Source organism: Bacillus cereus group sp. BfR-BA-01382 (assembly GCF_022663475.1).
Lineage (GTDB): Bacteria > Bacillota > Bacilli > Bacillales > Bacillaceae_G > Bacillus_A > Bacillus_A thuringiensis_S.
The window spans coordinates 1-57671 of sequence record NZ_JAKUFQ010000023.1 but is presented as its reverse complement, the minus strand read 5'-3'; the positions used below and the strand labels follow the sequence as shown (position 1 = coordinate 57671).

The window sequence follows — 57671 nt, the reverse complement described above, 5'->3', positions numbered from 1 at the left end:
TCCGTTGGCAAAATCAATGGGTCCCAGCTGGAAGCAATGATGAAATTGCAACTTTCACAGGATATGGCGATGATATTTATGAGGATGGAACATATCGTTATAAAGTCGAAATAAAAGACGCTGACGGTTCTATTGATACAATTTACACAGCAGGAATGACAGTTACAGGGCGATAGCTCATGACTGAGTTCCATTATTTATGATTTTATTTTTGATAATATCATTGATAATTGCGGTAATATTATTATTAAAATAAGCTCTTCGGAGCTTATTTTTTTATATAAAAATTGGAATGATAATATTCAGAAAATTACATCTTTACACTATTAAAGTTTGTTGCTATTATAGGAATACATCAAATGTTACAATATTCAACAGATTATACAAATCCTCCGATTACACGAATGAAATGAAAACACATTGCTGGTGGTAATATTTATAGTTGGGATCCCGTAGCTCAGCAGGGAGAGCGCCACCTTGACAGGGTGGAGGTCGTGAGTTCGAACCTCTCCGGGGTCATACAGTTAGTTATATCAAGGGTTTGAGTACGTTTCTTAACAATTAAAAATGTTATGGTCATTACCAAACCGGTACGACTAAACGAAAACCACTTCGCAAAAAAATGCGGGGTGGTTTTTTGTTGTTAAAATTTGCTGTCCTTGATTTTTTGGACGATAGAGAGTTTAAGAATGTTACACCGAAAACGCTACAAAGCTATCGGGATATTCTGAAACAGTTTGAAAATTTCTGTTTAGAACATGATGTTATCAATGTCGAGGATATTACTACAAGTATTATGAAGCGATATATCTTGCATTATCAAAAGAAAGGAAACAACGCAACCACTACAAACTCTAAGTTGCAACGTATTCGTGCTTTTCTTAATTATATGATTGAATGTGAAGTCATTAAGAGTAATCCTGCTAAGAAAATACAGAAAGCACGAGAAGATGTACGTATTGATGTATTTACGGATTATCACATTAAACAAATGCTTAACTACTATAGAAGGATTAAACAGCGTGAAAAAACCTTTTACGCATATCGTGACTATTCCATTATCGTTGTTTTACTTGGTACAGGGTTGAGACAATCTGAATTATGTTCCCTAAAGTGGACTGATATTGACTTCAAATATCAAACTTTATCTGTATTTGGAAAAAGTCGTAAAAGAGAATCTATTCCTGTTGCCGATAAGGTAATTATGGAGTTAGCAACATACAAAACATTTTGCGAACAGATCTTTGTAGAAAAAGGACTTTCAGAATACGTTTTTTCAAACCGTACTAATAAACAATTAACTCCTAATGCGGTACAAAACGTCTTTAAACGTCTAGCCAAGATTATGAATTTTAAAGATGTACGTCTTTCCAGCCATACATTTAGACATACATTCTGTCAACGCTGTATCCAATCGGGAATGAGTACATTTGCGGTTCAAAGGTTAATGAGACATTCGTCCATAGTAGTAACAGAAAGATACGCAGCTATGTGGGGAAATGACTTAAAAGAACAAAACGACAAGTTTAATCCTTTAAATACGATAGATATATAAATAGGAAAAAAGCCACCTACGGCAATAGGTGACCAAAATTCAAATTCAAAACTAAATAACGGAAATTCCGTACATTCAGCACCTCCATTATAAATTTTTCAAAAATATAATGCAAGAGGTCTAGTTTCCTATTGTCTTTTTTAGCTAGTGTACAGAGATTTTCGAATGTGGGAATGACCTAACACCACACTAAACACTTGAACAGGTTAGCTAAGCCAATGTCATAAAATTAAGCGTCCTAACAGATAACGGTTCCTTGTTTACGTTGTTAAGAGTCTAGGTGAGAACGACCACTAACGGTTCGGCTGGTTGCTTGGTGTACTACGGTACAGGTAGCAACGAATAAGAAAAATCATATTAGGTTACGAGTAATTAAGGGTATGTCAGTAGCACAATTCCTTCCCTAAGTTTTTCAGCATGTTGGACAAGCATGACATGTTAAAAGTTCGTTGCAGATGAAAATCTAGCGTTCAAACAAGGTGATACGATGGAAACCTCAGCAAACTCAGTTTAATTCAGTATTAAAGAACGTCTACTTTTATAGTACTTTGTTTTTTGAAGTGTTATAAAGGTAGTCATTCTTCTGTCCAATATTTCCTAGACAAATCTAGTTAATTCAGCGAAAAGGAAAACCTAAAGTCAAGAGATTCAAATCATTTTAATTACCACTAAATACGGATATTTGTAGAAGAAAGTAACTACTAATCAAATCTATTTGTCCTATTTTACTCTTTTCCTGCAAGTAGTTAAGTGTAAGACAAATCTTACAGAACTATATGAGAAAAGGAGTTTAGGTATGTTATTAAAACATCCAGTACAAACAAAAATTAACATCATCGACTCAATTATGGGTAGTGGTAAAACTAGTTGGGCAATACAGTTCATGAAAAACGCACCAGCATATCAAAAGTTTATTTACATTACCCCCTTCAAAAATGAGGTAGAACGAATAATTACTTCTGTTAATCGTAATTTTCAACAACCACAGGCTGATTGTAAAGGAGAAACAAAGCTAGAAGATATAAAACGTCTCATCTCAGAAGGTAAAAACATTGTTTCTACACATTCACTTTTTAGAAATATAGATAATGAAGTCATTGATCTGTTAGACATGGAGAATTACACGCTAATCCTAGATGAAGTTATGGATGTTATTGAACAAGTAGATGTTTCAAAAGATGACTTGAAAATGCTAACAGAAAACGAGGTAATTGGAGTAAATCAAAACGGTGTTGTTCACTGGAAGCAACTTGATTATAGAAAAGGATATTTTGAAAAATTGAGGAACCTAGCTTATTCAGGGAACTTAATGATGTATGAAGACAAAGCAAATGAACCGAGTGCAGTATATTGGATCTTCCCTGTGGAAATATTTAAGTGTTTTGAGGAAGTTTTTATTCTGACCTATATGTTCGATGGACAGATTCAACGTGCTTATTTTGATTTATTTGGTCAAGAGTATATCTATAAATCAGTTGTAAAGGAAGGTAGTAACTATAAGTTAGCACCATCTGTGTCTTTTAAAAATGAAGACCGTTCACATTTGAAGGAACTGATTAACATTTATTATCTTTCACCTAAAGATAAAAAGGATATGAACAAGATGGGAAATAAACATAATTATTTTAGTGTGTCTGATTTAAAAAAGAAAACTAAAAATAAGGATACAAAGAAAGTCATTAGAGATAACGCTTATAACTTCTACCGTAATAAATGTAATGTACCTACAAATGAGGTCATGTGGACTACTTTTAAAGAATTTAAAGATAGCCTAGCACCTATGGGGTTGAAAGAACACTTTGTAAGTGTAAATGCACGTGCTACAAACCAATTCCAACATAAAAGGACATGTATCTATTTAGCTAACATTTATACAAATCCTTTGATAAAACACTTTTTTAATAAGCAAGGTATACAGCTTAATGGTGATTTATTTGCATTATCAGAACTACTTCAATGGCTTTTCCGCAGTCGTATTCGTACAGGAAAGTCAATAGATGTTTTTATTCCATCTAAGCGAATGAGAACGTTGTTGGAACAGTACCTCAATAATGAAATTTAATTACTTTCTCTACTTTTATTGCTTAGTAAAGAAACGTTGTAACCCTTGATAACACTGGGTTTCTTGAATATTCCCTTATAAGAAAGATATAAAAATGTTATAAGTATTAAAAGACAATCCCGAATAACACTACAAGGGATAGCCTAAGCTACCCCTCTTCGTGATTATTCAGGGCATACTTTAATAGCTATATAGAATAATATTATTTCTAGAAATAGTGGTGAGGGCATTCTTTGCCCGAACACGAGGCGTAGCCGAGGTAGAATAAAAAATCAATAACATGATATAAGTGCTTTAATAAGTATAGGAGGAAATAGCTTGGAACTAGAACGATATTCTTACAATCCATATAAGAAGAAATACAAGGGGCATTGGCACTATCGCTGTAGACATTGCGACAAAGTTATATATGTTCCTAAAGAACCTGAGAGTGGTGGATATTATATTTGGATTTACTGTGACGAATATAGCCCGACAGGTTCAATGTTCTGTTCAAAGGAATGTATAGAAGAAGTTGACCAAGAATATAAGAAAAGACGAGGATGGGCATAGTAGCCGATCCTTTTATTTTTTATCATTAAATCTTCCCACGAGAATAGCAATGGGAAAGAATTAAGAATCTGAATCATAAAAAAGATTTATTAGTAAGGTTACTTCAAGATCAAGCTTTTTCATGTAATGAATATAACTTTTTTGTGTTCTTATAAAAATTTTTCAATTTGATGTCCTATTATGAAATGAAATTGCAAGTACCTAATTGTAAGGGCAATAACAAGCCCACAAAAAATACTTGGAGGTACTAACAATGAAAACAAACGTTAAGAATAGCATTATTTATTTAGGGGAGTTTGCTACAGACACAGAAACTATTCGATTAGGGGACTGTGATATTTTAGGACTACAAATAGAGACAGAAAGTGATGGAGGTTGGTTTTCTGTACTTGGTGAAACAGATGAAAAAGGAATTGTTAAGCGTTTAATTATAGACCTAGAACCAATTGATGAGAATCCAGATGAAGAAGATTATGATAATTGAATAAGAAAGGCGAATTAAAAGGCTAAATTATTTGGAAAGGAAAGGCGTTTATGAATGGTATTGGATTTAACAACATAAAATTGACAGATAGAGACGTATATAAAATACTGTATCTAAACAAGGTAGAAGGATTACAATCACACCAGCTAGAAACAATGTTTCCTGTCACTAAGGCAACTATTAAAAGTATTGTAAACGGTAAGAGTCGAAAAGATTGTTATGGCTTGTTTATGAAATACAAAGATAGCCACAGTGACGAGTTTATGAAACTAGCTAAATAGTGACTAGCGTAATCTTAATAGTATGTGAAACCTCTCAGGTTATTTCTGAGGGGTTTTACTATATATCGTAATTTCATGAATCTTATGTGTGAATTCAGCTATAGAATGCACAATCAGTGAAATGTAAAAAAACAGTGTTCATTCCTTAATACGACTGCATTCATCAGAATGGATTAGTTGTGCTTTTCTGTGCAAATCTCACTTTTTTCGCTTCCACTCCCTCTTTATACAGTCGCCTCAAAATTATTTTTTCTGCACAAACAAGAGGCCATTATTTAGCCCCTTGTTGTTCTCTGTATTCTTTTAATCTTCTCTTAAATGTAGCAACACTACACTTTGCAAATTCAGCCCCCTCAGGCTGTGATATTGTACCAGCTTCAACTTGCTGAATGGCATTTAATAAAGCCCCTTCAATTTTATGTGTCTTAGATTTTCTACCAAACTTAACGCCCTTCTCTTTAGCCTCTTTAATGCCTTCCTGAGTTCTTTCAAGTATCATAGAACGTTCAAATTCAGCAAACGCCCCTAATACATTGAATAATAGTTTTGTCATAGGGTTCTCCATTGTCTCAGCTGTAAACATTCCCATATTGATTATATGTACCGCTACACCTCTATTTGTTAACTCAGTAACGATTGTCTCTAATTGTGATAAAGAACGTGCTATACGGTCAGCTTTAGTTACTACAAGCGTGTCGCCAGCTTTAATTACTTCTAATAGATTGTTAAGTTCTTTCCTGTCAGCTTTTGCCCCACTGATCTTTTCTTTATATATCTTTGTAGCACCTGCTTCTTTCAGTGCTTTAATTTGAATATCAAGTTCCTGTTTATTTGTACTTACACGTCCATAGCCATAAATCATTGTAATTTTCCCCTTTATATCGTTTTCTATTTGATACGACTTTTTGATACTTTGTAAATCCTATAATACAGCCATTCTTTACGAGTGTCAAAAAGTGTATATTTTTTGATACTTCTATGAAAACTACTCTAATTATTAAACCCCTGCTAAAATTAGCAATGAGAAATCAATTAGTTATCAAAGGTGAGTATGTGATTAATGATAGGATAGTACTTACATTATTCAAATGGACAGCAAAGTATTAAATAATGTGTAAAATTGTGTACATAAAAGTGATATAGTCCCCCCTATGCCATGTGATACAAACGAGTGGATGCACACCATAAGTAGTGGCCTCAAATAGTTTTTATACACAATTGTATTTGTCCCTATTTTTAGAAGGAATTAATCTCTAATTAGTAGAATATATATTATATTACAATATATAACATACTAAAATGGGGTTATTAGGGGTGAAGTGATGAGTACTACTACAGAGAATATGATAGACGCAATTGTTAAAATTGCAGAGGATTACGAAGGGACAAATTTTACTAATGAACATGTGGAGAAATGGTTAAACCAATTTCTACCGGAACAGCATGATTTAATTTTAAAAGAGTTGCATAGTATTCTTAGTAAGGTTTATGTATCTAAAGAAGGGGTTATTAAATTTTTCGAGGCTCTTATAGAGAATGAAAATATTTTTCCTATGCATATTAAAAATTATAAATTTATTAACCCCCAAAAAATAGGTGGCAGTCAGAAGGTGATGTTAGAAATTGTAGGTGATGCCATTCAAAAGAAATATGGAATCTCATTAGAAGAGTGTGGTCAAAATTATGTTTCATCATATATTTACATAGATGATGCTATTTATTCTGGAAATCGTGTGGTTCGCGATATTCAAAATTGGGCGGATACAATAAATGATCCGAATTCGATTGTAAGAATAGATATAATTGTTATAGCATTCCATAATAGGAATTTTAAATATATTAAAGAACAAATTGAAAAGGTTTTGCCAAAAGCTGAAATCAAATTTTGGCGTAGGATTGAATTTCTTGATAGTCTTAGAGGGTCGAGACAGCAATTTGAGAGTTATTGGCCTTCAGCGGAGTTAGAGTATAATAATCAAACAGATAAATATATAGCAAGTGTTACAGAATCTCGAAGTGCAAAACAGAATGAGATAATTCCACTCCTTAGAAATAGTGGCGAACCTATTTTGGATGAGTATTTTACAAATTCGCAAAATAGAAAGTTAGTGGAGAAGATTTTCTTTGAGAAGGGTGTAGAAATTGTAAATTATGCAGTAAAACCTAATCCCAATATGAGACCTATGGGGTATGATTTCTCTAAGACCCTTGGTTTTGGTTCGTACTTTGTTACATATAGAAATATAGCGAATAATTGTCCTCTCGTTCTTTGGTGGGGGGATTTAAATGCTGTCGGAATTGATAATTGGTATCCATTATTCCCAAGAATCACCAACTAAAGGAGGGATACTATTAAATCTAATCAAAAGATTTATAAAAGGAATGAAGTTGCATTCTTTAGAAAAACAAAAGAAGAATACGGTGGCTTGTCTAATATGGCTGCTGGTTTTCCTATTGAATTACAAGAGATTAGGATTTTATCTTCAGAGGCTTTATATCAAGCAATGAGATATCCTAATCACCCAGAGTACCAAAAAGCTATAATACAGCAAAAGAGTCCCATGACTGCTAAAATGATTAGTAAAAAATATCGATCCCACACAAGAGAAGATTGGGAAGAGGTAAAGTTAATGATAATGCGTTGGTGTTTAAGAGTAAAACTAATTCAAAACTGGGATAAGTTTGGTTCGTTACTGTTAAGCACACTTGATAAACAAATTGTTGAGGAATCTTACAAAGATGATTTTTGGGGGGCTAGACCTTCGGACATGAATTTATTGGTGGGAACCAATGCATTGGGCAGATTATTGATGGAATTGAGGGCGGAATTGACTCTATTTATAGGAAAACACGAACTCTCCTCACCACATATAGATAATTTTATGTTGTATGGAAAAGAAATAGGGAATATTAGGTTTGAAAATAAAGCGATGCCAATTGAATCTTTATTGAATACAAATACCAATTTTGAAAATTTATCATTGTTTGATTGATAATCATGAAAGCTACTTTTACCTTAGGGATAAAGTAGCTTTTATTACGTTTACTAATGCAGTTATACTTTCCCTCTAAATCATACGATAGCTTGGAAGTCCTTATACATCTATATTTTATTAAATGATTTTTTTCGTATGTTTATAATGCTATTGATCTTTGTCGCTAATTTCAATGACTTGAGTATCTAAAACCTTTCTCATAAGAATACTAGCGAATTGAACGCCTTCTTTTTCATTTAGAATATCTTTTAGATATATATTTTCTCCAGCGGTGTAGGAAGTAGGGAATTTTATACTTAAATATGTCATAGATTTCTTTTTAGAATTCCAAAATCGATATTTAACCTCTGTTTTCCCTTCATAAGCAGTTAGAAATTTATCTACCGTCATACTTTTTTTGTACCAATTTATAATTTCTTTGTTTATATAAACTTCATTCCATGAATCAAAGAAAGGGAAATGTGCCAAGATATTTCGTATAAATTTAAATAAATCTTTGGCTATATTAGATTCCATAGGGGGTCTTTTTAATTCAATAATTTTTATAACATGTTTGAGAGGTTCATAGTTTAAGAGTTCAGCATAGACGATAAATATAGAATTTATTTTGGTAAATCGGTAATATGAATCTTTATTCCAAAAAGTATCTTCCATAATTTCCTCATACAAGTCGTAAAATCTGTTATAGGCTAAATTTAAAAACATTTCTTCTGCTTTATTAGGTTTTATACTATTGTCCATATTTAATCCCCCTGACAAATTTTTAATACAGTTATGAAAATTAAAGATACGATAATTGTAAACTAAATAAGGATTGTAAGGGAAAGTAATGCATAAATACTTAAATAAATTTTCCATTACCTTTGATTGAAGGAGTTGGATATTTTTATTTGAAATGAAAAAATGTGTGTACCTTTGTAGTAAATATATAATTTAACGTAGATCTTAAATTATACATATATATTTACAATCAGAAGTGAACCCCTACTGATTGAGGCTACACAGCACCGCAATGACATAGTACTCCCTTCATTCAATCATATGTGTCAATCAAAAACGTATTGCTAGAACATAGATAAGGAAGGACTGTATAATACCAATACTGGACGGTACTATGTTGATAGGATAATAGGTTAAGAACTAAGCTGGACGTACTATATACCCTACTATCAGTGGCAAGGATACCTGTAAGGTAAACGAAAAGAAAAGTAACAGACATGGCAAAAGACACGAGGTGAGGGCAACAGGCGAGAAAAGAAAGAACGAACGAATGAAAGAAGATCAGTGAGAAGAATGGAACGAACCATGTGGAGAATTAGTGGTAACGTTATGCGGAGCATTGCGACGCATACTATATTTTCATATAGGGATACCCCACCCTAGGGGGGCTGGGGGGGATATATGGCTGGTCTGGCATCCACTAAATATACACCATATTTTTCAAACCTTTTGGGGCTAACAGCATTCCCTACGGGCGATTCTGAGGCGATTATCTTTTACTTTATGGGCAATAGCCCCTAACGTTGATTATGATAAGCTACCTGAATATCTTAAATATGACTTTCTAGGAGGGAACAACTAATGACTATCTTCCCAAACCAAACACCTAAGGAAAAAGTACAGGCTTGGTTAAACATGGAAAACTATTTTCATATGGATTATAAGACATACATTTTAGAGGTAGGTCTAGCAATGAAACTACCTTTAAAGATTATTATTGCCTATCTTGAAACTAATTATTTAGACTTACAGTACCTTGACGATAAGGCGTTTATATTAAAAGTGAATAAGGATATGGAAGAACTTAAAGGGTTAGTGTAATTGTTGATTATATTTATTTTTATAAATCACAATTTTAATGTCCTAGAAAGAGGGATTATTACAAGTTAACCGATGGAACTACGCTTGCATATGGGGAAACAGGGCTTTTCCCACGTCGTGTGCAATTCTACGTGTAGGTTATTACGTGATAGTGAAGTAGCAAAGGAAGTACGTACACAATTCTGTTAAAATGGAATAACCGATTCTTAAAAAGAAATTTTGCAATGGAATCAGAAACATTTTAAGGGGGCTTGCTGCCATGACAGAAAATGAGAAGAAATTGATTCAACAGATATATGAAAAAGTATGTGAAATGGAGAAGACAGTGGATAGAGTAGAGGATAGTTTAGATAGGGTGGACAGTAAAATGGGTCATTTAAGTGGTGAGGAAACTTCAACTTCAGTAGAGGATAAATTGGATGATGTAAAAAGTGTATACAAAGACCTACAAAACACTTTTACAAAGGGATTTGCCGATGTACACAAGGGATTAGCTGAAATTAAAGAAGTAAATAAGAATCGTAAGACAGCAAAGGAAATCATTGAGGGCATTGCTGGGAATGGACAAAAGCAAAAGGGACAATTAAATTAGTCCCTCAGCTTTGAAGTGATCTTTTATTATAGCTGGGTTAACTTGTAATTCTCGTGCTATTTCATGTGGTTTGTAATCTTCTATTATCATTTCATATAATCGTTTTGCCATTTTGTCAGGGTTCATTTGCTTCTTCCGTTTTTGGGGGGATATCTTACTATTACCCACCGTATTTAATCTAGTACCAAAACTATCTCCATAAGGCAAAGTACAAATATGACGCTGTGAGTCTTTCCCTATCATATACCTAGCCTTGTTATAGAACTCAGCACCGCACTTATCACAGTGGAATAGCATTGTAGCATGTTGGTTAGTGTAGCGTGTCACAGGCGTTACAGTACCGTTATATGTTTTATTTAATCTTGCCTTATATTCTAATTTATTCATAATAGTTCCCCTTTTCATAGTTAATTAAGCAACAGTTTAAAGCGTATTTTTGGGTTCTGAATAGGAATATATCCGCCCTCCAGTTTTGGGCCTGAAAACATTGATATACCAAGCCCTCATTTAGCTAAAGTGTTGCGTATTCTACTGTTTCTCTCTGTCTTTCTTCTAGCTGACTTCCTGCATACGTCAGAACAGTATCTCAGTCTCAAATTATTAGTTTTGAATATCCGTTTACAGCCATTACATTGCTTTGAGGAAACGGAAACCTCTTTGACTACACCATGCTTAGAATCAAGTCCATTTAGTGAATTTAAGTAGTCACATTTCACATCTTCTTTATCGAACTTGTAACGGTCATGTTTAACCAATAGAGGACAGTGGGCGTCTCTTACTGCACACCAGTTCTTCTCCCCATTGAACTCTTTAATTAAGTTTCAACAAACCTTTGCTTCCATCTCTCCATGTCCCCTTAAATAGAAAAAGATCACTAGCTATTCACCAGTGACCTCTCTTGTAATTTGTTTTGCTATTGCTACCTTGTCAGCGTATGCCTTTTCTTTTGCTTCAATCTCTTTGATAAGACGTTCTTTGACACCACTGTCTTGTAATTGGTTAATCATAGCCTTTGTTAATTCGCTATCATTGACAGGTGATTTTTCTATGTTGTTACCAACCTCATTTTGTAACGCCAATCCATATTGCATTGCCAATACTGGTGGTAATCCTTTTAGAACCTCGGTATTTCCTTTTCGTAATTCGTCCATTACATCTTGTTTAACGATACTAGTTAAATTCATAACTATTTTCCCTCCTTAGGTGCTTGTAAATGGTCTGGTAAATTCCCACGAGTAGCGGAAAACATTTCATTCTTAGAAACAACAGATGTCTCAAACCATGTAAAGAATGGCTGATACTGTTCTTGATTGAATGAGTGTTCCAAACGTGGATACTCTTCTTTAACTTTTGTATCTTCAAACACTTCATAAATCTCAGGTGCAATAGCATGGTATTGTTGTTGGAACTGTTTACCTACACCAGCAACCTCAGTAAGTAATTCATAACGGTGACGGATAGCTAGGTCTGTCACGTCATACTCATAAGAACTAGACCGGTCTTTTCTCAGTACCTCTTGAAACACTGGTACATAAGCAAGTTTCAAAGCTGATTTTTTCTCATTCAACTCTTCTAACATAGAATGAATGATTTCTAATTTTGAATTGATTCCTTTTGCCTGTGCCTTTAAATAGATTCGTTCTGACAAGTTAGCATTCTCCTGGTCTAACAGAATCGCTGTCATTTCCTCCTGCATTGCCACCAGTTCCGCTTGTAGTTCCTGTTCTTCCTGATCTAAGTTCTCAGCCTTTGCCTTATACTCAGCTATAACTTGTTTAGTCTCGACGAATAAATCTTTTACTTCCATTTCACATTCCTCCAATAGTAGTTATTATTTGTAGCCTCTTCTGGACTTTATTTCTAAGATTCTGCGAACGCTAGCTAACTCAACATTAGAAACTCGTAATCGTCTAATAGCGTCCTTAAATTTGCTGTGATACAGCGGTGTGAACTCTATTTCACCTCGTTCTAGTTTTCCGATGGTACTTCTATCAACGCCCATGACCTGTTCAAAATCTGATTGAGTCTGATTTCTCAATTGCCTGACAGGTTTAATAAAACGATGGTCAAAGTCCTGTTTGTATTCCAAGTTATTCACCTTCCTTTTTTGGGAACTTCATATAAATAGAAAAAGGCATGTCATACGACACACCTTAACTAATAGGAGATCAATTCAACTATCATTATCCGTAGGAAACCATTTAAAGCTTCCTCTATTTTAATATCTTTGAAACCATAGGGTATTACAGGTAGAAAAGCAATCTTTCAAACAGTTTTTTATAATAAAGGTTCTTTATCACTAAAGAATATGTATATAGCGAATAGAATTACGAAAAAAGATATTCCTTGAAGGTTTAGCCACTTTACAACATTAAGTGACCCTTTTATAATAAAATTAGTAAATAATTCATGTGAAGTGGTTTTTCGTTAGAAACGTAATAAAAGTAATTGATATACATAAGATCCTAACTTCCAAACCTTGACAGGGTGGAGGTCGTGAGTTCAATCCTCTCCGGGATCATATGAAAAACCCCTTGATAGTCAAGGGGTTTTCTTTATGTAGCAAATAAATGATTATTATTAAAACTAAATTTTTTCCCTACTTCTTTTCTCCATTTTGGAGAAAGACATAAATTATATTAATCATCGCTCTGCGTTGTTCGCTAGAACTCGATTCTTTACTCTCTTTTGAGAGCTTTTTAAAATTCTCTTTGAAAAATAGCCTAATACGGCAATTTTTATATTTATTTATATAAATTTCTCAACAAAAAAGATCTACACAGTTTAACTATGCAGATCTTTGTAAATTTAAGTTTAAAAATGAATAGACGAATCCTATTTTTGCCCTAACTTGATTGCCTTTTTGATATTACTAAATGCACCTTTACCATATATTAATACGCCACCGCGGTAAACACGACTCGTTAAACCAATCATTATACATATTGTTGCGATTAGAATCCCTAATGCTAGCGCAATCTCCCATACTGGGATATTAAGGAATCCAATTCGTACAAGCATAACTATAGGAGTAAAGAAAGGTACATAACTAGTAATGGTAACAACCATGCTGCTTGGATTTGACATTCCATAAATTGCAATATACAAAGCAGCAAGTAACATAAACATCAGCGGCATAACAGCTTGAGAAGATTCCTCTATACGCGTAATGATAGAGCCAAATAGACAAGATAATGAGCCATATAATAAGAATCCTAATGTGAAGAATAGAATCCCATAAAACACTAGAGTTGGAGCAACAGAATTTAAATCAATACTATTTAAAATATCATTTTTCGAATCATTAATTGCTGTTTTATATCCAACAGTTGCGACCAAGCCCCAAATTATGATTTGCGTAATACCAGCCAATAATGTCGAGAATAGCTTCGCATATAAATGTTTGGTAGGCGAAATACTTGAAACAACTAACTCCATAACACGAGAAGATTTCTCTGTTGCAACATCTGTTGCTAATTGTGCAGCATACATTAATATCATTAGATAATTTAGCATGATAAAGACATTAATTAAAATCCCTACACCCTCAGTATGTTCTCCATCTTTAACCTTATCTGAAACCGTTTTGGTATGAATTTCTACTGGCGTTGTTAACACCTTTAATTCATCTTGCGATAGATTCAATTGCTGGGCGAAGTTAGAAGATTGTATTTGAGATAAAATCGTTTGAACCTTGCTAACATCTTGCTGATTTACATCCGTCTCAGTTATATACGTAGCCTTTAATTGTTTATTATTCAATTCCTCTACAACGATTGCATATGTATAATCACCATTTTTAACACCTGATTCTGCTTTTTGTTTATCCGTGCTACGTTTAACTTGTATCTTACTATCGACATTTTTAAACACTTGATGAATGGTTGAATATAATTCTTCTTTTTCTGTTACAACAACAACTTGATCGTCCTCGTTACCTACAAACAAGTTATAAATCTTGTCAAAATTCATCAATCCTATAATTAACATAGAAACTATTATTGTAATAGCAAAATATGATTTTGATTTCACTTTAGATTTATAGTTTTGTAAAAAAATTGTCCAGAAACTACTCATTTTGTGCACCTACTTTCGCAATAAAGATATCATTTAATGTAGGCTCTTCTACTGCAAACTTTTTAACATACCCTAATTTTGTTATCTCTTTAAATAAAACATGTGACACTTCTTCATATGAAATTTTAAGAGTAACTGCATTTTTACGTTTCTTCATACTTTCTACACCTTTTATTTCTTTCAAATGGTCAAAGTCATGATCGCCAACGATTACAACGTTCTTTTTACCAAAATCACTTTTAATTTTGGCAATGTCACCCTGAACAACAGGTACACCTTTGTGCATAATACAAATGTGTTGGCATAACTCTTCCACATGTTCCATACGATGTGAACTAAAAAGAATTGACGACCCTTGTTTTTGCATATCAAGAACAGCGTCTTTTAACATTTCAACATTTACTGGGTCTAAACCACTAAATGGTTCATCTAAAATTAAGAGTTCAGGCTTATGTATAATCGCTGTTATCAGCTGGATTTTTTGCTGATTCCCTTTAGAAAGTTCTCCTACCTTTTTGTTCAGATGCTCAGTAATATTAAAACGCTCCAGCCAATAGTGAAGTTCTTTTTCTGCATCTTTACTTTTCATGTTCTTTAGTTTTGCAAAAAAGTTAACTTGTTCTTTGACAGTCATTTTCGCATAAAGACCACGTTCTTCTGGTAAATACCCAATTTTATCTGTAACACCATAATTTATAGGTTTACCATTCCATGAAATGGTCCCACTTGATTTCGATAAAAGTCCAAGTATCATTCGAAATGTAGTCGTTTTACCTGCTCCATTCCCGCCCAAGAATCCAAATATTTCACCTTTTGGTATCTCGATATTCAAATTATTCACTGCAACATGCTCGTCAAATTTCTTTGTTAAATCTTTAATTAGTAAACTCATTATCCACACCCTTAAATCCCAAGATGATTTATTTATACAATTGTATATCCATAGTCAACCACAATATTTTGCCCTCTAATGGCATCGCTTTTATCAGACATTAAAAATAAAATGACATTTGTTACATCTGAAATTTCAACAAATTTTCTATATGGAATCTTTTTTAATAACTTATTTCCTTCAAAGGACTTCAAATAGCTTTCGTTATTATCGTTTATGCTATAGGACAGTGAATTGTATACCACTGTAATGATTCATTTTTTATCTTTCAAAAATGAATCATTACCAACAAATGTTATATTTCGCATTATAAGGTTAGCATAAGATTTTAAATATTTAATATGCAATTCTGCATATTTTAATACTCTCAATTATTTACATAGTGTTTGACCATCTTTATTTAAAGCAGCCCCCACATTTACAAAATTCACTTAAAACAAGAATTTGTTTATCCATACTTTTTCTATAATTTTTCATGGAAGAACTGAAATTAATTAGTACCCCTGTTAAACACCTAAATCTGATACTTAAACTAACTAATCTTCCGCTAATAAATTGTTGTCTTATTTAACTTCACAATTAATAGTATCCAGCAGGCATAGTCACAACATCTTCGTACACCTCCTCATTAAAGCTGAAGGAACACTAATTAAAATCTGGTCCAGAAATTTTACCTTTCTACGTTACAGGATCCGCATAAGAAAACATAGAATACAGTACCTCCTCTGTTACAACTAGCTTTATGTCTTGAATTCAAAAAACATAATATCTAATTTATATAATTAATTTCGTGAGTTCAAACCTCTCCAGGTTCATAAAAAAGAGACACCATATCAACCTTCTATGTGATATGGTGTCTCTTTTTTATCTAATTCAATCACTTCCCACCAAACATCTTCTCCAAAGACTTTGCATTGGCAAACAATACTTCTTTCAAGTTATCGTCAGCAACGATTTTATAGTCGCCATCTTTGTCTTTCTTTAAGTTCAATGTAACTTCGCGAGTTGCCATTGCTGCATCTTTATCCGTTAAGTTTTTGATGATAGTTGAGGTCATTGTTTTTTCAATCGCTTTTTCAGATTGTTCTTTGTCTTCGCTAAATGCGCTAGCGAAGGCCATTGGCATAACTTCTCCCACTGCTTTTGTTACAGCAACAGATAGATCAACAGATGTAATTTTCACTTTCACTTCTGCTTTGTCATCCTTTTTCGATACTTCTTCTAGCTTTTCAAATTTAAAGTTCTTTGTAATTGCACTTAGCATTGCTTTTGCCTCAGCATCATCTGTTTTTTCATTTAGTTTATTAAATTCCTTGTCACTCTCAACAAATGTACGAGCATTTTCTACATCACCTTTTTGTATCGCTGTTAAAAATTCTTCTGTAGTATCTTTCGGATTTGCACACCCTGCTAAAACAACCGCTGTTAATCCTACTACCATCATTAATAGCAATAATCTCTTTATCTTTTGCACGCTCATTCTCCTCATTATCTTTTCTAGTAAGTCAGTATCATACAATATTATGAAACTGACATTACAAACATTTTTTAGTATAGCATTTATATGATTAATTTTCTATTAATTCCCAAAAATATAAAGAGCCTTGCAGCATTCCTACAAGGCCTCTCTTCTATCAATCTGTATCCGTAGCACAAATGAACCACATTTTCTGTTCCCTACTACCATCCATATAGTCCGATCAAAGATCATAAGCGATAACCAAAGTGATATATTAATAGCAGCAAATAATAAATATAAAATGAAGTCTCTCTTTTGTAGTGCCCCTCTATTCATTACAATGTAAAATGCACCGATAGGAGGCAAAATAAAGCAAAGGAAAAAGTTTTTCTTAACAACCATAGATACGCAGTTTCTTTCTGCATATGAATCCCCTTTTCATCATAATACTTGCTTCAACATCGGCCTCACTACCCTATATTCATCACTATAAGCTTCCTTTATGATTAAAGGCGGATATTCACTTTTTTCTTCCTCAATCATTGTAAACACTTCTGTTTTCTCTTGTAATGTATTAGATTCTCTATTTTTAGTAGGGTTTTTACTTGTTTTAATTTTCTTTGTTACTTCGCCAAGTTTTTGCCCAACTTCTTCTACTTTGGCAGGTTCATTCGTAACATAGTATTCTTGTTCGTCCCATACTAATATAGGTGGCACTTGTTCTCTTTTGTTACATATTATATAAGTAGTACTAGCTACAAGTAGTATACAAGTTAATAAATAGAAGATAGTTTTTTTATTCATATACTACACTCCTTATCTATCAGTTCATTGGATTATATAACACAATTTATTTACAGTAAATGGATTTAGCGGTAATTTTCAGGTTTAATAATAAAGAAAAACCTTACCGAAGTAAAGTTCCGTTTTTACATTCTATAGTGACTGATTAATTAATACGATCATTACAATAATCGCTATAAGCATAACAACTAAACAGCCGATTAATTTATAAAATCCTCGCTTCGTTAATGTCCCACCTTGAACATCTTTACGAATAAATAAGAATACGGCTAAAAATAATACAAGCCCAATGCCAAAAGCATACATCATTTGCATATGTTAATCTTCCTTTCTCTCTTCCATCTTAATATCTTTTTGCCAAAACAACAAATGAGATAAAGACGGTACTCATCGTAAGTGCCATAAGTATATTCAATAATTCAGTAGCAGATAGTGTAAGTATTTTTAAGTTTAAGCCGATAGAGAAAAGAAGATAATATGCTGTTAATGCAAAAAAGGTTACAAACATTCCTTTATAACGAATAAGTTTCATTCGCTCGTCTTTTTCTTTAAATTGCGGGTGCAAGTAGCTTAGACAGAAACTCATAATCATCATCCCAAGCAATGGATACGTTATAGCTGGCGGTGCAGAATGCGTCATTATACCTGTTAATATCATAAATCCACTCATAAATAGAAAAATAATCCCCATAATTACAAAGTACTTTTGTGAATAATTCATCCCTATTCCCCCTCTTCTTTTCCTTCATAAATAAATACATGTTCTATCGTTGTTTGAAATGTTTTTGCTATTTCAAATGCTAACGGAAGTGATGGATCGTATTTCCCCTTTTCAATTGAAATGATGGTTTGTCTGGAAACTCCAAGTTTCTCAGCCAACTTTTCTTGAGATAGTCCAAATTTCTTTCGGTATTCGACCATTTTATTTTCCAAGGAAATTTCTCCCTCCTTCCATATATCGAGTATATATGTAAAGTAAACTTTACGTCAAGGTTCCTTTACATTTATTTCAATCAGTTTTCGTTCTATTTATATAGAAGAAACTTGTTCGATTTCAGCACGTCTATTTTGTAATAAAACATGGAACACTGTATGTAATCGTTACTATATTTCCTCCTCACTTTTTTAAAAATTTAATATCTTCATATTTGTTTTATCCTTTTAAAATATTTCATTCTCTGCTTTATTAGATGCAATGTGTTATTTGTTTTACGGTGTTTTTTGGCATATTTATAGAAACTAACGGGTTATAAAGCATTTTTTATGTTTAACCACTTTTTTTGTAGAAATCCTTCATTTCCCTTTCGATATTTAACACTATCGAAATAAAGTTTATGGTAAATTCATAATTTTTTATTTTTTATACTATATTCCGTTATATTGTTGTATAATATCTATGAAAGCGCTTATTATTTCAATATACATAATTCGAATCAACTTTTATCAAAACATTCCAATGATTATACTTATATTTACATGTAACAATTCTAGTTTTCAATGTAGGTATACCAAATATATCCACCCCATTTTTCTGTAAAATTACTTTATAAAGTGAAAGATTAACTTGGGTGATAAGTTATTGTGAATGTTTTTTTACAAAACAGATAAGTAATAGTGTTTGGTATTATGTAAATTATTGTAATAACATAAGAGTAAAGAAAACATTTACATTGATTATTGGTTCATCAATTATTGAAAAGAGCAAAATGCACCTTTTGTATGGAAAAGGATTATATGCATTGGGAGGTTTAAACAAATGACGAGGAAGAATACAACGACAAACCCTTGGGCCAAGTTCCACGGTCCGAACCTTGGTTATGTGATTGAACAGTATGATCTTTACGTAACTGGAGCAGGTTCTGTTGATCCGGAATTACAAGAGCTTTTTGAAATTTTTGGAGCTCCTTCGTTTCAAGATGATGTCGTAACAGGGGACAACACAGCAACACATTTTTCTCCTCAAAACACAGGTAACATTGAAAAAATTCTTAAAGTCGTTCAACTTGTTGAGCAGATTCGTTCTTTCGGGCACACGTTGGCTCACATCAACCCGATGGAAGATGCTGCAAATGGACAATCTCTTCTTGAGAAAGCAATGAACGAACTGAGCGATGCTGACTTGAAAGCGATTCCAGCGAAAACAGTATGGCAAGATGCACCAGAAGGTATTCACACTGCACTTGATGTAATTCATAGATTAAAAGACGTTTATACAAAATCTTTAGCTTATGAATTTTCTCATATACAAGATAGTGAAGAACGCACGTGGTTGCATCAAATGGTGGAATCAAATTCATTGCGTCAACCACTATCAAATAAAAAACGAACTGCTCTTTTAAAACGTTTAACAGCTGTTGAAGGTTTCGAGCAATTCTTGCATAAAACATTCGTTGGGCAAAAACGTTTCTCTATCGAGGGCGTTGATATGCTTGTGCCTGTTTTAGATGAAATTGTTCTAGAAGGTGCTAAGAACGGTGTAGAGGATGTCATGATTGGTATGGCTCACCGCGGTCGTCTAAGCGTACTTGCTCACGTATTAGAAAAACCATATAGTCACATGTTTGCTGAGTTCAAACATGCAAAAATAGAAGGCGCAGTAGCCAATTCTGGCTGGACTGGCGACGTAAAATACCACCTAGGTAGAGAACAAGTCGTTAGTAACGAAGAAGTTAGCACTCGCGTGACATTAGCAAATAACCCGAGTCATCTTGAGTTCGTGAATCCTGTAGTAGAAGGTTTCGCACGTGCTGCTCAAGAGAATCGTAAAAAATCTGGTCTTCCAGATCAAGATATTTCAAAATCATTCGTAATTTTAGTTCATGGTGATGCTGCATTCCCTGGTCAAGGTATTGTATCTGAAACGCTCAACTTAAGCAGATTGAACGCGTATCAAACAGGCGGAACGATTCATGTTATCGCAAACAATGCAGTTGGTTTTACAACTGATAGCTATGATTCTCGTTCTACGAAATATTCAAGTGACCTTGCAAAAGGTTTCGATATTCCGATTGTTCACGTGAACGCTGATGATCCAGAAGCTTGTCTTGCAGCTGCTAACCTTGCGATTCAATATCGCATGTTGTTCAAAAAAGACTTCTTAATCGATTTAATCGGTTACCGTCGATATGGTCATAACGAAATGGATGACCCAGCGGTTACGCAACCACAAGTGTACAAAAAAATTAAAAATCACCCAACTGTAAGAGCAATTTATGCAGATCAATTACAAGCTGCTGGTGTTCTAAATGCAGATGAGGTTGAAACAATTACTCAGTTTACGCAAGAACAATTAAAATCCGATTATGCACAAGTACCGCCAGCTGATACGAGCGATGCAACAATTCACGTTAAAGTGCCAGATGTTGTTGCAAAAGGCATTCAACCAATTGATACTGGTGTTGAGATTGACTCACTTCGTGCAATTAATGAAGGTCTACTATCTTGGCCAGAAGGCTTTAACGTATATCCGAAAGTGAAGAAAATTCTTGAGCGCCGTAAAGATGCTTTAGAAGAGAACGGTAAAATTGAATGGGCACTTGCTGAGTCATTAGCATTCGCTTCTATTTTACAAGAAGGTACGCCAATTCGTTTAACTGGTCAAGATTCACAGCGTGGTACATTTGCGCACCGTCATATCGTATTACACGATACTGATACAAATGAAACATATTCACCATTACATCGCTTACCAAACATTAATGCATCATTCTCTGTTCATAACAGTCCGTTATCAGAGGCTGCTGTTGTTGGTTACGAATATGGTTATAACGTATTCGCTCCAGAAACTCTTGTTATGTGGGAAGCGCAATATGGTGACTTTTCAAATACTGCGCAAGCATTATTTGATCAATATGTTTCAGCTGGAAGAGCAAAATGGGGTCAAAAATCTGGTTTAGTTCTTCTATTACCACACGGTTATGAAGGTCAAGGACCAGAGCACTCTAGTGCACGTCCAGAACGTTTCTTACAGTTAGCTGCTGAGAATAACTGGACAGTTGCAAACTTAACGAGCGCGGCACAGTACTTCCATATCCTGCGTCGTCAAGCATCTATCTTAGGAACAGAAGCTGTTCGACCATTAGTACTGATGACGCCGAAGAGTTTATTACGTCACCCACTTACGCTTTCAACTGCTAGTCAGTTAAGCGAAGGACGTTTCCAACCTGCTTTAGAACAAGAAAACCTTGGCACGAAACCAAATAAAGTAAAACGTCTTGTTTTAAGCACAGGTAAAATGGCGATTGACTTAGCAGCAGAAATCGAGTCTGGTAAACATGAGTACAACTTAGACGAAGTTCATGTCGTTCGTATCGAGCAATTGTACCCATTCCCTGCTGAGAAAGTTCAATCTATTATTAAACGATTTAAAAACTTAGAAGAAATCATTTGGGTTCAAGAAGAACCTCGTAATATGGGCGCATGGCATTACATGGCTCCAATTCTGTTCGAACTTGCTGGAGATAAAGTGAAAACAGGTTACATTGGACGTCCTGATCGCTCTAGTCCATCTGGCGGCGATCCATTCGCTCACAAAGCTGAGCAAGAACTAATTGTTGCACACGCTTTAGATGTGAAGTATAACTTCCGTCAAGATAAACAAGAAATTGAAGTTTTCAGCAACTAAAAAGTAATAATGAAGGTTTCTAGCTTGTTCCCTGGGCAGATATTCTGCCCAAGGCCAGGCTAACAAATGGAGATTACCGAAGACAAAAGAAGAAAAAACACACCGTTAGGCAAATAAGGGGAGGACATTTAAAATGATCGAAATTAAAGTACCTGAGCTTGCAGAATCTATTACCGAAGGAACTATTTCACAATGGCTTATCAACGTAGGCGACAAAGTTGAGAAAGGCGGCAGCGTTGTTGAGCTTGAAACTGATAAAGTCAATGTAGAAATCATTGCAGAAGATTCAGGTATTGTATCGAAGTTACTAGGCGAACCTGGGGATACAGTTGAAGTTGGCGCAACTATCGCAATTTTAGATGCTAATGGAGCACCAGTTGCAGTAAGTACACCTGCACCACCTGCTGAGCAAGCAAAACAAGAAACAGCTGAAGCACCGAAAGCTGCGGCTCCAAATGCTGAACAAACTACGAGTCTACAAGGCTTACCAAATACGAACCGTCCTATCGCATCACCAGCTGCTAGAAAAATGGCTCGTGAATTAGGAATCGACTTAAACGACGTACGTAGCACAGATCCACTTGGACGCGTGAGACCACATGATGTACAAGCTCATGCTGCAGCACCAAAAGAAGCACCAGCTGCTCCAAAGAGCCCAGCTCCTGCTCCAGTTGCAAAAACGGAATTCGAAAAACCAGTTGAGCGCGTGAAAATGTCCCGCCGCCGTCAAACAATTGCAAAACGTCTTGTAGAAGTTCAACAAACATCTGCAATGTTAACAACATTTAACGAAGTTGATATGAGTGCGATCATGGAATTACGTAAAGAGCGTAAAGACGCTTTCGAGAAAAAACATGATGTACGTCTTGGCTTCATGTCATTCTTCACAAAAGCAGTTGTTGCAGCATTAAAACAATTCCCATTATTAAATGCTGAAATTCAAGGTGACGAGCTTATCATCAAAAAATTCTATGATATCGGTATTGCAGTAGCAGCTCCAGATGGATTAGTTGTTCCAGTTGTACGCGATGCTAACCAATTAAACTTCGCTGAAATCGAAAGTGAAATTCGTAATTTAGGTATGAAAGCACGCGATAACAAACTTTCATTAAAAGAACTACAAGGTGGTACATTTACAATTACAAACGGTGGTGTATTCGGTTCTCTAATGTCAACACCAATCCTAAATAGCCCTCAAGTTGGTATTTTAGGAATGCATAAAATCCAAGTACGCCCAGTTGCAATTGATAACGAGCGTATGGAAAACCGCCCAATGATGTACATTGCTTTATCTTACGATCACCGTATTGTTGATGGTAAAGAAGCAGTTAGCTTCCTTGTTGCTGTTAAAGATATGCTTGAAGATCCAAAATCATTATTATTAGAAGGTTGATAGATTAATAATCTAATATATAAAGGCTGTAGAATACATCATTCTACAGCCTTTTTTTGCGTTCATACGGGACAAATTTCATGACATAAGATAATAATGTATGCCTAAACGTAAGGAGGATTAAAATGAATAACCTTCCAATTCATGCAAAACTTAAAGTAAATAAGGATACTTTCTTCCTGCCCGATTCAAACGGGGGTGTCTATTTTCGAAATAACGCCAGTTCATTTCGCATGGACGGTGATGGAATTTATGACTGGATTGAAAAATTAATGCCAATGTTTAACGGTAATCATTCTTTAGCAGAAATAACTGATGGTCTCCCTCTCCCCTATCAAAATCGTGTATTTGAAATTGGAGAGGTTTTATATGAAAATGGTTTCGTTCGCGATGCAAATCAAGATGCACCTCATGAATTAAACAGTACATTACTCGACAGATATGCTTCACAAATTGAATTTTTAGAAGCTGATTCTCATTCAGGTGCTTTAAAATTTGAAACGTACCGCGGAGCAAATGTCCTTGTACTTGGCTCCGGAGATATGCTTACTTCTTTAGTTTCTTCTTTATTAGAATCTGGTTTACCTACATTTCATTACCTCGTTACAGATCGAGATGAAACAAACTATGAAAGAATACATGAGCTAATAGAACGTGCATATGAAGTTGATAACGGTGTACTCATTCAAGAAATCGATACTACAATTGACCGTCCCTTGCATGAAGTATTCGAACCTTTTGATTGGATTTTATATGTTTCTCAAAATGGAGACATTGACGGTTTAAAAACAGTTCACACTATTTGTAGAGAAACGAAAAAGAATTTTATACCAGCTATTTGTTTATCAACACTCGGTATAGCTGGACCTGTCGTAACGGAAAATCGTGATGAATGCTGGGAATCCGCATGGCATCGGCTACATGAAACGACTTTGCAAAATGAAAATTCATCAGATTCCTTCTCACCAATTACATCTGCAATGTTAGCAAATGTAATCGTTTTTGAATTGTTTAAACATGTCGCGGATGATTTATATCGTGAAAAAGAATTACAATTCTTTTTATTAAACTATGAAACACTTGAAGGAACGTGGCATCCTTTTATAAAACACCCTCTTGCAACTGATGAAAGTTTTACAATTGATACGATAGAAAATCTTTCTGAAAAACTTGAGCATCGGTCCAACCAACATACTTCAACTGATGTATTCCGCTTTTTCGACTCATTAACTTCTAAAGAAGCCGGTATATTCCATGTATGGGATGAACAAGATTCATATCAATTACCGTTATCACAATGCTATATTCAAGTAGCCAATCCATTATCAGATGGCCCAGCTCCCCTTCTGCCTCTTATGACTCGCAGTGGATTAACTCATAATGAAGCACGCCGAGAAGCTGGTTTAACAGGAATTGAAACATATGTAGCAGAAATCATTCACCGCCTTATTCCTGAACATAACGATATCGGTATTGGCGCTGGAGAAACGATGACAGAAGGATTTTACCGGGCACTACAACAACATTTAAATAATAAATTGTATGAACGGCAGTCACATATGCTAGAAGAACTTACAACGATTGATTTAACTGATATTCACGATAAACATTGTAGATTTTATTACGATGCCCTTGCTACAATTCATGAAACACCTAAAATCGCAATGAGTGAAGAGATTCTCAGTTTTCCAGTCGTTTGGGTTGGTATAAATGATAAATGGTACGGTGCATCTAATATTAATATGACGTTAGCGTTACGGAGCGCACTACAACTATCACTGCTCCACATTCAAAGTGAAGAGACTCCTTACAGAGCTAATATCTTGCCTGAATCATCTATTATTTTATATGACACGGATTCTTTTAGGGTGGAAATACAAGCGGAAGAAGAAATTCCAAGTGTGCAATCTTTACAGCTTGCCTTACAGCATTTAGAAGAACATAATTTTTATCCCTTCGTGTTTGATTTAGCAATCGAACCATTTTTGAAAGAAAACTTAGACGGTGTGTATGGGGTATTAATTGCAAAGGAGGACGGTCTATGACTCAAAATATATTGCTTATAGGGGATGGCCTTCTTGCAGACTATGTACATGATCAATTATGCAAACAATATTCCATCATTCGTCAGCATACCCTTACAGAAGAACTTCCTGAAAATATTTATCTCGCTCTCGTATTACATGATGGATCTCCTTCTACTATTCATCATGATGCTGAGCTAATTTTTCGCTCAAATCATATTCCGTGGCTTCGTGGTTTCACTTCATTTGGCGAAGGTATTATCGGTCCTTACATTCATCCTCTTACGCCCGGATGTTCCCATTGTTCTGATGGACGCCGTTTTATCGCTGGCTTTGATCAAAAAGAAATGTGGGAACTACAGCGGAAATATGCCTTTAAAGCCGAAAATGGAACGAGGCGTGATGTACGTGCCACCCAAAATGGCATGTTACAAATGTGCCATCTTATTTGCGCAGAAACAGAAAAAATATTAACTCATAACCATTCTTCTTTAGAAAATGAACTTATTTTACTAAACTTACAAACATTACAATGTACGCGGCATTCTTTTCTTCCAGATCCTCTCTGTCCTGTATGTAGTAGTTTACCTGATGATACTGCGGATGCGGCGGAAGTTTCTTTACAACCGAGTTTAAAAGTAAGCACCGAAACGTATCGCTGCCGTTCCATTCATGAATTAAACACATTTTTAACGAAAGACTATTTAGATTATCGGATCGGTATGTTGAACGGCAAAATGCAGCATTCTTTATTGCCATTCGCTGACGTCATTATAAACATGCCATTAATGTTTGGAAATGAAGGTGTTGCAGGCCGAACTCATTCATTTGCAGTGAGTGAAGCAACTGCTATTTTAGAAGGTTTAGAACGATATTGCGGTATGTCGCCTCGCGGGAAAAAGACAAATGTGCATGGTAGTTTTCATGATTTAGAGGAACATGCACTAAATCCCCTTACACTCGGTGTGCATACAAATGAACACTACAGTCGTGATAATTTTCCATTTAAGCCGTTTGATCCTGATTATGAGCAAAACTGGGTATGGGGATATTCTTTATCACAAAACAGACCGCTTTTAGTTCCTGAATCAATTGCTTATTATAGCCTTGGTCATCGAGATGCTTTCGTGTATGAAACATCAAATGGATGTGCAATTGGCGGTAGTTTAGAAGAAGCGATTTTTCACGGCATTTTAGAAATTGTAGAGCGTGATGCCTTCTTACTCACTTGGTATGCCGAATTACCTCTTCCCCGCCTTGATCTTAGTTCAGCAAATGATACAGAATTACAATTAATGATCCAGCGGTTACGTACGATTACTGGATATGAATTACACGCTTTTAACGCGACGATGGAACACGGCATCCCGAGCTTATGGGTAATTGCAAAGAATACACGTGAAAATGGAATGAACGTTGTTTGTGCGGGAGGCGCTCATTTAGATCCTATTCGAGCTTTAAAAAGTGCCATTCAAGAAATAGCAGGCATGTTACTTATAACAGACGATGAGCTCGAGCACAAAAGAGAATACTACGAAAAATGCTTACAAGATCCTTATTTCGTTAATAAAATGGAAGACCATAGTATGCTGTACGGATTGAAAGAAACGGAAGAACGTCTTCACTTCCTTTTACGAGAAGATGCACCGGTGCAAACGTTCCAAGAAATGAATGTATCACAATCATTTGATATGGATTTAACATCCGATCTCCACCAACTTTTAAATCGTTTGCATCAATCTAATCTTGAAATAATCGTTGTAGATCAAACCGTTCCCCTTATAGAAAAGAACGGACTACACTGTGTAAAAGTTATTATTCCAGGCATGTTACCGATGACTTTCGGACACCATCTTACTCGGATTACAGGACTGGACCGGGTATATACCGTACCGATGACACTTGGATATACAGACGAACCTTTAACGAATGAAAGATTAAATCCACATCCACATCCGTTTCCATAGTAAAGGAGGGATTTCATGCAGCTAGATACTTTTTTACATCATCTCCATTTCTCTATCGATGAAATTATGCCGAATCATGAGGTGGACTGGAAAGACGCACCGCTTCCTTATAAATTATATCGAAATGTACCTACCATCCCGCTCTCCTTAGAAATCCCATTATCTTTACCGAACTCTTCTACTACACCTACTTTAGATGAAATTGGTCACTACCTTTGGTATTCATTTGGTGTAACACAATTATGTCAGCTAAATAGCGAGAGAAATGTATTACGAAGATCTATTCCTTCAGGCGGCGCTTTATATCCGAATGAATTGTATATCTATTTAAAGATCGACGATTATCCAGACGGTATTTACCATTACGACGCCGCGCATCACCGACTTATCTTACTTCGGGAAGGAAATTTCGATTCTTATTTAGCAGACGCACTCGGTAATCGCTGTAATATACATGATTGTTTCGGTGCCGCATTCGTATCCACTATGTTTTGGAAAAACTTCTTTAAATACAATAACTTTTCATATCGCCTTCAAGGATTAGATAGCGGGGTTCTCATTGGACAATTACTAGAATGTGCAAAACAGTTCGGTTATACGAACGGCGTATACTTTCAATTTCTAGACCGTGCACTGAACCGTTTACTCGGATTGTCAGAAGGTGAAGAAAGTGTGTATGCCGTTATTCCTTTAAGTACAGAGCCAGAAACTAATTGGTTTCACAATGATTACCGTGAAAATAAAACAGTTACTTCTCATGAGTTGTTGCAACAAATTCCGCCGTTAGCACATGAACATTTCGTTCGCTCAAAACATGTAGGTGAATATCCGATGATAACAAAAATAAATGAAGCTTCTATGATCGAATCGACAGCACACTTCCAAACACTACATCATGAAGAGCACTATCAACATAATGCGTACGCTGTACAGCTACCAAAAGTAGAACGGTTATCGTATGATTTCCTACAACTTTGTAAAAAACGATATTCTCCTGATGCGGACTTTATTTTAACGAAATGGGATGCAGCCGAGCTCGCTACTTTACTACAAGAAGCGAGCCTCTCCTTCCCCTATTACAACGACCTTGACGGTAAGTATGCAAATGAAAATGCACGCGTCTTCTTATATGGATGTTTTTATAACGTGAAAAATATTGAAAACGGGGCTTACGCTTATAATAGTAAAACACATTCGATACAACCAATTCGGTATGGAGACCTTCGTTACCCTCTTCAATCTAGTATGACGATGGATAACGTAAACCTTTTTCAAGTACCACTTTGCTTACATGTAGTCGGAAAGAAAGATTACTATACACGTGCATTAGGCTATAGAGGATATCGTATTCACCAAATGGAAGCTGGTATACTCGTTCATAAACTCGTTTTTGCAGCGACCGCGATGGGGATGGGCGGGCATCCTTTACTAAGTTTTGATACAAATTCATGTGATCAATTGTACGGTATTGATGCTGGGAATGAAACGTCTCTTATTCAAATTCCTGTTGGGGCTTATCGAGCGCGGAATTGGTTAAAAGGGGTTTTGCATAGTTAAAAGCACGCCGATGGACGGCGTGCTTTTTTACTAGATTAACTTAAAAATACTCTTAATTTGTCTAGCAAATAACCAATTTTTCGTACCGTAGTTATCATTTAAACTATCTAAATTAATAGATTGTCCGTTAGCAAACTTTAATTCTAACGTTGTATTTTTGTCATTTGTTTTTAAATTACTATTTGTAATATCATCATACTTTAATTTTTCAATCTCAATATATTCGTCTTTTTCTTGTCCGATCACGACATGGTCTTGGAAGAAGAAAAACACTTCTACTTTTTTACCGAAACAAAATACATTTTTCGTATAAATTAATGTCGCATTATCAAGTCCGACGCATACTTCTTTCATCTCTTCCACAACGTGTCCAAAGTCTTCTTCTTGTCTTGCGTTTGATTCAGCAATCCATTCTTCGATTGTTTTCATGTTAATTGCCATACTGTGCCCCCTGGTTCGTTCATTGCTTTTTTTAAAAATAAATACTATATGAAAATATAAGCGATAAGTACTATGTTTTCAAGGGTGAACGGTATATTCAAAATAAAGTTAAATTTCAAAGTAATCTACTAGAGGCACCGATTTCATTATATTTTAAACGTTTGAACGAGACATTCTTCATCATCGATTAACTGTGTTTTCTCATCAAATACGATGTTTAGCTCCCTATATACTTTCTTCCAAAAAGAAACAGCTGGTACATTTTTCACAAGTTCGATAACGAAATACTGTCCTCGTTTCTCTTTTAGTACATTCTCAATAACTTGTTTACCAATTCCTTTTCCTTTGTACTGATTCAATATGAAAATGTCATTTATGCCAAAGTCGTTTTCCTTCTTCAAAAACGGGCGTTCCAACAATAATAAAAATCCTACAATACTATTTTCAGCTTTTATAAAATACGGAGTGATTCCGTCATTTCCCCAAAACATGTGCAAATCTTCGTATTCAAAAAATCCATTTGCCCCAATCTTTATATTAGGAGTGAATGTAGAGAGATCATGAAGATATAGTGCGTACAAATTACGTAATATTTCTTTTTCAGATTCTTGAACGGTTTGAAGTGCTACAAACATTTTTAATAATCCCCTTCCCTATATGTAACTGTTTCTCCCTCTTTATTATTCGCTAAAAAAGTTTACCTACCTTTGCAAAAAAAATAGCACTTAAAAAGTGCTATTCTGCTCTCCTTGCCGCTTGCTGAATTGGGTCCCAAACGCTGTTATATGGTGGTGCATAACTTAAATCGACATCTTCTAAATCATAAATGCTCATTTTATTGAAAAGTGCCATCGCGATCACATCAATACGTTTATCTACGCCTTCTTCTCCAATTACTTGCCCGCCCAACAATTGTTTCGTATCAGAGCGATATAGTAGTTTCAAGTAAAGTGGTTTTGCATTTGGATAATAGCCCGCCATATTTGTAGAATCTACTTTGACCGTTTTATACGGGATATGTAGCCCTTTTGCTTCTTTTTCATTTAAGCCTGTTCTTGCGAGCGTCAAATCCATAAATTTAATAATACCTGTGCCTAACGTACCTTTAAATGCTCTTCGTTTATCAAGCATATTCAGTCCAGCAAGTCGCCCTTGTTTATTAGCAGTCGTTCCGAGCGGGATATGATCATGAATTTCCTTTATAACGTGGTAATGTGTTGCGCAATCACCGGCTGCATATACGTCTTGCACATTCGTTTGCATATATGCATTTACTTCGATTGCCCCTTTATAATTTGTACGTATATTTGTTCCTTCAAGAAAATCAGTATTCGGCTTCACTCCAACCGATACTAAAACAAGATCTGCTTTATACGTACCTTTATCCGTTTCAATTTGTTCCACTCTTTCATTTCCTTTAAATGCTTTCACATTTTCATTCGTTAAAATTTCAATATTGTGTTTATCTGCTTCTTTATGTATATATTCAGCCATATCTGCATCATAAATCGTACCGATATGATCATTTCGCTCAATCATTCTTACTTTCTTACCAAGTTCGACGAATGTTTCTGCCATCTCCAGTCCAATCGCACCACCGCCAATAATGGTTACATCTTCAACTTTATTCGTTTCTAGCGTTTTTAATATACGCTCAGCATCTGGAATTGTTTTTAAAAGATGAACACCTTGCAAATCTCGACCTTCCCACTCTGGCATAACAGGACGTACGCCAGTTGCAATTAATAAACGATCGTACGGAAATTCAAAAATATCTTTCGTCTTCGTATGCTCTGCGTACACCACTTTCTTTTCCGTATCTACTTTCGTTACTTCATGTCGTACTTTCGCATCAATTCCATATTTATCACGAAACGTCTTTACGTTGCGCGCGATTAACTTTTCAGTTGAAGCGATAGCACCACTAATGACATACGGTAATCCACACTGAGCGTATGAATAAATTTCACCTTTTTCTAACGTTACAACAGTTGCATTTTCATCGTTTCTAACAATTTGCATAGCTGCACTCATACCAGCTGCATCTCCGCCAATAATGACATAGTTCACTTTACCACTCCTTCTTTTTTTACATACTCTTTACGTTTTCCATATTTTATAGAAATAACACCTACTTCCATTGTAAAGAAAGAGGATTTTATCTTCAAATTTGGTGCACAAACCTATGCCCGAATAGGTAGCCGTCGTGTCTCATAAACAACATGTTTAATATGCTATAACAGTTACTATTGAAAGTAGGTGAAATATATGTGCGCCGGCCTTCTCGCCCAGCTTCCAGATGAACCGCAAGAACCAAAAGAACCGAAACCCGCCCTCTCACTTGACCAAGAATTTTCCATTAATGCGACAATATACAGCGCTCGTGCCTGGTTATCTAACGATGATACGTTTGCGCAAGATATTTGGAAAGCTACCCAATTCGCTTCAGCATCACATGCTGGCAAGTCTATCTTTCCAGTCGGTTCAGTTAAAATTCTGAACTTCTCTGACGATACAATAACTGTTACTGCTTCACCAGAATCAGATCATGCGCTCAAAATAGTCGTACCCCCCCATTCCGAGGCAGCCCTAACATCTGGTCCTTTATCACATATACAAGCTAGTACATCAGGAGGATCAAGTAAAGTCACATTTCTCTTTCACATCTTTTTCTCAAGGGATCCTGGTTCAGATAAATAACCATAAAAAAGGTACAGTTATGCACTGTACCTTTTTCACATGTTTATTCTCTTGATTTGATGAGTTCAACATTATAAGTTTCAATATCTGTTAGCTTTCCTGTAAAATATGGATTTTCTCTATACCAAGATTGTTTTGAAAAATACGTTTGCATATCTTTCGTCTGAAAAATATGTCCATGCCTTGCATATATTTCATTTCTAGCAATTTTCAACTGTTCTTTCGATAAATATGCTAAATCTGTACTCGTTAATTTTCGAATATCACTATCTGGGAAAATGAAACCATTATATACATACGGAGTGGTAGATGGCGGAGTAACATTATAAACAACTGTTTTTTCTGTACTTTTCTTTTGAAATGGAAGATTATAAGACGGAAGTGCCGTTACCGTTTCTACCTTCGTCGTTTCCCTTCCATTTTCTCCATTTCGTTCTAAATAAATCGTCGTACTTCCATCAGTCGCTATAGGCCCCCATGTAATTTCTTCTCCTGCCAGTGCTGTAACTGGTTTTTGATTTACGTACAATGTTGCACCAGGCGCGTTCGTTTGAACTGTAATATATTGACCTTGCAACGTTAAATCTATCATTACGTTATTTTGGCTTTGTTTCATAAGTACAACCTTTTCCTCACGCGATAGTTTTACATAATCATTTTTATATTCTGATTGAAACACTTGATTGCCCGGAAGAAACGGCCCATATTGCTTCTCAAACTTTTTGTCATCTGTCTTATCAATTTCTTTTCCGTTCATTTTTAACGATACGCCTTTTTCATTTGTAAGCAAAGTGGTATAGTACGTCTTCACTTTCAATTTATACCGATCAAATATAAAGAAATACTTTCCGTCTTTCGTTAACGAAAAATCAGCTCTTTCTATTCCGTCCCGTTGTTTTTCACCTTGTCTCAAATATTCTTTTAATTCATTCACATACGATGGATTTTCTTTTATATATGAAAATAGAGGCGTTAAACTCTCTTTTGTTATCATAACCGATTGATCATCTGCCGTAATGATCTCAGCTAATTTCTCTCCGTCCCTCTCTTGTAAAATCGTAATCATCCGATCTACTTGTGCCACCTGCGTATAATACGATGATCCGTACAAATATAATCCAATAATCGCTATAACAAATAGTGCTAACAGTGTAATGCCAACCTTTGCACCACCGCTCATGTTCTTCTTTACTACAGGACTTCCCCTCTTCGTCCCGCAGTTTTGACAAAATTGCACACCATCTTCAAACTGAATTCCGCACTTTGTACATACATTCATCCAGTCAACCACCTTTTCATTAGAAGCCAGTTATTCCCTGTGTTAAGGCTTGAATTATCGTGCTAATGTAAGACCAAAGTACAATAAATGTTGCAATTCCAATTAAAACATTTGCAATAATAAGTGTGTACACGAGATCTAATCCGCCATTGTCTAGCTTTAATATGGCTACAGTTATACTAATCCCTATATAAGTTGCAGCTACCGATAATAATATCGGTAAGAAAAAGATTAATAAGAAACTAAAAAGAAAAGAAAGGACTAATATAGCAATAGCCGGCGTCGCTAGCGTTCCCCATATACCGAATACTTCAAGAAACGAAAAAGATGATTTCATCATCTTACCACTTACAAAAATAATAAATCCGACAAATAAAGTTAAAATTAATAAAAAGAAAAAGACCGTTATAGATTCTACAAAAAATGTGGGAGTAGATATATCTGGTGCAAATGTTCTCGTAACTGCTGATGCTGCACTCATCATTCTATAAAAAATACATGCTCCTAAAAAACAAATAAGAACAAGACTTACAATTCCATTTCTTACTTCAATCGTGCCGCTTTTCATAATCGCTGTCGGTGCTTGTAATGCATGTTTAAAAAATTGAAAATAGCCGCTCGCAAACCGCTTCGCTTGCTCTACCGTTTCATTTGGCCGAGTTTCCTTTACTTGTGCCGCGCGTGCTTGTTCCGGCCCTTCTTCTTGACCACTACTTGCCACTACTTCTTCCGTTAACGAATGTCCACAATTCCCGCAAAACTTTGCCTCTGCTGCATTTTCTGTATGACATGACGGACATTTCATTCTCTCATCCCTCCTTAAGCATATACCATATAGGGTGTTACAAATTCAATATATGACTTTGTACATAAAACATGACTACAAGAAAAAGATTCTGAAATCCTTCTTTCAAAAGAAATTATATATGCTAGCAATCTTGAAAAATAATGCTATTATGAAACAGAACAAATAACATTTTTAACAGATTGGATGAAAGACAATGGAATTGGTAAACTCAATTTTTCAAATACTCCTTACAAGCGTAATCCAATTATTTTCCTTAATTGGCGTTATCATTGTAATTGGATTTCTATTAGGTTATTTAGAATCACTAACACGAATGTATTGGTCGAGGGCTTTCGGAAGAAAAGGATTCCTTTTAACGGCGTGGATTGGTGTTCCGATCCACGAACTTGGACATGCCATTATGTGCGTACTGTTCCGTCATAAAATTGTAGCAACGCAGTTTTTCCCAACAGATACAAGTCAAGGAGCATTAGGTTACGTACAACATCAATACAATCAAAAAAGTGTGTATCAACGAATTGGGAATTTCTTCATCGGCATCGGGCCTATTATTTCTGGTATTACTGCATTAATCCTTTTAATGCGCTATTTCGTACCAGAATCATATTTTTTATTTAATACAACTCTCGAAAAAACGATCGCTTCTACTTCTATTAATGTAGAAATGATTCAAAACATGCTCTTGTCGACGTTTGTATTATTGAAAAGCTTATTTACAATCGGCAATTTATTGAATCCTTCCTTTTGGTTATTTTTATTTATCGCCATTTGTATTTCCGCACATATCGCTTTAAGTAAACCAGACATTAAAGGATCAATAGACGGAGTTATCGTCATGTTTATCGTTTTATTTTTATTCAACATCATAGCGGGACTGTTTCAATACGACAGTAACCAGCTAATTGGACAGGTTATGAAATATAATATGTATCTCATTGCGTTTTCTAGTGTAGCACTGCTTTTCTCTTGTCTTTCTACACTCGTTAGTTTTTCGTTTTATAAAATAAGAAGAGGGCGTTCTTTTTGAACGCCCTCTTCTTATTAATTATTCCCCTTATAATCACAATGCTCAACAGGCACACGAGCATGCCCTTCTTCATCGGTACACCATGACTGTGATTGGAATGCAAGAAAGATACCAATCCATTCTTCTTCCTTTTCAAAGTGAATGAGTATCCCTCCGTCTTGCCATATGCCATTATCACCTTTCCATTTCTCTACATTCCCTTGATTCATGTGAATATCATGTATACCGTTTCCTGGTTTGAAATGAAAATAGGAATCTGGTGTGTTTTCTTCTGGTCCCCATCTTTCACCAAACGCGTAAATAATCGCTTTTTCTTCTATCGCTCGCTTTATATAACGTTCTATTTTTTCGTTTAAATCATTATCTGCTCCTGCTTTTTCGGGAGGCAAAGGAATCATTTGTTTTGAGTCAAATAGATTTCCTCTTACATAATCTAAAGCTACTTTCGGTTCATTATTTTTTACTTCCGTAAAACCAAATGGTAATGTCGGTAAAATATGAATCGCCTCTGACCTAATATTGTTATTCGCAAAATATAAAACTTCTGACGGATAACTTTGCGACTTTACGTTAATAGCAATACGATAATCTACTCCAGTCTCGCCCTGTAAATGAACTTGATAATGAGGTGTCTTCCCTTTTCCAATCTTTGATTGTATAACTGTACCTTTTAACACACCGTAGTTTTTTAGGGGCATACATTTCATCTCCTATTCATCTAAAATCGGCAAGGATACCCCCTACTTCAATCGTGTGAAGGGCGATAGCCCAACGATAAGTGGGGGAGGAATTGCCGGCAGATACGGTATGGTACGTTAAAAATCCTAAGATTCTGTACCATATCAAGTATCTGAAACTTCCACCTTGCCTCCTACTTTCTCTACTTAAGTTGTTTGCTTTCACTAAAAATCTGTTACAATTTAATTAGTGAAAGGCGGTGAAAATAATGCCTACAATTACTGCAAAAATACAAATCCATGTTTCCGATAATCAAGCTGAAAGTCTAAAGATAACAACGAACGCTTACCGCAAGGCTTGTAATTGGTTATCAAAACACATATTTGAAACAAAGAACCTTAATCAAGTAAATCTCAATAACTTATATTATTCTGATTTGCGAAATCAATTTAGGTTAAAAAGTCAAATGGCTCAATCTGTGATGAAAACTGTAATTGCTCGTTACAAGTCGGCTAAATCAAATGGACATGAATGGTCTTTGATTGACTTCAAACTTGCAGAATATGATTTAGTCTGGAATCGAGATTATTCACTAACCAAAAACCAATTTAGTGTAAACACGCTTGAAGGTCGCCTAAAACTAAATTATGAGCGTAAGGCTATGAAGAAATACTTCAACAGCACTTGGAAATTTGGTACTGCTAAATTAGTGCATAAGTACAAAAAGTGGTTCTTACATATCCCGATGACAAAAGAGTACCAAACATTAGATTTCGCAGATGTAAACAACATCGTTGGTGTTGATTTAGGAATCAACTTCCTTGCAACCACTTATGATAGTCAGGGCAAAACAACCTTCTACAACGGAAATATTGTTAAACATAAGCGTGGTAAATTTAAAGCTACTCGTAAGCAATTACAAACACGACAAACACCATCTTCTCGTAAGAAAATAAAACAAATTGGCTCAAGAGAAAACCGTTATGTAACTGATGTAAACCATCAAATTACAAAGGCACTCGTTGAGGCATACCCTAGAGGTACTATGTTTGTTTTAGAAGACTTAACAGGGGTTCGTTCTGCGACAGAGAAAGTACGAGTGAAAAACCGCTATGTTTCTGTATCTTGGGCTTTCTATCAGTTCCGTCAAATGCTTGAGTATAAAGCTGAATTGAATGGACAAAAGGTAATTGTGGTAGATCCCAAATATACTTCCCAAACTTGCCCTAAGTGCGGAAACATTGAAAAAGCGAATCGTAATAAAAAGCTACACACTTTTAAGTGTAAAAATTGCCAATACCAATCAAATGATGACCGTATTGGTGCGATGAATCTACACCGTAAGGGAATTAAGCATATCAGTGTAGTTACCACAGGAGTATAGCTCTTGTGGTAGGGGCGAAGTCAACCGTCCTTATGCTCCACCATACTAAGGTAGGAGAGCATTGCTCGTTCGTACTACTGGGTAGGAATAAGCGTAGTTGCTCTCTATGAGGGTAGAAGCACTGTCGAACTCCGACAGACGCAAGCCCCCACTTCAAACGACCCGTAAGGGTGTTAAGTGGCGGGTTGTTGACTTAGTAGAAGCTTTTCATATTTAAAACATTATCCATTCATAAAAAAAATCCTCCTATGTTAGGAGGATTTTTAATTTCTCAACATATACCAAACAATAACCTCTACCACTACAAGCAAAACCGCACCAAAGATCATTAACGTCGTCTTCTTTAATAGTTCATTTTCACGGTAAGGGATATTACATAAGTAAGCACCTAATGTAATCCGTGATGGACAAGCGATTGTCGCTACTGATGATGCGGTGTTTTGAAGTGTTGTGACATATTGCCACGGGAGTGCTACGTTTTGTGCGGTTTGCATTTGTAGTTTTATAAACATTGCATTTGATCCTGCGTTACTACCTGTTAAAAATCCACCAATAGCGCCAATAAACGGAGCAACAAAAACGAAAAAGGTTCCAAATGTTTCACCAGCTGTTTTTGCAAGTAATGAATGCATGCCAGATGCACCCATTAGTTCTGAAATGGCGATAAACATTGTCGTCGTAATAGCAAATGGAATCCATTGTTTGATCGTTTGTGAGAATGATTGTTTAATAATATTAGACGGGATGCGGAAGAAAATAATAGTAAATAAGCAAGTCATACCGAGCCAAAATCCTGGTGAATATAGTAACTCTAGTTTATAAGAGTATGATTTCAAATCAAGAACCGCATATGATCTGAACAAATCATGTAATGCTGGAACGAGGCGAGAAAGTAAAATACAAACTGTTAGAAATATATAAGGGCTAATAATTTTTATAATGGATACTTCTCTCTCCGTTGCAGCGGCATGTTCTGTTATAAGATTTTGCCCACTTTTTCCTTTTAATTTAATGATAAGAAAGCCAAATGTAATCGTAACGATAGAACTTAATATCCCGGCTAGTTCAACACTTACGTATGCATTAGAAAGATAGATTCCGAGAGAAAATAATAGAAAGAACCCTACTCCTTCTTTCCACTTTTCTATAACCGCTTGCCAGCCGCCAACAACGTGTAAAGAAAGAATAACGAAGTAAGCAAACATCGGAATACTTAATAGCGCTGTATTTGTACCAAGTGTTGTAAGAGGCATATTTATTAGCTGCGAACCGATAATCGTACCCGTTGCCATTGCGCCCCATGAACTAGCTAGTAAGCCGATAAATGAGAGCAGTACAGCTTGAAATGGTTTATAGCCTAGCGAAAGAAAAATAGGTGCTGCAACCATGAATCCAATACCAAATCCACTTACTGATTCAATAAGCGGACAAATGCCAAAACACATAAGCAGCATTTGTAATAAGCGATCATGTGTGATTTCTTCTAAAAAACGTGCTACTTGATCGATGTATCCCATTTTGTTCATGAGGTGAAATAAAAAAATACCGAAAAATAAAACGTACCCGACAATAAAACAAATTAACCATCCTTTAATCGTTGCGTGCACAGTTTCACTTATCCCTAATCGAAACGTTGGCGAGAGTAAAACGATTCCGACAGACACAGCATAAGAAATTAACGAGGACCTTAATGACGTTTGTTTAAATAAAAATAAACAAATGAAAATCATCATAATTGGGATAAGTGCCAACAATATGGCCATGTTATCATCTCATTTCGTTTAAAATACAATTTTTAACTATTATATAACAGATGTTGTAATTTTCAATTGTTTTTAAGACAGATTTAAAAAAGGAGCCAAACGGCCCCTTTTCATTCACTCCCATTTTCTATTATCCTGAAAAACTGTCTGCTGTCCGATTATTTTTTTCAACACAACAAACACAATGTAAGTACATATTGCTTGCAATGCAATATTCCAAAATTTCATTAATGTAAATGAATGAATCCGTAGAAATAATTCGTTTAATAATACAATCGAAACGATACTAAATAATTCTATACTAATCGAAAATAGACATATTTCTAAAATAGACTGTTCTTGAATGCGATTTAAGTTGGAAAAGATAAATACATATCCTAAAAATAGAGCCATCAACTCTATTTTCGTCATGCTAATGAGCCAAGCGTATAGCGGTACAGTTAAAAGAAGATATAGTAGTTTACGTCTTAGCATGCCTTCTCACCCTCTAAATTATATGTATTTTCTGTATATTCTAACATTCATTATGCAAAACAAAAAGAAGAGACTACGCCTCTTCTTTTTGTTTTGTTGCCTGTATTAATTCACATATTTCTTCTCGTTTTTCATTTTCTAATAGCTCAATCACTTTACTTCCAACGACAACACCGTCACATATTGTAACCATTTCTTCTACATGTTCTTTTGTTGAAATGCCAAATCCAGCGACTACTGGTAAGTTGACGTGTAATTTTACTTTTTCTAAGTAACTATGAATCTCCTCTTTAAAGTTTTGACGTACTCCCGTTACGCCCGCTACTGTAACAGCATAAACGAACCCTTCTGATTCACTCGTGATTTTTTCAATTCTTTCAATAGGGCTCGTTACGGTAACGAGTGGAATAAGCGCAATGTTTGCCTCTCGAAGTAACGGCGCAATAATATTTTGTTCTTCATACGGTAAGTCTGGAACGATAATACCATCCACACCGGCCTCTAAGCACTTCTCTACAAATCGTTCTTTTCCAAATGCGAGTACTGGATTTAAATATGTCATGAGTACAAACGGAATTTGCACTTCTTCCCTTACCTCTATTAATGCTTGAAAAATTCCTTTTACTGTTATACCGCTATCTAGCGCTCGCTTCCCTGCTCTTTGAATCGTTGGGCCATCTGCAACTGGATCTGAAAACGGGATACCAATTTCAACGATGCTTGCTCCTGCTTCGTCTAGAAAACGAATTCTTTCTTTTAATTTCTCAAGTCCACCATCTCCGCCCATTACGTACGGAATAAATGCTTTCTTACCATTTTCAAACGCTGCTTTAATTTTTTCTACTCCCATTTTTCACACCTCTTCCATATAACGTTTTATACTCTCTACATCTTTATCACCGCGGCCTGATAAGCAAATGACAAGTCCTTCGTCTTTCTTCATTTGCGGCGCTAATTTTAATGCATATGCGACAGCATGTGAGCTTTCTAAAGCCGGAATAATTCCTTCTTTTTTCGTTAATAATTGAAATGCTTCTAACGCTTCATCATCAGTAATTGAATGATAAGAAACGCGGCCAATATCTTTTAGCAAGCTATGTTCTGGACCAACACCTGGATAATCGAGTCCTGCTGAAATAGAGTGCGCTTCTTGAATTTGCCCTTCTTCGTTTTGCAGAAGATACATCATTGATCCGTGTAAAACACCGACGCTTCCTTTCGTTAAAGTTGCTGCATGCTTTTCTGTATGAACGCCTTTCCCTGCTGCTTCTACGCCGTAAAGAGCGACCTCTTCATCGTGTACGAACGGATAAAACATGCCCATCGCATTACTACCACCGCCAATACAAGCAACGACTGCTTCTGGTAACTTTCCTTCTAACGCCTCATATTGTTTTTTCGTTTCATTTCCAATTACACTTTGGAAATCACGGACAATTTGCGGGAATGGATGTGGCCCGAGAACGGATCCCATAATGTAGTGTGTATCGTGCACGTGTGAAACCCAGTAGCGAAGCGCCTCGTTCACTGCATCTTTTAATGTGCCGCTACCTGCCGCTACACTTTCTACTTTCGCTCCGAGTAATTCCATTCGGAACACATTTAATTTTTGACGTCTCACATCTTCCTCTCCCATAAAGATGACGCATTCTAATCCGAGTAGGGCACATACAGTAGCAGTTGCCACTCCGTGTTGTCCTGCTCCTGTTTCAGCGACAACTTTTTTCTTGCCCATTCGTACTGCAAGTAGTGCCTGACCGATTGTATTGTTAATTTTATGAGCTCCTGTATGGTTCAAATCTTCACGTTTTAAATAAATCTTTGCACCACCGCAATACTTCGTCATATTTTCAGCGAAATAAAGCGGTGTTTCCCTTCCAACGTACGTTTTTAAATAATGATTTAATTCCTTTTGAAACGCTTCATCTTGCATCGCTTCTTTATATGCTTCTTCTAGTTCTAATACAGATTGCATTAACGTTTCTGGAACGTATCGTCCTCCGTATATACCGTAGTGACCTTTTTCATCTGGATATGCGTAGTTCATTTGGAACACTCCTTCGATTTTATAATAAATTGTTTTATTTTCTTTAGATCTTTCTTTCCTTCTGTCTCTACTCCGCTACTTACATCGACCATATATGGCCGAACAGTTCGAATTGCTTCTTCTATGTTAAGGATGTTTAATCCACCAGCTAATATCGTTTTCTTTCGCAACTCTTTTGGCATATGCTCAAGTAATTCCCATGAAAATGTCTTTCCATTTCCTCCATGAAACTTTTCTTTCGGGCTATCAAACAATATATAATCCGTTTCATATGTTTGAGCGCTTTTCATATCACTCTCTGAAGTTACTCCTAGCGATTTTATAGACGGAATATTCAATCTTCTAATTTGATGATTCTCTTCATCCCCATGTAGTTGCACATGCGTTAACCCGCACTCATCTGCAATCTTCTGAATCACTTCAACTGATTCATTTACGAAAACCCCGATTTTTAATACGTGTGCTGGAAGCTCCCCAATAATTTCTTTCGCTAGCCCCAGAGTAATTTTCCGCTTACTTTCTGCAAAAACAAATCCGATTGCATCTGCTCCGTATTCGCAAGCACATTTTGCTGTTTCAACATCAGTAATACCACAAATTTTCACTTTCATATATTCACCTTACAATCTTCAAAAAAGCTACTAATAGAAGATGATGTCATAAGTGCCTCTCCAACTAATACACCTTTTGCTCCAGCTCTTTTAACGCGGGTAATATCTTCTTTTGAATGAATGCCACTTTCACTAATCCAAAGTAATTTCTCCTCATTCAATCGTTTTCCTAACTTTTCAGTTTGGCTTAAATCTACTTCGAACGTTTTTAAATTACGATTATTAATGCCAATAACATGTGGATTTAGTTGGATCGCAGTTTCTAATTCCTGTTCATCATGAACTTCAACAATCGCTTCCAATCCTTTTTCTAACACGTAGCTATACAACTCTTTTAACTTTTCTTTCGTTAACGCTGCTACGATTAGTAAAATAATATCTGCTCCCGTTTCATACGCTCTATCGATTTGAATCTTATCGATTATGAAATCTTTACATAAAAGCGGAATGTTACTTTCTTCTCTTGCTGTTTGTAAATCGTGAAACGATCCTTTAAAAAATTGACCATCTGTTAAAACAGATACTGCTCCTGCCCCACAGTCTTCATATGTTCCCACTTGTTTTCGTACGTCAACGTGTAAATTGATATCTCCTTTTGATGGTGATGCTCGCTTTACTTCTGCAATGACAGTAAACTGCTGTAACGCTTCTACAAGTGAATGTGTCTTTCTTTTTGTTTTGACTGGTGTATACGTTTCATATAACTCCGCAACTTCCTTTTTCTTCTGTTCTACAATTTTATCTAAAATCGTCCCCACTTTAGTTCACCCTTTCTAATTTTTCGTTGCTTGCTGCAATTAATAAGTTTAATTTGGTTAATGCTTTTCCAGAGTCAATGCTATGTGTTGCTAGTTTAATTCCTTCTTCAATCGTTTCTGTTTTTCCATTTGCAAAAAGGGCTAGACCTGCATTTAATAACACTGTATCGCGGTAAACACTCTTTTCTCCACTCAATACGCCGACTGTAATCTTTGCATTTTCTTGTGAATTCCCCCCTCTAATTTCTTCATTTTTCACTCTTGAAAAACCATAATTTTCTGGATCAATATTCATTTCTACTATTTCATTATCTTTTAAAAGGACTACTTGATTTTCCCCTTGTAATGACGCTTCATCTAAAAAACCACTTCCATTTACGACAAGCGCTTGTTTCCGGCCTAACTTTTGTAATACTTGTGCAACTGGTAATAACATATCTCGTTTATAAATACCGACAAATTGTGTTTCTAAATTCACTGGATTTGTTAAAGGACCAATTAAATTAAAGATTGTCGGCACGTTTAACTCTTTTCTTATTTTCATAATGCGCCTTAGTGCTGGATGCATTGCTGGTGCAAATAAGAAGGCAATGCCCACATGCTCTAGTAAATAATCAATCTCGTTTGGCGTACTACTAATATTTACACCTAGTTCTTCTAATAAGTCTGCACTTCCTGTTTTACTAGAAACGGCACGATTACCATGTTTTGCAACCTTTACACCTGCTCCTGCCAGTACGAATGCTGATGTTGTGCTAATATTAAACGTTTGAGCACCGTCACCACCCGTCCCGCAATTGTCCATTGCTCCTTGTATATGGTTCGAAAACGGCAATGCCTTTTCGCGAAGAGCTCGAACGAGACCGTATATTTCTTCTGCAGTTTCACCTTTCGCTTTCAGTAAGACTAAGAAAGCTGCAATTTCACTTTCTAATATGTTTTCACTTAATAAAAGTAGTCCTGCTTTATACATTTCCTCTTCTGTTAAATGTTGACCCTCCACTAATTTACGAAGATAGTTATTCATACTCTTTCCTCCTCTTTTACTTCTGTTAAAAAGGCACGTATTAACTTTCCGCCTTCTTCTGTTGCGATTGATTCCGGATGAAACTGTAATCCGAAGAGCGGATAATAATTGTGACAGACTGCCATTATTTCTCCGTCGTCCATCGCTGTCGCTAATATGTCAAAACAATCTGGCAAGCTCGTTTGCTCTGCAACAAGGGAATGATAGCGCATCGCCGTCAGCGGCTGTGTAACGTATGAAAAGATTGACGTTCCGTTATGTTTCACACGCGATGTTTTTCCGTGTTTAATACGTTCTGCTCTAACAATGTCTCCTCCAAATGCGGCTATGATCGCTTGGTGGCCAAGACAAATCCCTAATATGGGAACGTTCTTATAAAAATGACGAATCACTTCGATACAAATACCAGCATCCTCTGGTTTTCCTGGTCCTGGTGAAAGCACAATTCCTGTTGGATTCATCTCTTCTAGCTGTTCTATCGTTATTTGATCATTTCTTACGACTACAATATCTTCTTCGTATTCACCTAACAGTTGATACAAGTTATAAGTAAATGAATCATAATTATCAATTAGTACAATCATTTCATTACCTCCAATAGCGCTCTCGCTTTATTTAATGTTTCTTCATATTCAGCTACTGGATCTGAATCGTAAACGACTCCTGCTCCGGCCTGAACGTATGCTTTTTCATCCTTTACGACCATCGTTCGAATGGCAAGTGCCATATCAAGATTCCCTGAAAAACTAACGTATCCAACTGCTCCGGCGTATACGTTTCTTTTTTCATTCTCTAGCTCATTTATAATTTCCATCGCTCTAATTTTCGGAGCTCCAGAAACTGTCCCTGCTGGTAAGCAATACGCTAACGCATCAAATCCGCTCGTTTGTTTTCGCAATGTTCCGTAAACTTCAGATACAATGTGCATAACGTGAGAATATTTTTCTACTTTCATATATTTATCTATCGTCACGGATCCAATTTCACTCACTCTGCCAATATCATTTCGCCCAAGATCTACAAGCATCATATGCTCCGCTCGTTCTTTCTCATCTTCCAACAGTTCTTTTTCGATTTCCTCATCTTCCCTCTTCGTTTTCCCCCTCGGCCTCGTACCAGCAATTGGATTCGTCATCACTTTATTCTCCCTTACTGATAGCAAACTTTCCGGTGAAGAACCGAGTACAACATAATCTTGAAAATCGATATAGAACATATATGGTGATGGATTTGCAATTCGAAGTTTTCGGTATAACGCGAATGGATCACCAATACATTCACTTTGCAAACGCTGTGACAGTACGACTTGGAATATGTCCCCAGCTCTTATATGTTCTTTCGCCATTTCTACCATCTCACAAAACTCTTTTTCCGTTATAGAAGAAGTGAATGATAATGTGGATTGTATTGCATTTACTTCAGCTTCTTCTCCTTGTAGCACTTCCTCTTTGTATACTCGTAGCCTTTCGTATACTTCCTCATAATCTGCTGAATCATCTTCCCTGCATACATATACAAACGACAACTTTTGGCGTAAATGATCGTAAACGATAAACTCACGATATAGTAAAAGGTGTACTTCCGGAATATTTAATGGGTCGTGTAAATCCGCTCCAATGTTTTCATACTGCCGAATGACATCATATCCAATATAACCAACTGCTCCTCCGCAAAATGGAAATGGGCTATCTACTTGTGATGATGCGATTACTTCTTCTAACACTTGTAGTACGTTACCTTTTAACTTTTCTGTTTGCCCATATATCATTCTTTCTACTTCCGTACCAACGCTTGTCACCTCTCCATAAGGATTACATCCTAAGTAAGAATAACGCCCTTTATCTTGATGAAGCTGTGAACTTTCTAATAAAAATTTCTTCTTCCCTTTCATACGTCTATATAAAGAAATTGGCGTAATGCTATCTCCTTCTTCTTCAGTGATTACTAAAAATGTCTTTCTCTCTCTTTTTTGTTTTATAAATTCTTCTTTCGTCATCATGTCCTTCACCTCACTCTGAAAAATAAAAAAGTCCCCTACATATCGAAAATATGTAGAGGACGATAAATATACCGCGGTACCACCTCGTGTTGGATGCAAAAGCATCCCGCTTTGTTCAGGTACAAAATTTATACCTTATCCTTGTAACGGCGGAACCCGGGTTGCCTACTGAAAATAATTGTTCAGCATACCTCTCGTAAGCCCATTCCGTATATGGCACCGTACCGGGCTCCCACCTATTCCCGGCTCTCTGTAACGTCTCCAATATACGTACTCTTCTTACTTAAACGATTTCATTTATTTAATTTTTTATACACAAAAAGGGAGTACTCATCCTATAGAAAGGACGGGTACTCCCGTGGTGCCACCTTAATTCGTTACAAATGTAACGCACTTTACCGTATCAAAAACAATACGTGTCTCTTGTATCGATGAGATCATGTCGCCAAAGCCTACTTCTTTCGTTTCGGTTTGGAAGCTCCGAAGCCCATTCCACATCAATTCCATACTGATTCGCACCAACCATCAGCTCTCTGACATGTTCATCATGTGTACTCTTCTTCATCAACGCTTGCATTTTTTTAAGTTGCACTCATTATAGACCTGACTTTTTTCACAAGTCAATACTTTTTTAAAAATTTTATTTTTCTTTCCTTTCAATATTATATTGACAAAACAACCTCTTTTTATGTAAATATAATAAATACTCTATTAAAAATAAGGTTTTTTGTATGAATATTATATATTAAAAAAGTAAAATCACATCAAAAAACGCTTACATTTCTGAAAATTCATATTTCTATATGGATTTTTCAGAATAATCATGATAGATTATAAAGTGAAACTTTAATAAGTGGGGGTTTTGTTCATCCCCCACTTATTATTAGTTGAACTAATCGGGCATTTACGGGCAGTTGATCTCCCACCTAACTTCCTTGCCCATCCAATTTTAAGGTGGGAGTTTTACTGCCCGTTCATGCGGGATAAATATGCATAACGCATCAAAAGACCTGACAAAAGAAAGGGGAACTACATGAGTACGCAGATGTTAATTTTAACTTCTATCTCTATTTACATGCTCGGGATGCTAATTATCGGCTATTTCGCTTATAAGCAAACATCCAACTTAACAGATTATATGCTTGGCGGGCGTACACTAGGCCCCGCAGTAACAGCATTAAGTGCTGGAGCAGCTGATATGAGTGGTTGGCTTTTAATGGGCTTACCCGGTGCAATGTTTAGCGTTGGATTAAGTAGTAGCTGGATTGCGATTGGCCTAACATTAGGCGCATATGCAAACTGGCTTTATGTCGCTCCTCGCTTACGTACCTACTCTGAAATTGCAAATAACTCTATTACTATCCCAGAATTTTTGGAACACCGTTTCCACGACAAATCCCATATGCTACGTTTAGTATCTGGACTTGTTATTATGATATTTTTCACGTTTTATGTAGCTTCAGGATTTGTCTCTGGTGCTGTATTATTCGAAAATTCATTTGGACTCAATTACCATGTTGGTCTTCTTATCGTTGGTGGAGTTGTCGTAGCTTACACATTATTTGGTGGATTTTTAGCTGTAAGTTGGACAGACTTCGTGCAAGGAATCATTATGGTAGTCGCTCTTATTCTTGTTCCAGTCGTAACAATTATGCACGTAAATGGACTTGGTCCAGCATTTGAAACAATTAAATCTATCGATCCGGCATTATTAGATATTTTTAAAGGTACTTCTGTATTAGGAATTATTTCATTATTCGCATGGGGCCTTGGTTATGTTGGACAACCACATATTATTGTACGCTTTATGGCGATTTCTTCTGTAAAAGAAATTAAAAGTGCACGACGTATTGGTATGAGCTGGATGATTTTCTCTGTTGCTGGAGCTATGTTTACTGGCCTTATCGGTATTGCATACTATTCAAAAGCAGGTTTAAAACTTTCTGATCCAGAAACGATTTTCGTTGAACTTGGCACTATTTTATTCCATCCACTTATTACTGGATTTTTATTAGCAGCTATTTTAGCAGCTATTATGAGTACAATTTCTTCTCAACTTCTCGTTACTTCGAGTGCAGTAACAGAAGACTTATATAGAACATTCTTTAAGCGTGATGCTTCTGATAAAGAACTTGTATTTGTCGGTCGTATGGCTGTTCTTGTTATTGCTTTAATTGGATGTGCATTAGCACTTAAACAAAATGATACGATTTTAGCTCTTGTTGGATATGCTTGGGCTGGGTTCGGTTCTTCATTCGGACCTGCTATTTTATTAAGCTTATATTGGAAACGTATGACGAAATGGGGCGCGCTTGCTGGTATGGTTTCTGGTGCCGCTACTGTTATTATATGGACTCAATTCAAATTCTTAAAAGATTTCTTATATGAAATGATTCCAGGTTTCGCTATTAGTTTACTAGCTATCGTAATTGTTAGTTTACTAACACAACCTTCAAAAGAAGTTGAAGAGCAATTTGAGAATTTCGAAAAACAACATAGTCATAATCTATAAAGGGAAAGCTCTGCTGTTATCGTATCAGCAGAGCTTTCTTTATATCAAAGTTCGACGATCTTCTGCTCGAATTTAACAATTTCTTTATGTTTCGTTAAATTAAACGTAACACTACTCCTTTATAGTATTACTATCAGCACTTATACAGAAAGGGGACTCCAATATGTTAGCAGCTTTCCAGCAACAACAAACACGAAAATTTTCACCTATCACCAATACTTCTGCGTCTTGTTTGAACATACAACCTAATCCACCTAAAATTACAATTGCTCCTTCTGTTATTTCAGTCATCGGTGTTCATATGGAAAAAAATAAGTTAAAAGTAAGAACTGGCCAAAGCACTGAGTTATCAGCTTCCGTTTTGCCAATGCAGGCAACAAATAAAGAACTTCTTTGGACGAATATGAATGCTGATGTTATCACACTGTATCCAAAGGGGGACACGGTAACGATTACTGGAAAAAGTGCAGGTAGAGCAGTCGTAATTGTCACAACTGCTGAAGGAAAGTTCCGTGACCTATGTATCATTCACGTACAACCTTATATGACAAATCCAAAGTAAAAGAGTGGCTACGAAGCCACTCTTTTACTTTATTTCAATGTGTGGATTTTTACTTTTAACAAGATTGATGAATTGCTCTTTATCTTTAGGAGAAATAATTTCTGTTTGATGTGCACCATAAACAATTTCAAGTCGATCAAATGACAATGCATGGGCTGCTATTGGATTTTTTGTATTTAAAACTTGTTTTATATCTCGTATAAATATGCGCTTTTTAACGAAACCTGATCTAATTGTAATTGTTTCTTCTCCGACGATGTATTTTGTCGAAAACCAACTCCAAATAAATAATATCGCTAATGAAATTGTAAAAAATAAAAGAAAATATTCTCTACCTGCAAATAGGGGAGCAAAACACGCTCCAATGACAACGAAAAAAATCGGATATAGCCATACATCTTTTTTTGATGGGAATTCCATTTCCTTCCCCCTTCCACACCCGTATTTATATAAAACAAAAAGAGAAGTATCACAACTTCTCTTTTCTCCTCTAACATTATAATTCCTGTGTATACGCCGGCTCGTTTACTACATTTTTTGCTGTTCGTTTTTGTTGCTGTAGTAAGAAAACAGATACACCAAATAATACGAGCATGCTACCGATAATTTGCATGGCATTTAGTCTTTCACCGAGTAAGAAGAACGCTAGTATAGATGCTCCAACGGGTTCTCCTAAAATACTCATTGAAATTGTTGTTGCATTTACGTAGTTTAATAACCAATTATTAATGACGTGTGACACTGTCGGGACAACCGCAAGTAAAAGAAAAACGGTCCAATCCCACTTCGTATAACCTGTAAAAGGCACTTGCAGTACTATATTATAAATTCCCATAAAAATACCTGCGAATGCAAAAACTGTAAAGCTGTAAATCCAGTGTGATACTTTCTTTACTGTCGTTTGCCCGATAAATAAATAACCGACAACCGCTATTACACTTAAAAAGGATAATATATCTCCATAAATTGCTTGTTCACTTAGCCCTAAATCTCCCCAACCAATACACATTACGCCTAATATCGCAATTCCCATCGTTGCAATAGCTGAGTATGTTGTTCTTTCTTTAAATAAGAAAAAACCTCCAATTAAAGATACGATTGGTTGAAGCGCTAAAATAATCGTCGAACTCGCAACTGTCGTATGCTTTAAAGATTCAAACCATAATAGAAAATGAAGTGCTAAAAAGAAACCAGATCCAATTAAAAATCCCCAATCTTTTATTTGAATCTTACTAAACTCTTCCCGTTTTTTCCATACGATAGGCAGCATAATAAGTACGATAATCCATAAGCGGTACATACTTAAAATAGAAGATGGTGCTGAGGACATCTTTACAAAAACTGCTGCAAAAGAAATGGCAATTATAGAAATAGCTAATGGTAGTGCGATTGACTTTTCTTGTTTCAAATCCTGTCTCCCCTCTCACCTGTCAAAAATCCCACTTCATTATATCCGTTTTCTTTCGTGACTTAAATACTAATTTTTTAGATTCTTCGTACCATTATGGTAAAATAGAAATTAAGGCACCAATTAGTGAATATTTATTTCCTTTTTCACTACAAGCGTCGCTCTTACAATCGTTACAGTAAATTTTTATTTAGGGGGATCTACATGAGTCAAACAATAGGGAGAATTGAAGAAATTTCATTTTATAGCGCATCACTTCAAGAAGACGTTACACTTCTCGTTTATTTACCAGTAAATTACACACCACTGCACAAACATACAGTTGTAATTGCACAAGATGGTAGAGATTATTTTCAGCTCGGTAAAGCGCATCGTGTAATTGAGCGCCTTCGTGAAACTGAAGAAATTGACCGTACAATTATTGTCGGTATTCCATATAAAAATGTACATGATCGTAAAGAAAAATATTTCCCAAATGAAGTAAAAAATGCTGCATATATACGTTTCCTTGCTCATGAACTTGCACCATATATTGATGAAAATTATCCAACGTACCAAATGGGAAAAGGTCGTGTTTTAATTGGTGATTCTCTTGGCGGAACAGTTTCCTTTATGACTGCACTTATGTATCCGCATACATTCGGTAAAGTCGTTATGCAATCACCATTTGTGGATGAGACAGTAATGAACTTAGCAAAAGACTTCAAAGATCCACAAGCATTAGAACTGTATCACGTCATCGGCACAGAAGAAACGGCTGTAAAGCGTACTGATGGACAAGTATCTGATTTCGTAGAACCGAACCGTGAGTTAAATACACTTCTTACAGATAGAAATTTCATTACGCATTACGAAGAGTTTGAAGGTAATCATACTTGGAAATATTGGCAAACTGATTTACCAAAAGCCTTCTCTCATATTCTATCAATGAAATAATAGAGAGCAGTATTCAGAATAATTTGATATAATAGACGAAGAGATCTATTTATCTCAAAATCTAACTAGACTTACAAAGGGAGGAATTGGAACATGAAATTAGGCATTGTAATTTTTCCATCTAAAATGATTCAAGATAAAGCGAACGGATTGCGTAAGCGTTATGACCCACACTACGCATTAGTTCCGCCACATATTACATTGAAAACACCCTTTGAGACGCAAGATGAACAATTAGAATCGATTGTAAACGAGCTACATACAATCGCAGGTAAAACGAACCCTTTCACCCTTCATGTTGGGAAAGTCGGTTCATTCGCACCTGTTAATAACGTCCTTTATTTTAAAGTAGAAAAAACACCTGAACTTACTTTCTTAAATGAAGAAATGCATGGCGGGTTATTCACGCAAGAACGCGAATATGCTTTCGTACCTCACTTAACAATCGGACAAGGCTTATCAGATGCAGAGCATGCTGATGTATTGGGGCGATTACGTATGAAAGATTTCTATTATGAACAACCAATTGATCGTTTCCATCTTCTATATCAATTAGAAAATGGAACATGGACTGTACACGAAACATTCCATCTTGGAAAGGGGAACAACTAATTTGCACGCACAGATTGTACAAACGGACGAACAACTAAGAGATGCATTCTCTGTACGTAAACAAGTGTTTGTAAATGAACAACGTGTCTCTGCTGAAGAAGAGTACGATGAGTTTGAAGAAACTTCAACACACGTTGTTATATATGACAATGATGTTCCAGTTGGTGCTGGACGTTTTCGCACCCTTGATGGTATAGGAAAAGTGGAACGCATTTGCGTGCTAGGTTCCCATCGAAAAAAAGGCATCGGAAAAATTGTTATGGATGCGCTTGAAGCGTATGCAAAGGAAAATTCGCTACCAAAATTGAAACTTCATGCTCAAACACATGCTGAAGATTTCTATAAAAAACTTGGATATGTAACGAGTTCTGATGTATTTATGGAAGCAAATATCCCGCACGTCGTAATGATAAAAGAATTGTGATTTGAAAGCAGGAGGTGACCCCTCCTGTTTTTTTACATTGCTATTTTCTTTTTCTTCCGCTAAAGTTAAATGTTGATGCTATAGTTTTGAAGGTGAATATATGACACAAGAAAAATTTTCACAAAAATCGTTAACACACGCTGATATTCCGCGTGCGACATATCATACTCCGAAAACATCTACCCATTTAATTATGGAAGAAGATGTAGATGCGGCTTATTTCCGCGCTCTCGAACAACAAAATGTTTTTTTAAACGAAAAACAATTAGAAGCCGTGCGCACAACAGAAGGTCCTGTTCTTACACTAGCTGGTGCTGGAAGCGGGAAAACATCTGTTTTAACAACTCGCGTTGGTTATTTAGTAAATGTAAAACAAGTTCATCCAAGAAATATTTTATTACTTACATTTACACAAAAAGCAGCTGAAGAAATCCGAAGTCGTGTTGCAAAGTTACCAGGTATGAATCATGCAGCAAGTAGCTACGTTGTTGCTGGTACATTCCACTCTGTTTTCTTAAAATTGCTTCGTAGTCAAGGGTATAATCAGCAAATTTTAGCAAATGAAAAACATAAACAAATTATGATAAAGAAAATCTTAAAAGAATTGCGTTTAAAAGACGATTATGATTCGGAAACGATCCTCGCGATGATTTCACTTGAGAAAAACAAATTAAATCGTCCGAAAGATGTAAAGGCGGAAACGCCAGTCGAACAAGAATTTAAAGAAGTATATGAACGTTTTGAAGAGGTAAAACAACGATACAATTATATTGATTTCGATGACATCTTATTGGAAACATATTATATGTTAGAAAATAATGCTCCTTTACTAACTCAATTACAACAACGTTTTCACTACATTGAAGTAGATGAGTTTCAAGATACATCCTATGCACAATATGAAATTGTAAAATTGTTAGCCACGCCAAGAAATAATTTGTTCATCGCAGGTGATGATGATCAAGCAATTTATGGCTGGCGAGGGGCAAGTCACCAAATTATTTTATCTTTTCCAAAAGAATTTGATAACACAACAATCATTGCACTAAATACGAATTATCGATCCAATCCCTTTATCGTCGGGCTTGGAAATGAAGTTATAAAATTAAATCAAGAACGGTTTGATAAAGAGCTATACTCCGTTCGTGAGGAAGGTGTACAACCTTTTTATGCAAGACCTGCTACAACTCTTGATGAAGCAAATCAAATTTTGCAGCTCATTCAAGAAAAAGTAGATAGCGGTGACCGAAACTATAAAGATTTTTGTTTACTGTATCGCACACATTCTGTAAGCCGTTCGTTACTTGATCAGCTTACCATTCATAAAATTCCGTTTATTAAACACGGGGCGAGCCAATCATTTTATGAACATTCTTTAATTAAGCCTGTATTAGATCATTTAAGACTCGTGATTGAGCCGTTTCGACTAGAATCACTTTCAAACATATTGCCGACGATGTATATCGGACGTGATGATTGTATTTCATTTATTGAACGTGAACAATGGAAATATGGTGAAGGCCGTTTTCCTTCTCTTCTTCATTTCTTATTATTAAATCCGAGCTTAAAACCTTTTCAAGTGAAAAAGGTAAATGAGCGCATCGATTTTATTAAATTTATTAAAGAATTAGAACCGAAAAAAGCATTAAAAGAAATCATACATGGTAAAGGAAAATATTTAGAGTACTTACAAAGTAACGATCGTTCTTCCTTTACGATGCATAAAGACATACAAGAAGAAATGTTGGAAGAATTAATGGAGTCTGCAACTCGTTTCACCGATATTCCAGCTTATTTACAATTTATCGACGAGGCGATTCAAGGTCAAAAGGAAATGGAAGCATTAAAAACAATGCCGCAAAAAGATGCCGTTTCACTTATGTCAATTCATAACGCAAAAGGCCTTGAATTTCCATGTGTCTTTTTACTTGGAGCGAGTGATGGAATCCTGCCCCATACTTCTTCTTTAAAAGATGCAAATGATCGTATTACGGAAACTTCTGAAGCGTTAGAAGAAGAACGCCGATTACTGTATGTCGCCATTACACGTGCGAAAGAAGAGCTTTACATTTCTTCTCCGCAATTTTTCAGAGGAAAGAAATTAGATATATCTCGTTTTTTATATACTGTGCGAAAAGATTTACCTGAAAAGACATCCACTAAATAAGGATGTCTTTTTTTATATCACATTATGTACATCCCTCCTATATAAATTCCTTGTTTTTATCGTGAGAATTAACGTAATATCAGCCATATCCCACTCATATTGTAATAGTGTATGTCAGAACTCACGATAAGGAGTGAACATAATGAGCTGCAATTGTAACGAAGACCATCATGAACATGATTGTGATTTCAACTGTGTATCGAATGTCGTTCGCTTTATACATGAACTGCAAGACTGTGCAACAACAACATGTGGATCTGGTTGCGAAGTTCCATTTTTAGGTGCACATAACACTGCATCAGTAGCTAATACACGTCCTTTTATTTTATACACAAAAGCCGGAGCACCTTTTGAAGCATTTGCACCATCAGCAAGTCTTACTAGCTGCCGATCTCCAATTTTCCGCGTAGAAAGTATAGATGATGATGATTGTGCTGTATTACGTGTATTAACTGTAGTATTAGGTGATAACTCCCCTGTACCACCTACTGACGATCCCATCTGTACGTTTTTAGCTGTACCAAATGCAAGATTAGTATCAACCTCTACTTGCATTACTGTTGATTTAAGTTGCTTCTGTGCGATTCAATGCTTACGCGATGTTACAATTTAAAACTAAATAATGCGTTAAGTATGGATTGGGTGGCAGATAATTCTGCCACCCAATCCATGCTTAACGAGTATTATTATGTAAATTTCTTAAAATTGGGAACTTGTCTAGAACATAGAACCTGTCCTTTTCATTAACTGAAAGTAGAAACAGATAAAGGAGTGAAAAACATGTTCTCTTCTGATTGCGAATTTACTAAAATTGATTGCGAGGCAAAACCAGCTAGTACACTACCTGCCTTCGGTTTTGCTTTCAACGCGTCTGCACCTCAGTTCGCTTCACTATTTACACCACTACTATTACCTAGTGTAAGTCCAAACCCAAATATTACTGTTCCTGTAATAAATGATACAGTAAGTGTTGGAGATGGTATTCGAATTCTACGAGCTGGTATTTATCAAATCAGTTATACATTAACAATTAGTCTTGATAATGCACCTGTTGCACCAGAAGCTGGTCGTTTCTTCTTATCATTAGGTACGCCAGCTAACATTATTCCTGGATCAGGTACAGCGGTTCGTTCTAACGTTATTGGTACTGGTGAAGTAGACGTATCCAGCGGTGTTATTCTTATTAACTTAAATCCTGGTGACTTAATTCAAATTGTACCAGTTGAGTTAATTGGAACTGTAGACATCCGTGCAGCAGCATTAACAGTTGCACAAATTAGCTAGTAAAAAGCGGTATTTCTAATACAGAAATACCGCTTTTTATATGTATAATAAAAAACACTCACAGTAACATGAGTGTTTCATTCTTCATAGTGTTTTATTGTGTTCTTCTTTTTCCCACAATTGCATCCCTTTTTCTTCACAAATCCTTGTTGTTGTAATTGTTCTTGATATGCCTGTTGTTGTGCATGGTGCTGTTGCTGTATTTGATACCACTGCTGCAGGTCATATGAATTTTGCCTAGGATTATTGCTCACAGCAAACATCTCCTCTACTGTCAATTCTGTCTATTTACTATATGAACAACTCTTTATTTCCGTTCCCTCATTCTTTTAAACTCCGCTTTTTCTCTTATTATGAAAATATATTATTCTCCCATAAAATATCCTGTAATCGTTTCAATGATTGCTGCTGCTCCTGCAATAGCTAATAATGCAAGTAACGGCTCCGCAACGATAGGAATCCAATTATATAAAACTAATAAAAAAGCACTAACCCATACACCTGTACACCAATAACAGCTTAATAATTCGCCAATCCACTTTCTTAATCCTTTACCTTTCACTTTTGTAAACGTTGATACACTTCCATCTGGCTCCGTAATCTCTAATTCATCAATAAATGGTCTTCGCAAAAAGGCTGTAATTTTATCATAAACAATTAAACGAGTGAGCCTAAAGGCTGCTAACGCGAAAATAAAAAATAAAAGCCAGCTTGTAAATAGCATAATTCCACCTTCCCTTATCTTCTTTCGCCTATTTAAAAAAAAAGGTCTTGAGATTGTGACCAAATCTCCTCGACTCCAATATCTTATTAATGTAAATACAAACAAGAAGATAAGGAGTGACATTAATGAGTTGTAACGAAAATAAACACCATGGCTCTTCTCATTGTGTAGTTGACGTTGTAAAATTCATCAATGAATTACAAGATTGTTCTACAACAACGTGTGGATCTGGTTGTGAAATCCCATTTTTAGGTGCACATAACACTGCATCAGTAGCAAATACACGCCCTTTTATTTTATACACAAAAACTGGAGAACCTTTTGAAGCATTTGCACCATCATCAAGCCTTACTAGCTGCCGATCTCCAATTTTCCGTGTGGAAAGCGTAGATGATGATAGCTGTGCTGTGCTACGTGTATTAACTGTAGTATTAGGTGACGGTACTCCGGTACCACCTGGTGACGATCCAATTTGTACGTTTTTAGCTGTACCAAATGCAAGATTAATATCTACAACTACTTGCATTACTGTTGATTTAAGCTGTTTCTGTGCGATTCAATGCTTACGCGACGTTTCTATCGTAAAGTAAACTAAAAAACTATTGGGGTGGTAGAAGCTTTCTACCACCTTTACATATTTAAAAACCGGCCATACTAATCGATTGGATATCATCTATAGACAACCTAATATCTCTCATGCTATTTTGCGGCATAATAGATACAATACCATTACGATACGATATGATCGATCCAACATAAGAAACTGTAGCTGTTTTTATTCTGCACCTTACTTTCGGAATGTAATGAGGGCGGTTTAATAAAAAATGAATTTTTTCATCATTATTCATATCCTTAAATGATTTATTATACGGAACAGTTCTTACTTGTTCTTGTTGTTCTTGTTCT

The 57671-nt window shown here is 35.8% G+C and carries 61 protein-coding genes, 1 tRNA gene, 1 pseudogene and 2 other annotated features (1 of these 65 running past the window's edge); of the genes and pseudogenes, 28 read left to right on the top strand and 35 right to left on the bottom strand.

From position 1 onward, the window contains the following. The 7 genes from MR160_RS12210 to MR160_RS12180 form a co-directional block, all read left to right on the top strand. Positions 1-176, top strand: the 3' end of a protein-coding gene (locus MR160_RS12210; RefSeq protein WP_000846651.1) for a hypothetical protein. The gene continues 292 nt to the left of window position 1, outside the view; the window shows 176 of its 468 coding nt (coding positions 293-468); its start codon lies beyond the left edge, outside the window; it ends in the stop codon at positions 174-176. Between the two features lie 270 nt (positions 177-446). Beyond that, positions 447-519, top strand: a tRNA-Val gene (locus MR160_RS12205). Positions 520-637: 118 nt separating this feature from the next. Beyond that, a complete protein-coding gene (locus MR160_RS12200) occupies positions 638-1555 on the top strand; it encodes a tyrosine-type recombinase/integrase (RefSeq protein WP_242297414.1) in 918 nt (305 codons plus the stop codon). A gap of 796 nt (positions 1556-2351) precedes the next feature. Beyond that, entirely contained in the window at positions 2352-3617 is a 1266-nt protein-coding gene (locus tag MR160_RS12195; protein ID WP_071720122.1) for a DEAD/DEAH box helicase family protein, read from the top strand. 318 nt (positions 3618-3935) lie between these two features. Then, positions 3936-4169 (top strand): hypothetical protein, encoded by a 234-nt coding sequence (locus MR160_RS12190; RefSeq protein WP_088324999.1) that lies wholly within the window; start codon positions 3936-3938, stop codon positions 4167-4169. A 253-nt stretch (positions 4170-4422) separates the two neighbouring features. After that, positions 4423-4653: a hypothetical protein gene (locus MR160_RS12185; RefSeq protein WP_001973030.1), complete on the top strand. Its 231-nt coding sequence runs from the start codon at positions 4423-4425 to the stop codon at positions 4651-4653. A gap of 50 nt (positions 4654-4703) precedes the next feature. Then, the gene (locus MR160_RS12180) at positions 4704-4934 is read left to right on the top strand and encodes a hypothetical protein (protein WP_071720117.1); all 231 of its coding nucleotides are present in this window, start codon (positions 4704-4706) and stop codon (positions 4932-4934) included. Positions 4935-5205: 271 nt separating this feature from the next. On the opposite strand, the gene MR160_RS12175 is transcribed toward MR160_RS12180, so the two are convergent. After that, complete coding sequence (locus tag MR160_RS12175; protein WP_071720116.1) at positions 5206-5796, bottom strand: recombinase family protein; 591 nt, start codon at positions 5794-5796, stop codon at positions 5206-5208. A 460-nt stretch (positions 5797-6256) separates the two neighbouring features. Between MR160_RS12175 and MR160_RS12170 the strand changes: the two genes are divergently transcribed. Together MR160_RS12170 and MR160_RS12165 are read left to right on the top strand one after the other, a co-directional pair. Further along, positions 6257-7273 (top strand): phosphoribosyltransferase-like protein, encoded by a 1017-nt coding sequence (locus tag MR160_RS12170; protein ID WP_242297411.1) that lies wholly within the window; start codon positions 6257-6259, stop codon positions 7271-7273. A gap of 12 nt (positions 7274-7285) precedes the next feature. Beyond that, complete coding sequence (locus MR160_RS12165) at positions 7286-7927, top strand: NADAR family protein (RefSeq protein ID WP_346670363.1); 642 nt, start codon at positions 7286-7288, stop codon at positions 7925-7927. Between the two features lie 150 nt (positions 7928-8077). Here MR160_RS12165 and MR160_RS12160 read toward each other — a convergent pair whose 3' ends face one another. Beyond that, positions 8078-8671: a hypothetical protein gene (locus tag MR160_RS12160; protein WP_242297407.1), complete on the bottom strand. Its 594-nt coding sequence runs from the start codon at positions 8669-8671 to the stop codon at positions 8078-8080. An 840-nt stretch (positions 8672-9511) separates the two neighbouring features. On the opposite strand from MR160_RS12160, the gene MR160_RS12155 reads away from it, so the two are divergent. Then, the gene (locus MR160_RS12155; RefSeq protein WP_242297405.1) at positions 9512-9751 is read left to right on the top strand and encodes a hypothetical protein; all 240 of its coding nucleotides are present in this window, start codon (positions 9512-9514) and stop codon (positions 9749-9751) included. Positions 9752-10010: 259 nt separating this feature from the next. Continuing rightward, positions 10011-10343, top strand: a complete 333-nt coding sequence (locus MR160_RS12150; protein ID WP_098508520.1) for a chromosome segregation protein SMC — start codon at positions 10011-10013, stop codon at positions 10341-10343. Here the strand turns inward: MR160_RS12150 and MR160_RS12145 are convergent. The 13 genes and pseudogenes from MR160_RS12145 to MR160_RS12090 form a co-directional block, all read right to left on the bottom strand. Then, the gene (locus MR160_RS12145) at positions 10335-10730 is read right to left on the bottom strand and encodes an adenylate kinase (protein ID WP_242297403.1); all 396 of its coding nucleotides are present in this window, start codon (positions 10728-10730) and stop codon (positions 10335-10337) included. The two genes, MR160_RS12150 and MR160_RS12145, sit on opposite strands and share 9 nt — an antisense overlap. Positions 10731-11221: 491 nt before the next feature. Beyond that, entirely contained in the window at positions 11222-11527 is a 306-nt protein-coding gene (locus MR160_RS12140; protein ID WP_242297401.1) for a hypothetical protein, read from the bottom strand. Between the two features lie 2 nt (positions 11528-11529). Then, the gene (locus MR160_RS12135) at positions 11530-12150 is read right to left on the bottom strand and encodes a hypothetical protein (protein ID WP_242297399.1); all 621 of its coding nucleotides are present in this window, start codon (positions 12148-12150) and stop codon (positions 11530-11532) included. 24 nt (positions 12151-12174) lie between these two features. Then, positions 12175-12441 carry a helix-turn-helix domain-containing protein gene (locus MR160_RS12130; RefSeq protein ID WP_053564973.1) on the bottom strand — a complete coding sequence of 89 codons (267 nt, stop codon included), beginning with the start codon at positions 12439-12441 and terminating at the stop codon, positions 12175-12177. Positions 12442-13178: 737 nt separating this feature from the next. Continuing rightward, complete coding sequence (locus MR160_RS12125) at positions 13179-14420, bottom strand: ABC transporter permease (RefSeq protein ID WP_000094237.1); 1242 nt, start codon at positions 14418-14420, stop codon at positions 13179-13181. Continuing rightward, on the bottom strand, positions 14413-15312 hold the full coding sequence (locus MR160_RS12120) for an ABC transporter ATP-binding protein (protein WP_000054722.1): 900 nt from the start codon (positions 15310-15312) through the stop codon (positions 14413-14415). Before MR160_RS12120 ends, MR160_RS12125 begins: the two co-directional genes overlap by 8 nt. A gap of 32 nt (positions 15313-15344) precedes the next feature. Next, positions 15345-15557: an SDR family oxidoreductase gene (locus MR160_RS12115; RefSeq protein ID WP_003258596.1), complete on the bottom strand. Its 213-nt coding sequence runs from the start codon at positions 15555-15557 to the stop codon at positions 15345-15347. Between the two features lie 632 nt (positions 15558-16189). After that, complete coding sequence (locus tag MR160_RS12110) at positions 16190-16786, bottom strand: hypothetical protein (RefSeq protein ID WP_140153110.1); 597 nt, start codon at positions 16784-16786, stop codon at positions 16190-16192. A gap of 141 nt (positions 16787-16927) precedes the next feature. Next, positions 16928-17196, bottom strand: a pseudogene (locus MR160_RS35115) (hypothetical protein). Positions 17197-17212: 16 nt separating this feature from the next. After that, positions 17213-17575: a hypothetical protein gene (locus MR160_RS12105; protein ID WP_001036577.1), complete on the bottom strand. Its 363-nt coding sequence runs from the start codon at positions 17573-17575 to the stop codon at positions 17213-17215. Positions 17576-17707: 132 nt separating this feature from the next. Further along, the gene (locus tag MR160_RS12100) at positions 17708-17890 is read right to left on the bottom strand and encodes a DUF3976 domain-containing protein (RefSeq protein WP_001178294.1); all 183 of its coding nucleotides are present in this window, start codon (positions 17888-17890) and stop codon (positions 17708-17710) included. A gap of 28 nt (positions 17891-17918) precedes the next feature. Further along, positions 17919-18296, bottom strand: coding sequence for a hypothetical protein (locus MR160_RS12095; protein ID WP_001109901.1), 378 nt, complete (start codon positions 18294-18296; stop codon positions 17919-17921). 2 nt (positions 18297-18298) lie between these two features. After that, positions 18299-18508: a helix-turn-helix transcriptional regulator gene (locus MR160_RS12090; protein WP_000428506.1), complete on the bottom strand. Its 210-nt coding sequence runs from the start codon at positions 18506-18508 to the stop codon at positions 18299-18301. A gap of 823 nt (positions 18509-19331) precedes the next feature. Here MR160_RS12090 and odhA point away from each other — a divergent pair. From odhA to MR160_RS12065, 5 genes are all read left to right on the top strand, one after another. Further along, positions 19332-22199, top strand: coding sequence for a 2-oxoglutarate dehydrogenase E1 component (gene odhA, locus MR160_RS12085; protein WP_000197142.1), 2868 nt, complete (start codon positions 19332-19334; stop codon positions 22197-22199). Between the two features lie 133 nt (positions 22200-22332). Then, a complete protein-coding gene (odhB, locus tag MR160_RS12080; protein ID WP_000569919.1) occupies positions 22333-23592 on the top strand; it encodes a 2-oxoglutarate dehydrogenase complex dihydrolipoyllysine-residue succinyltransferase in 1260 nt (419 codons plus the stop codon). Between the two features lie 125 nt (positions 23593-23717). Next, positions 23718-25637, top strand: coding sequence for a putative thiazole-containing bacteriocin maturation protein (locus MR160_RS12075; protein ID WP_242297396.1), 1920 nt, complete (start codon positions 23718-23720; stop codon positions 25635-25637). Beyond that, positions 25634-27583: a TOMM precursor leader peptide-binding protein gene (locus MR160_RS12070; protein ID WP_242297394.1), complete on the top strand. Its 1950-nt coding sequence runs from the start codon at positions 25634-25636 to the stop codon at positions 27581-27583. Before MR160_RS12075 ends, MR160_RS12070 begins: the two co-directional genes overlap by 4 nt. Before the next feature lie 15 nt (positions 27584-27598). After that, positions 27599-29140 (top strand): SagB family peptide dehydrogenase, encoded by a 1542-nt coding sequence (locus MR160_RS12065; RefSeq protein ID WP_081144071.1) that lies wholly within the window; start codon positions 27599-27601, stop codon positions 29138-29140. A 30-nt stretch (positions 29141-29170) separates the two neighbouring features. Here MR160_RS12065 and MR160_RS12060 read toward each other — a convergent pair whose 3' ends face one another. The 3 genes from MR160_RS12060 to MR160_RS12050 form a co-directional block, all read right to left on the bottom strand. After that, positions 29171-29581, bottom strand: a complete 411-nt coding sequence (locus MR160_RS12060) for a DUF3908 family protein (RefSeq protein WP_000996793.1) — start codon at positions 29579-29581, stop codon at positions 29171-29173. A 146-nt stretch (positions 29582-29727) separates the two neighbouring features. Beyond that, positions 29728-30216: a GNAT family N-acetyltransferase gene (locus MR160_RS12055; RefSeq protein WP_000495856.1), complete on the bottom strand. Its 489-nt coding sequence runs from the start codon at positions 30214-30216 to the stop codon at positions 29728-29730. Between the two features lie 100 nt (positions 30217-30316). Further along, complete coding sequence (locus MR160_RS12050) at positions 30317-31651, bottom strand: FAD-dependent oxidoreductase (RefSeq protein ID WP_242297392.1); 1335 nt, start codon at positions 31649-31651, stop codon at positions 30317-30319. Between the two features lie 198 nt (positions 31652-31849). Here MR160_RS12050 and MR160_RS12045 point away from each other — a divergent pair, with 198 nt between their 5' ends. Beyond that, a complete protein-coding gene (locus MR160_RS12045) occupies positions 31850-32281 on the top strand; it encodes a hypothetical protein (RefSeq protein WP_000332402.1) in 432 nt (143 codons plus the stop codon). A 43-nt stretch (positions 32282-32324) separates the two neighbouring features. Here the strand turns inward: MR160_RS12045 and MR160_RS12040 are convergent, their stop codons facing one another. Further along, on the bottom strand, positions 32325-33560 hold the full coding sequence (locus MR160_RS12040) for a TcaA 3rd/4th domain-containing protein (RefSeq protein WP_001099914.1): 1236 nt from the start codon (positions 33558-33560) through the stop codon (positions 32325-32327). Positions 33561-33579: 19 nt separating this feature from the next. Beyond that, positions 33580-34365 carry a zinc ribbon domain-containing protein gene (locus MR160_RS12035; protein WP_000650096.1) on the bottom strand — a complete coding sequence of 262 codons (786 nt, stop codon included), beginning with the start codon at positions 34363-34365 and terminating at the stop codon, positions 33580-33582. A 196-nt stretch (positions 34366-34561) separates the two neighbouring features. On the opposite strand from MR160_RS12035, the gene MR160_RS12030 reads away from it, so the two are divergent. Further along, positions 34562-35395, top strand: coding sequence for a hypothetical protein (locus MR160_RS12030; RefSeq protein WP_000424512.1), 834 nt, complete (start codon positions 34562-34564; stop codon positions 35393-35395). Positions 35396-35409: 14 nt separating this feature from the next. Here MR160_RS12030 and MR160_RS12025 read toward each other — a convergent pair whose 3' ends face one another. Continuing rightward, positions 35410-36093 (bottom strand): DUF2278 family protein, encoded by a 684-nt coding sequence (locus MR160_RS12025; protein WP_016097962.1) that lies wholly within the window; start codon positions 36091-36093, stop codon positions 35410-35412. Positions 36094-36341: 248 nt separating this feature from the next. Here MR160_RS12025 and MR160_RS12020 point away from each other — a divergent pair, with 248 nt between their 5' ends. Then, complete coding sequence (locus MR160_RS12020; protein ID WP_001142359.1) at positions 36342-37457, top strand: RNA-guided endonuclease InsQ/TnpB family protein; 1116 nt, start codon at positions 36342-36344, stop codon at positions 37455-37457. A gap of 263 nt (positions 37458-37720) precedes the next feature. Here the strand turns inward: MR160_RS12020 and MR160_RS12015 are convergent, their stop codons facing one another. The 9 genes from MR160_RS12015 to trpE all read right to left on the bottom strand — a co-directional run bounded on the left by MR160_RS12015 (position 37721) and on the right by trpE (position 46136). After that, a complete protein-coding gene (locus MR160_RS12015; protein WP_000996272.1) occupies positions 37721-39220 on the bottom strand; it encodes an L-lactate permease in 1500 nt (499 codons plus the stop codon). A gap of 114 nt (positions 39221-39334) precedes the next feature. After that, positions 39335-39694, bottom strand: coding sequence for a DUF4029 domain-containing protein (locus tag MR160_RS12010; RefSeq protein WP_000946150.1), 360 nt, complete (start codon positions 39692-39694; stop codon positions 39335-39337). Positions 39695-39767: 73 nt separating this feature from the next. Further along, a complete protein-coding gene (gene trpA / locus MR160_RS12005; RefSeq protein WP_086398445.1) occupies positions 39768-40544 on the bottom strand; it encodes a tryptophan synthase subunit alpha in 777 nt (258 codons plus the stop codon). Positions 40545-40547: 3 nt separating this feature from the next. Continuing rightward, entirely contained in the window at positions 40548-41741 is a 1194-nt protein-coding gene (gene trpB / locus MR160_RS12000; protein ID WP_001105026.1) for a tryptophan synthase subunit beta, read from the bottom strand. Then, positions 41738-42352, bottom strand: a complete 615-nt coding sequence (locus MR160_RS11995) for a phosphoribosylanthranilate isomerase (RefSeq protein WP_242297389.1) — start codon at positions 42350-42352, stop codon at positions 41738-41740. The genes trpB and MR160_RS11995 overlap by 4 nt, the downstream gene beginning before the upstream one ends. Further along, positions 42349-43110 carry an indole-3-glycerol phosphate synthase TrpC gene (trpC, locus tag MR160_RS11990; RefSeq protein WP_000536711.1) on the bottom strand — a complete coding sequence of 254 codons (762 nt, stop codon included), beginning with the start codon at positions 43108-43110 and terminating at the stop codon, positions 42349-42351. The genes MR160_RS11995 and trpC overlap by 4 nt, the downstream gene beginning before the upstream one ends. 1 nt (position 43111) lies before the next feature. Next, positions 43112-44137 carry an anthranilate phosphoribosyltransferase gene (trpD, locus tag MR160_RS11985; protein ID WP_001067363.1) on the bottom strand — a complete coding sequence of 342 codons (1026 nt, stop codon included), beginning with the start codon at positions 44135-44137 and terminating at the stop codon, positions 43112-43114. Continuing rightward, positions 44134-44721, bottom strand: a complete 588-nt coding sequence (locus MR160_RS11980) for an aminodeoxychorismate/anthranilate synthase component II (protein WP_063675109.1) — start codon at positions 44719-44721, stop codon at positions 44134-44136. The genes trpD and MR160_RS11980 overlap by 4 nt, the downstream gene beginning before the upstream one ends. Further along, positions 44718-46136 (bottom strand): anthranilate synthase component I, encoded by a 1419-nt coding sequence (gene trpE, locus MR160_RS11975; protein WP_002083083.1) that lies wholly within the window; start codon positions 46134-46136, stop codon positions 44718-44720. The genes MR160_RS11980 and trpE overlap by 4 nt, the downstream gene beginning before the upstream one ends. Positions 46137-46188: 52 nt before the next feature. Further along, positions 46189-46433 (bottom strand) — a binding site (T-box leader). Between the two features lie 42 nt (positions 46434-46475). After that, positions 46476-46713, bottom strand: a binding site (T-box leader). 456 nt (positions 46714-47169) lie between these two features. Here trpE and putP point away from each other — a divergent pair. After that, positions 47170-48648 carry a sodium/proline symporter PutP gene (gene putP / locus MR160_RS11970; protein WP_000107191.1) on the top strand — a complete coding sequence of 493 codons (1479 nt, stop codon included), beginning with the start codon at positions 47170-47172 and terminating at the stop codon, positions 48646-48648. 163 nt (positions 48649-48811) lie between these two features. Then, complete coding sequence (locus tag MR160_RS11965; RefSeq protein ID WP_000878727.1) at positions 48812-49210, top strand: Ig-like domain-containing protein; 399 nt, start codon at positions 48812-48814, stop codon at positions 49208-49210. A gap of 24 nt (positions 49211-49234) precedes the next feature. On the opposite strand, the gene MR160_RS11960 is transcribed toward MR160_RS11965, so the two are convergent. Both MR160_RS11960 and MR160_RS11955 read right to left on the bottom strand, forming a co-directional pair. Continuing rightward, on the bottom strand, positions 49235-49630 hold the full coding sequence (locus tag MR160_RS11960) for a PH domain-containing protein (protein WP_000395656.1): 396 nt from the start codon (positions 49628-49630) through the stop codon (positions 49235-49237). Positions 49631-49706: 76 nt separating this feature from the next. Then, complete coding sequence (locus tag MR160_RS11955) at positions 49707-50618, bottom strand: DMT family transporter (protein ID WP_000806947.1); 912 nt, start codon at positions 50616-50618, stop codon at positions 49707-49709. 204 nt (positions 50619-50822) lie between these two features. Here MR160_RS11955 and MR160_RS11950 point away from each other — a divergent pair, with 204 nt between their 5' ends. The 6 genes from MR160_RS11950 to exsF all read left to right on the top strand — a co-directional run bounded on the left by MR160_RS11950 (position 50823) and on the right by exsF (position 56041). Further along, positions 50823-51554 carry an alpha/beta hydrolase gene (locus MR160_RS11950; RefSeq protein WP_000084010.1) on the top strand — a complete coding sequence of 244 codons (732 nt, stop codon included), beginning with the start codon at positions 50823-50825 and terminating at the stop codon, positions 51552-51554. 93 nt (positions 51555-51647) lie between these two features. Next, positions 51648-52166: a YjcG family protein gene (locus MR160_RS11945; protein ID WP_000765871.1), complete on the top strand. Its 519-nt coding sequence runs from the start codon at positions 51648-51650 to the stop codon at positions 52164-52166. 1 nt (position 52167) lies between these two features. Further along, on the top strand, positions 52168-52590 hold the full coding sequence (locus tag MR160_RS11940; RefSeq protein WP_000543309.1) for a GNAT family N-acetyltransferase: 423 nt from the start codon (positions 52168-52170) through the stop codon (positions 52588-52590). A 100-nt stretch (positions 52591-52690) separates the two neighbouring features. Further along, positions 52691-54757, top strand: a complete 2067-nt coding sequence (locus MR160_RS11935; RefSeq protein ID WP_242297387.1) for an ATP-dependent helicase — start codon at positions 52691-52693, stop codon at positions 54755-54757. Positions 54758-54899: 142 nt separating this feature from the next. Then, positions 54900-55370, top strand: a complete 471-nt coding sequence (gene cotY, locus MR160_RS11930; protein WP_001277697.1) for a spore coat protein CotY — start codon at positions 54900-54902, stop codon at positions 55368-55370. 167 nt (positions 55371-55537) lie between these two features. Further along, positions 55538-56041 (top strand): exosporium protein ExsF, encoded by a 504-nt coding sequence (gene exsF / locus MR160_RS11925; RefSeq protein WP_000492933.1) that lies wholly within the window; start codon positions 55538-55540, stop codon positions 56039-56041. Between the two features lie 77 nt (positions 56042-56118). Here exsF and MR160_RS11920 read toward each other — a convergent pair whose 3' ends face one another. After that, positions 56119-56304, bottom strand: coding sequence for a hypothetical protein (locus tag MR160_RS11920; protein WP_014894818.1), 186 nt, complete (start codon positions 56302-56304; stop codon positions 56119-56121). Positions 56305-56405: 101 nt separating this feature from the next. Then, positions 56406-56765: a DUF1360 domain-containing protein gene (locus MR160_RS11915; protein ID WP_000899662.1), complete on the bottom strand. Its 360-nt coding sequence runs from the start codon at positions 56763-56765 to the stop codon at positions 56406-56408. 125 nt (positions 56766-56890) lie between these two features. On the opposite strand from MR160_RS11915, the gene exsY reads away from it, so the two are divergent. Then, positions 56891-57355, top strand: a complete 465-nt coding sequence (exsY, locus tag MR160_RS11910; protein ID WP_001277743.1) for an exosporium assembly protein ExsY — start codon at positions 56891-56893, stop codon at positions 57353-57355. Positions 57356-57403: 48 nt separating this feature from the next. Here exsY and MR160_RS11905 read toward each other — a convergent pair. Beyond that, positions 57404-57671: CotO family spore coat protein (locus MR160_RS11905; protein ID WP_242297385.1), on the bottom strand; the 268-nt coding region annotated here is incomplete at its 5' end.

Coding starts and splice junctions, on each gene's coding strand:
- MR160_RS12195 (WP_071720122.1), top strand. CDS start 2,352: ATGTTATTAAAACATCCAGTACAAACAAAAATTAACATCATCGACTCA.
- MR160_RS12185 (WP_001973030.1), top strand. CDS start 4,423: ATGAAAACAAACGTTAAGAATAGCATTATTTATTTAGGGGAGTTTGCT.
- MR160_RS12180 (WP_071720117.1), top strand. CDS start 4,704: ATGAATGGTATTGGATTTAACAACATAAAATTGACAGATAGAGACGTA.
- MR160_RS12175 (WP_071720116.1), bottom strand. CDS start 5,796: ATGATTTATGGCTATGGACGTGTAAGTACAAATAAACAGGAACTTGAT.
- MR160_RS12170 (WP_242297411.1), top strand. CDS start 6,257: ATGAGTACTACTACAGAGAATATGATAGACGCAATTGTTAAAATTGCA.
- MR160_RS12160 (WP_242297407.1), bottom strand. CDS start 8,671: ATGGACAATAGTATAAAACCTAATAAAGCAGAAGAAATGTTTTTAAAT.
- MR160_RS12155 (WP_242297405.1), top strand. CDS start 9,512: ATGACTATCTTCCCAAACCAAACACCTAAGGAAAAAGTACAGGCTTGG.
- MR160_RS12150 (WP_098508520.1), top strand. CDS start 10,011: ATGACAGAAAATGAGAAGAAATTGATTCAACAGATATATGAAAAAGTA.
- MR160_RS12145 (WP_242297403.1), bottom strand. CDS start 10,730: ATGAATAAATTAGAATATAAGGCAAGATTAAATAAAACATATAACGGT.
- MR160_RS12140 (WP_242297401.1), bottom strand. CDS start 11,527: ATGAATTTAACTAGTATCGTTAAACAAGATGTAATGGACGAATTACGA.
- MR160_RS12135 (WP_242297399.1), bottom strand. CDS start 12,150: ATGGAAGTAAAAGATTTATTCGTCGAGACTAAACAAGTTATAGCTGAG.
- MR160_RS12125 (WP_000094237.1), bottom strand. CDS start 14,420: ATGAGTAGTTTCTGGACAATTTTTTTACAAAACTATAAATCTAAAGTG.
- MR160_RS12120 (WP_000054722.1), bottom strand. CDS start 15,312: ATGAGTTTACTAATTAAAGATTTAACAAAGAAATTTGACGAGCATGTT.
- MR160_RS12105 (WP_001036577.1), bottom strand. CDS start 17,575: ATGAATAAAAAAACTATCTTCTATTTATTAACTTGTATACTACTTGTA.
- MR160_RS12100 (WP_001178294.1), bottom strand. CDS start 17,890: ATGCAAATGATGTATGCTTTTGGCATTGGGCTTGTATTATTTTTAGCC.
- MR160_RS12095 (WP_001109901.1), bottom strand. CDS start 18,296: ATGAATTATTCACAAAAGTACTTTGTAATTATGGGGATTATTTTTCTA.
- odhA (WP_000197142.1), top strand. CDS start 19,332: ATGACGAGGAAGAATACAACGACAAACCCTTGGGCCAAGTTCCACGGT.
- odhB (WP_000569919.1), top strand. CDS start 22,333: ATGATCGAAATTAAAGTACCTGAGCTTGCAGAATCTATTACCGAAGGA.
- MR160_RS12075 (WP_242297396.1), top strand. CDS start 23,718: ATGAATAACCTTCCAATTCATGCAAAACTTAAAGTAAATAAGGATACT.
- MR160_RS12070 (WP_242297394.1), top strand. CDS start 25,634: ATGACTCAAAATATATTGCTTATAGGGGATGGCCTTCTTGCAGACTAT.
- MR160_RS12065 (WP_081144071.1), top strand. CDS start 27,599: ATGCAGCTAGATACTTTTTTACATCATCTCCATTTCTCTATCGATGAA.
- MR160_RS12060 (WP_000996793.1), bottom strand. CDS start 29,581: ATGGCAATTAACATGAAAACAATCGAAGAATGGATTGCTGAATCAAAC.
- MR160_RS12055 (WP_000495856.1), bottom strand. CDS start 30,216: ATGTTTGTAGCACTTCAAACCGTTCAAGAATCTGAAAAAGAAATATTA.
- MR160_RS12045 (WP_000332402.1), top strand. CDS start 31,850: ATGTGCGCCGGCCTTCTCGCCCAGCTTCCAGATGAACCGCAAGAACCA.
- MR160_RS12040 (WP_001099914.1), bottom strand. CDS start 33,560: ATGAATGTATGTACAAAGTGCGGAATTCAGTTTGAAGATGGTGTGCAA.
- MR160_RS12035 (WP_000650096.1), bottom strand. CDS start 34,365: ATGAAATGTCCGTCATGTCATACAGAAAATGCAGCAGAGGCAAAGTTT.
- MR160_RS12030 (WP_000424512.1), top strand. CDS start 34,562: ATGGAATTGGTAAACTCAATTTTTCAAATACTCCTTACAAGCGTAATC.
- MR160_RS12025 (WP_016097962.1), bottom strand. CDS start 36,093: ATGCCCCTAAAAAACTACGGTGTGTTAAAAGGTACAGTTATACAATCA.
- MR160_RS12020 (WP_001142359.1), top strand. CDS start 36,342: ATGCCTACAATTACTGCAAAAATACAAATCCATGTTTCCGATAATCAA.
- MR160_RS12015 (WP_000996272.1), bottom strand. CDS start 39,220: ATGGCCATATTGTTGGCACTTATCCCAATTATGATGATTTTCATTTGT.
- MR160_RS12010 (WP_000946150.1), bottom strand. CDS start 39,694: ATGCTAAGACGTAAACTACTATATCTTCTTTTAACTGTACCGCTATAC.
- trpA (WP_086398445.1), bottom strand. CDS start 40,544: ATGGGAGTAGAAAAAATTAAAGCAGCGTTTGAAAATGGTAAGAAAGCA.
- trpB (WP_001105026.1), bottom strand. CDS start 41,741: ATGAACTACGCATATCCAGATGAAAAAGGTCACTACGGTATATACGGA.
- MR160_RS11995 (WP_242297389.1), bottom strand. CDS start 42,352: ATGAAAGTGAAAATTTGTGGTATTACTGATGTTGAAACAGCAAAATGT.
- trpD (WP_001067363.1), bottom strand. CDS start 44,137: ATGAATAACTATCTTCGTAAATTAGTGGAGGGTCAACATTTAACAGAA.
- MR160_RS11980 (WP_063675109.1), bottom strand. CDS start 44,721: ATGATTGTACTAATTGATAATTATGATTCATTTACTTATAACTTGTAT.
- trpE (WP_002083083.1), bottom strand. CDS start 46,136: ATGATGACGAAAGAAGAATTTATAAAACAAAAAAGAGAGAGAAAGACA.
- putP (WP_000107191.1), top strand. CDS start 47,170: ATGAGTACGCAGATGTTAATTTTAACTTCTATCTCTATTTACATGCTC.
- MR160_RS11965 (WP_000878727.1), top strand. CDS start 48,812: ATGTTAGCAGCTTTCCAGCAACAACAAACACGAAAATTTTCACCTATC.
- MR160_RS11960 (WP_000395656.1), bottom strand. CDS start 49,630: ATGGAATTCCCATCAAAAAAAGATGTATGGCTATATCCGATTTTTTTC.
- MR160_RS11950 (WP_000084010.1), top strand. CDS start 50,823: ATGAGTCAAACAATAGGGAGAATTGAAGAAATTTCATTTTATAGCGCA.
- MR160_RS11945 (WP_000765871.1), top strand. CDS start 51,648: ATGAAATTAGGCATTGTAATTTTTCCATCTAAAATGATTCAAGATAAA.
- MR160_RS11935 (WP_242297387.1), top strand. CDS start 52,691: ATGACACAAGAAAAATTTTCACAAAAATCGTTAACACACGCTGATATT.
- cotY (WP_001277697.1), top strand. CDS start 54,900: ATGAGCTGCAATTGTAACGAAGACCATCATGAACATGATTGTGATTTC.
- exsF (WP_000492933.1), top strand. CDS start 55,538: ATGTTCTCTTCTGATTGCGAATTTACTAAAATTGATTGCGAGGCAAAA.
- MR160_RS11920 (WP_014894818.1), bottom strand. CDS start 56,304: ATGTTTGCTGTGAGCAATAATCCTAGGCAAAATTCATATGACCTGCAG.
- MR160_RS11915 (WP_000899662.1), bottom strand. CDS start 56,765: ATGCTATTTACAAGCTGGCTTTTATTTTTTATTTTCGCGTTAGCAGCC.
- exsY (WP_001277743.1), top strand. CDS start 56,891: ATGAGTTGTAACGAAAATAAACACCATGGCTCTTCTCATTGTGTAGTT.